Here is a 57,671-nt window from a genome sequence, read left to right on the forward strand (position 1 = left end):
TAATAGACTCTGCGTCACGCACAATCCACGCTTCGTGGTTCACATTGTCACCCTGGCAGAAAGGCTTCAGAGAAGATATCACCACCACTCTGTACTGCGACTCTCTAACAGTAACTGTCTTCTCAGCGAAACTTGTACAGCCCTGTCCGTTAGTGAAAGCATAGCGGATAGTATGTGTACCTGGGCCTGCAGCACATGGTGAGAAAGTTCTAGTAGTGTTATTTATACCAGGACCAGAGAATGTACCTCCTGTTGGCGAACCAGTCAGTGTTACGCTACTACCACCAGTATAGAAGATATCTCCATCATTCAGTCCTGAGAAACTTACTGTAGGCACTGGGTTTACTGTAATCGTAACTGTAGGCGATGTGATAGCATTACATGGTGAAGAACTTACAACTCTTCTGAATGATGTTGTAGTAGTTAATGCGCCCGGCTGGTAGTTTCTACCATTATTCGTTCCTGCTGCGGCAACCCAGGCACCATTAGCGCCTACCCGCTGTTCCCAGAGGTAAGTATAAGTACCTGTACCACCTGTTGGCAGGCTACCGTTAATCTGAGTAGGCGTTCCCTCAGAACATATAGTTGTCTGTGTAGCAGTTATAGTATTGTTGCTTATAACTGGTGTGAAAGTTACTGCTACAGGCTCGCTAAAGCTCTCACACTGGCCTCCGCTCACCACTCTCCTGAAATATACAGTAGTTGAAGACGTCACTGATCTGCTTGCCGGAGTATAAGTAGCAGTGTTCGCTCCGGTTCCATTCGTCACATTGGTAAAAGTACCACTAGCAGAAGTACTGGTTTGCCACTGGAAAGTATAAGGAGTACTGCCGCCACTCAAGCTTGTACCTGCCGCCTGGCCTAGAGCTGCCACCGGAGAGTTGGAACAAACAGTTTGTGCTCCAGAAATCTGGTTGCCAGCAATCGGTGAGTTAACAATTATGGCCACTGCATTGCTTTCGCTTGAGCAGTTCTCAGAAGTCACCACACGGCGGTAGTATATAGTACCCAAGGTAGTAGTGGATGGCGTGTAGCTAATCTGATTGCTTGTACCCGGTGCTGTAGTCCACTGGTCTGAGCCGTTAGGGCTTTGCTGCCACTGGTAGGTCTTAGCATTAACGCCACCTGTCACTGCTCCACCAAGCGCAGAGGCTGTGGCGCCTTGGCAGTAGGTAGCAGCACCGGAGATAGTATTGGCTGTTATAGCTGGAGTTACGGTCACCCCAATCACATTACTTACATTATTTGCACACTCTCCCGAAGTAACTAAACGGCGGTAATACACTGTACCTGCAGTTGCTGTAGATGGTGTATAGGTAGCTGCTGTTGCGCTAGTAATATTTGTAAATGTACCTGTTGCACTTGAGCTGCTCTGCCACTGGTACGTATAAGCTCCTGTACCGCCAGCAACTGCACCACCTAGTGCTGTAGCTTCTGCACCCTGGCAATATGCCTGTACACCAGCAATTGTGTTTTCGGTGATACTTGGTGTTACGGTAACGGCAAAGGTATTACTAGTGCTAGTGCAAGTACCAGAGATAATAGTACGGCGATAATAAATTGTGCCTGCAGTTGCGGTAGATGGCGTATAGTTGGCTACATTATTAGTGCCTGCCGCTGCGCCCCAAGTTGTTTCATCTGTACTTTGCTCCCAAAGGTAAGTATAGTTTCCTGTGCCGCCACTTAGAGTACCAGCTGTAATTAAAGGTGTGGCTGTAGCGTTTTGACAGTAAGCCGCAGTGCCTGTAATAGTATTATTGGCAATAAACGGCTGTACTGTCAGTGTGATAGTACTAGTCGCTGTATTACATGCTGTAGTTGCATTCTGGGCTTGTAGTGTAATAGTAGCGGTACCTGGGCGCGATGCATTCACTATAACAGTAGAGGTTACCTCGCCTGTCACAGGGTCCAGCACATCATTACTACCAGACACTGTGAAGTTAGCATTATTAGAAGTCCAGGTGGCTTCTCTATCTGTGCCTGAATAGATACCTGTTACCGTAAAAGAAGTGGTTCCGGCACTATTCTGACAGATAGTTCTTGCAGCAGGTGCAGGGGCCACTATGTTTGCTGTTGGTTGTGGCAATACTGTTACCTCCTGTGGTAACGATGTCTTGGTACACAGCTGAGTATCTTCGTCTTCTTCGTTGGTATTACTTACCACTACCCTATAGAAACCCTCGTCTTCTGCCTCATAAACTCGATCTTGTGCTCCAGCAATTGCCTCAAAGTCAGTGCCGTTCTCACTAAACTCCCACTGATACAAATAGATTTGCCCTGGAGGAGCCTGATTAGCTGAGAATCTTACGAAACCACCCTCACAAAAAGTAGTAGACCCTGTAACTAAAATGGTAGCCTCGTCAGGCACATCCGCTACTTTTACTGCAATAGGCGTTGACGTAAGTGTGCAGCCTTTATCTGTTCTAACTGTAACGTAGTATGTTCCGGTTGTTGTAGCCTGGTAAGAGCTAGCGTTGCCAACAGGCGCCTCACTCGCCGTGCTAAACCACTGATAATTATAACCAACCACATTTTCTACCACTAACTCCACATAGTTCTCTGGGCAGAACTCTGTTGGGCCTATGGGTGTGATAGTTACGTTCGGAAGAGGATTCACAACAACTGTTACTGTCTGTGCCACCGACTCACAGCCATCGGTTGTACCATATACCGTGTAGGTGGTGGTTTCCGTTGGCCTTACATTTATACTTGCACCAGTAGCTGGCCCTTCTATACCAGTAGTAGGCTCCCAACGGTACGTAGTAGCCCCACTTGCTGTAAGCGTTGTGCGCTCACCTGCACATACCTCTGTGTTAGGGCTTACTGTAACTTCAGGCAAGGCCTTTACTATTATTGTCTGAGTGGCTGTATTAGTACACCCGTTTCCATTAGTGAAAGTATAAGTGATTTCATGATCTCCCACACCCGCTACTGCCGGATCAAATATGCCATCCACTACACCAGTGCCTGAATAATTACCATTAGCAGGATCGCCTCCTGTTAATGCGAATGGTGCAGCACTTATGCAGACAGCTTCAATAGGAGCCAGTGTAACTACTGGTAGCGGATTCTCTGTAACTGTGATAACATTAGAGTTGGTAGCGCATCCGTTTGTGGTTACTACCACCCTGTAGTCACCAGAGGCATCAGCAACAAACGAGGTACCTATGGCATCCTCAATATCGTCGCCGTTTAGTTGCCACTGGTAAGATGCCCCTTCTACAGGCGTTACATTCAACTGTACAGTACCCTCAGCACAGAACTCAACTGGTCCACTAGCCTCTATTTCAGCTACCGGAAATGCATTAACGGCAACTGTGAAGTTGGCTGGGGCGCCAGGTTTACCACAGGCATTGAGCGCTGTAACTGACAATACCACAGTGCCAGCCTCTTCTCCGAAAGATAAAGTAGCGGTGGCAGCAGTAGCGCCAGCCGTAATAGTTGCCGAACCAGACACTACAGTCCATTGGTAAGAAGTAGCCCCGGAAACAGCTGCGATGGAGTAATTTCCAGTGCTGTTAACGCAAACAGAAGCAGCTCCGGCCACATCACCAGGAGTGAGTAGCGGAACAACCGTTTTGGAAAAAGCTTCGGATGCTAAGCCATTATGGGGCGGTCCGGTTGGGTTTCTGACTACTATACTTAGAGTACCTGCAGCGGCAAGCTCTGTTTCTGTAACTGTTGTCGTTAAGGATGTTCTGCTGGCTACTGTAGCAGGTCTTTCACTGCCGTTTATTAACACAACAGCACCAGTGCCAAAGTTGGTACCAGTGATAGTCAGTGTAGTAGCAGGATCACCTTGTGAGATACATTCAGGCGTTACGCTGGTGATAGTAGGTCGCTGGTTGTTAACTACAAATGCATTGCTGGTAGCTTGCGCAAGAGTGCCGCTGGAGGCTATTAACGTGTAACCATCTCCCGGTAAGTCTATTCTCAGGTTGCTGAAAGTAGCAACACCATTTACTGCAGCAACCGGATTTGTACCGCTTAACGTGCCGCCGCCAGGGTTTGTACCTATGGCAAGTGCAACTGATGCAGTTGCACCCGGTCCGGTCGTAACGGTGTTACCAAACTGGTCTACCACGGCAACCTGTGGTGCTGGATTTATAGTTGCTCCAATAGCTGTATTAGTTGGCTGCTGTCTGAAGGCTAAACCTCTGGCAGCACCAGCAGCCATTGTAAGATTAGCAACAGTTGTGTTAGAACCTAACCCGGAAATATTAGCATTACCCTCAATAAAAACTGTTCCTGTAGAGGGTAAAGGAACCGCACCTGAAATTGGTTGTACCTGAATCCCGCTTATGGTGATAGCTTCAGTGTTATTACCACTGTTATTATAGGTAATATTAAATGTAAGGGTTTTATTGTCTGTAGATATTGTTGGCCTGAAAATTCTATTAGAATTAATATTTCCACCACTGCTTCTTAGGGAAACAGCGGTACCACTATTAGGATTAAACCTCCAGTTATCTTCTACTTTTAAAACTAAAGTACTGGTATTAAAGTCTCCTCCAATTTCCTCCCTTATTACCACATCTCCTATCCCAACAAATCCTGGGGTGGCACCATTCTGGGCTTGGTCTACTGTGGCACTTACATTAACAGGTGTAATTGGAGTAATGGCTGCCCATAAATAGACTGTTGTAATTAAAGCAAACAGGAAAACGCCAGACAAAGCTATGTACCTTTTTGCCTGGGATGCCTGCGCAATCAACTGAGTAAAACGTTGTTTCATAAAATGTGGGAATAAGATTGGGGTTTAAGGCTGTATGCTTTGGCCTTGGTGATGCTTGTGGGTCAGGTGAAACGAAAGCCTGGGGCTTTACAGTAGGGCAAAGTATAGCTAGGCAATAGGTTTATTAGCCGATTTTACCAGCTAAAACCATATTGCAGATAGGCTAAGTCTAGTCAACCTATAGAGTTGGGGATATAGAGCGCAGGAAGAAAATGTGATTCAGGCTACCTCGCTTTGGCCAGGCCCTTAAGGGGCACCACGCACATAGTAGGGGGTAGTGGCTATAGGCATATATTCTATTTCTATAGTTTTTTGTTATTATTCAAAGAGAATATACCCAAGTTACTATAAATTGTTACAGAGGCAACGTAATATTTATTCTTAAAATAGTATATAATCCTATAGGATTGTACTGCTAAAACTGCCTCATAAACTACTGTTAGTATGCCACATACAGCTTAACACATATACAGGTATGATTTTTTACTATCTAGGACGCATTGAATTGCACTAAAATAATTTCAATTTTATCTTAAATTTCTTCGTGCATCCACCCTAAAACATTCACCTTCTGAAAGAAGAGGCACTGTGAAATGTGGGCACAGGTGGTGGAAGTATACTTAGTATGGGTAGAGTTTATCATACTTGGGGTGAAGTATAAATAGGCATCTAATCAACAACTTACACATGTTAGCGAAGGCAAATGATTAAGTTCTAGCGTTTAGTTTAACGCTTGTACTATTAAACTCGCCCTTAAAGAGTGTTTCTTGCACCAGGCGCCTGTATTTTATACTTGCAAAAGCCTCAGCAAAACAGGAAATTGCAGGTATAACCAAACATCTAACCTATTCTTCACCTTTATTCATGAAAAACCTACGCATGCTTGCTGTAGCGGCCATGCTGGGCCTTAGCCCGGCCGTGGTGGCGCAGCAAACCGAGACGCCGCTTTCCTACTACCTGCCAGCCCAGTTCAGCTACAACAGCAGTATCCCCACGCCTAAAGACATCCTAGGGTATAATGTGGGTGAGTGGCACGCCAGCCACGACCAACTGGTGATGTTCATGCGCGAGATGGCGAACCTGTCAGACCGTATCAGCATCACCGAGTATGGCCGCACGCACGAAAACCGCCCGCTGTATTTGCTCACCGTCACCTCGCCTAAAAACCACCAGAACATTGAGAAAATAAAGGAGCAGCACCGCCAACTCACCGACCCGGAAAAATCCGGGAGCCTGAACATAAAGGATATGCCGGCGGTGGTATGGATGGGCTATAGCGTGCACGGCAACGAACCCAGCGGCAGCAACGCCTCCCTGCTGGCCGTGTACCACCTGGCAGCCGCGCAGGGTCCGGAGATAGAGAAACTACTGGATGAAACCATCATCCTCATTGACCCCTCCATTAACCCCGATGGCATGAACCGCTTTGCCAGCTGGGTGAACTCGCACCGCAGCAAGAACCTGGTCACCGACCCCAATAGCGCCGAGTTTAGCGAGGCCTGGCCCCGTGGCCGCACCAACCACTACTGGTTCGACCTGAACCGCGACTGGCTGCCGCTGCAGCACCCGGAGTCGAAGGGCAGGCTGGCCAAGTTCCACGAGTGGAAGCCGAACGTACTGACCGACCACCACGAGATGGGCACCAACTCCACGTTCTTCTTCCAGCCCGGCATCCCGAGCCGTAACAACCCGCTCACCCCGGAGAGCAACTATAAGCTCACGCAGAAAATCGGCACTTACCACGCCAAGGCACTCGATAAGATTGGCTCCTTTTATTATACCGAGGAGAGCTTCGACGACTTCTACTTTGGCAAGGGCTCCACGTACCCGGACATCAACGGAGCCGTGGGTATACTTTTCGAACAGGCCAGCTCCCGCGGCCATGCGCAGGAAAGCGTGAACGGCGTGCTGACCTTCCCCTTCACCATCCGCAACCAGTTTACCACCACCCTCTCTACCTTAGAGGCGGCGCAGGCTATGCGCGAGGAGCTGCTGGCGCACCAGCGCGATTTTTATAAGGATGCCCTGAACGAGGCGAAAAAGGCCGGCACAAAGGCCTATGTTTTCGGCTCGGAGAAAGACAAGGCCCGCGCTTACCACCTGGCTGAAATTATCCGACAGCACCAGATTGCCGTGTACCGCCCGAAGGAGAGTTTTACAGTGGATAAGGTGACCTACACGCCGGAGAATGCTTACATTATCCCGACAGACCAGCCGCAGTACAAGCTGATTGAGGCGATGTTTGAGAAGCGCACCACGTTTAAGGATAGCCTTTTCTACGACATCTCCGCCTGGACATTCCCGCTGGCCTTCGACCTGGAGCATGCGGCACTCTCTTCCCGCAACTTTAAGAAGAGCCAACTGGGCCAGAAAGTAGAGGAACTAAGCCTACCGGCAGGCGAAGTACTAGGCGGCAAAAGCGATTATGCCTATGCTTTTGAATGGCACGGCTACTACGCTCCCCGCGCCCTGAACCAGCTCATGGACCGCGGCATCAGCACCCGCGTAGCCACTGATAAATTCACCGGCGCCGATGGCAAGCAGTTCGACTACGGCACCATCCTGATACCCGTGTCAGGACAAAGTATAAACGCTGACCAACTGCACCAGGTACTGCAGGAGGTAGCGCAGCAAAACGCCCTGCAGGTATACGCTATGGGAACTGGCTTTACCCCGCAAGGTATAAAGCTGGGCAGCCCTATGGTCCGCAGCCTGGAGCAGCCCCGCATCATGATGCTGGTAGGCGATGGCGTGAACAGCTACGATGCCGGGGAGGCCTGGCACCTGATGGACGACCGCTTCGGCATGCGCCCGGTGCTGGTGAAGACCACCGATTTCAACCGTTCAGACCTGAGCAAGTATAATGTGCTGGTGATGGCTGAGGGCTCCTATAACAACATCTCCAAAGACAAACTGCGCACCTGGGTGCAGCAGGGAGGCACGGTAGTAGGCATGGGCGGCGCAGCCAAATGGCTCTCGGACAATGGCATCGGCAACATCACCTTCAAGAAAGTTGAGCCGGATACAAGCTCACAGAGAGCGTACGCTGACCTGGAAAACGCCGAAGGCGCGCACGTGATTGGCGGAGCTATTTTTGAAACGAAGCTGGACCTGACGCACCCGCTGGCTTATGGCTACACCGATGCAAAGCTGCCTATTTTCCGCAGTAACACCCTGTTTATGGAGCGCTCCAAGAGCCCGTACGCCAACCCGGTGATGTATACTTCGGAGCCGCTTATGGCCGGCTACATCTCCAAGCCGAACCTGCAACGGGTGAAAAACACGGCAGCCGTAGACGTAACAGCTTTAGGCGCCGGCAAGGTCATCGCGATGCCGGACAACCCGAACTTCCGGGCCTTCTGGTACGGCACTAACAAACTGTTCTTAAACAGCATTTTCTTCGGCCAGATTATCAGCGGCAACTCCGCCCGCGCCGAGGAAGCGGCTCATTAAGAGAGTATAGCAATTGCAAAACTCCCCCTCTTCTTGGTTTAGAAGAGGGGGAGTTTTTGTTTTGAGGGTTTTTGTATAGCTGAACCTGTACCCTTCCTTGGTCAGTCTTCTGATGTTCCGGGTCCAACCACCCCTGCCCCTCCTTGTCTAAGGAGGGGAGTTCTGTAATTACTTTGGCTGAAGTATAAATTCCATAGCCTCAGTTCTTGCGCGGACAGGTCGCGACCTGTCCCTACAACGTATAAACCCACCCCAGCCCCTCCCGATAGGGGAATCTCTGCATACGATTACATCCCCCTACCCCCTTCAAAGGGGAACTTTGGCTGAAGCTCCGTCAGCCACTGCTATTGAGATTATCCCAGCCTTTGGGTTGAGCGCCTTCTAGATTTCCGGTGCCGCAGGCAGCCCGAGGCACGAGGGCAGGAAATGTAGACAGCGCGATGCCCGAAGGCGAGGCCTCCCGGCCTGGGAGGGCAGAAAGCTAGAGATGAAACGAGACGTTTGTGGGAACTAGAGGAAGAAAGGAAGCTAGTAAGGTTAGCTTGCCTCCAGTTGCGAAAAGCGGTGGTTCAAGGAAAGTATAAGTCGAAGTATGATAGGCACGAGCTACAAGCTCGCGCCAGCAAAAGTATAAATCAGCAAGTATAAAAGTATAGCTGCAAGTATATCAGCACTGTCGAAGTATAAAGTATGGCTTTTCAAGCCAGTTGGGTTGCAAACCCAACACCATAGGTAGGCACGGGTTGCAAACCCGCGCCAGCAACGGGGTTCCTGGACCAGCAGAAAGTATAAAGCATACCCATACTTTATACTTTGATACAGCGCCAGACAAGTATAAAACCGCTAAAACAAGTATGGCCAGCGCGAATGCACTGGCCATACTTGTTTATACTTCAAAGCTGCAGTTTATACTTTGAAATCACTATTACGGCAGTCTAAACCCAAGCACAATTTCGTGCGAGCCGGCGCTGTGGTGGCGCATCGGCGACACAGTGATGTCGTAGGTATAACTCAGGCGGTACTGCTCTTTAAACTGCACGCCAACCAAACCTACCACAGCATCCTGGGTACGGTAAGAAATGCCCGCCCACACCATGTCGTCGTAAACGGTTTTGCGGCGTTTGGTGAAGTGGTACTCGCCGCGCACGTTAATGTCGGCCTGGATGGGGGCAGGGTTCACGTACTTGACCAGCACCGAGGGGGTCACGGTGATGTTTTTGTTTACATCAAAATGGTATCCACCCGACACAAACAGGTGGCGCGACAGGCGGGCCGGATCCTCAATCTCCTTGTTCTTGTTAATCCTGTTGCCCAGCACCTGAAACAGCGAGGCCCCTACAAAGAACTCCTCCGAGTGCAGGTATGTGCCCACACTCAGGTCAGGCATAAAGGCGTTTATACTTCCCTGCCGCGTTACCGGGTCGCGCTCGTTGGAACCGTCTGCCAGGTGTATCTTGCCCTCGTCAAACTTATACTGCTGCAAACCGCCAAACACCCCCGAAGAAAGATAGAGGTTCTGGTTGAGGGGCACGTGGTAAGCGTAAGAAAGCAAGACGCCGGTCTGGGAAATCGGGCCGGTCTGGTCTTTGTAAATGTAACCACCCGCCCCGTGGTAGGGCCGTGCCCTGCGGCTTCGGAGCGTTTGCTTGAACAAAGCGGTTTCGGCACTCAGGTAAAAGGTTTTGGGCGCTCCGTCAAAGCCCGTCCACTGGTTGCGGTAGCCGGCTTTTATGTTCCAGTCCTTCTCCACCCCGGCTACCGCCGGGTTCAGGAGAAAGTAGTTGGTCATGTACTGGCTATACAGCGCCTTCTGCTGTGCCACAGCTACCGAACCAACGAGCAGAAAGCAAAATATAAGGATGTAATTTTTCATAACACGTCTTGTTTGGTATTGGGCAGTTAGCGCATAATGGTCACTGATGTTTTAATAGGAGCCGTGCCGTCGCCGAACTCGATGATGGTGTAGTAAGTACCATCCGGCAGTCGCTTGCCTTTGTAGGTGCCGTCCCATGGCTTTTTATATCCTTTGGACGAGAACACCTCGCTGCCCCAGCGGTTGTAGACCGTTACCTGGCAGTTCGGGTACAGGTTTGGCAGGTTCTTCAGTACCCATGTATCGTTCATTCCGTCGCCGTTTGGCGTAAAGCCGTTCGGGATGTCGATATCACCTAAGCCCTCAATCACGAAGGTTGCCGTAGTCATACAGCCCCTGCTGTCTTTCACGGTCAGGGTATACTCGCGGGCGCTCAGGTTGGTAAACACCGAGTCGGACGTGAAGCTGCCGCCATCCAGCGAGTAGGTATAAGGTCCTACCCCACCGGTAATCAAGGTCACGGCCGCGCTGCCTGTTTTCTCGAAGCCCACCGCTTTGGTAAGCGGCGTTACCTCTGCCACCAGATCTTCTGCCTCCTTCACTTCCACCATACCCACGTTAATGGTGCAGGACTCGGAGAATTTGGTAACGAGCTGATAGCTGCCTTTGGCCAGGTCCTTGAACACCGGGTTCTTCTGGAACGTCTTGCCGCCATCGATACTATATTGGGTCTGCGCATTGGCACCTGTTGTCGCGAAAGCAATCTCGCCGGTGTTGCCGCCCGAGCAGGCCAGGTGGTGCACGTAGTCCAGCTTGCTGCTCACGCCTTCTTCCACCTGCACTTCTATACTATAGGTACAGCCCGCCGCGTCTTTCACAGTTAAGGTATAAGCACCTGGCGCTACATCGGTTAGTGTGGCAGCAGCCGTGAAGGTGGCGCCATCCAACGAATAAGTATAAGGAGCCGTGCCGCCCATAACCTCGTCGATGGAAATGCTTCCGGCAGGCTGCTCGCAGGTTGGGGAAGTTACCGTGGCCCTTAGGTTCGTGATAGGCGGTGTGTTGCGGATGGTCAGCAGCTCAATGCTCACGCAGCCGGCCGCATCCTTCACCGTTACGGGATACTCTCCTTCGGTCAGGCCGGTAAACTCCGGTGCGTTCTGAAAAGTGGTGCCATCTATACTATAGGTATAAGGACTCACGCCCCCGCTCACGTTGCTGATGACGATGCGACCGTTGGCAGCGCCACAGCTGGCGTCGGTGCCGGTTGCCACGAAGGTTGGGGCTCCGCTGTTGCTCACCTCTTTGTTTACCTCCAGCACGCAACCTTCCGCATCCTTAATGGTGATGGTATACACGCCCACGGCCAGGTTGCCAAAAGTAGCCGAAGCCTGGAAGGTCTTGCCGTCTATACTATAGGCCAGCGGCTTAGTGCCCTCTTTCACGGAAGTAACCGTGATGGTGCCGTTCGCCTCGCCGCAGGTGGCATTTGTAGAAGCAAGCTCAGCCTCTTTCGGACCCTTGATGCCCACTGTTACTTTCACCGTAGTGCTGCAGCCGTTGGCATCCTTCGCGTATACCTCATACTCCCCTGCCGCCAGCGAACCGAAGTTGCCAGCCGCCTGGTAGGTTTTACCATCCAGCGAGTAGGTATAAGGAGCTTTGCCGCCCGTTACGCCGCTTACTGTAATGGTACCGTTGTTGGCCGTGCAGGCCGTTGGCGTGGTAGAGGCCGCGATATCAGAAGGACCAGCGATGTCACTAACCACCACTTTCTTCTCCAGGATACAGCCGTTGGCGTCTTTCACCCGGATGGTGTACTCGCCGGCTGCCACGTTGGCAAAAGTAGTGGTCGTCTGGAAGCTGCCGTTATTCAGGGCGTAGGTATAAGGCGCCGTGCCACCCGTTACCTTGCTTACGGTGATAGAGCCGTTGGCCGCACCGCAGGTAGTAGCTACGGTTGCCAGCTCATACTTTTCCGGACCGCTGATATTGCCCACCTCAGCCGTTCTGATGAAGGTACAGCCGTTGGCATCTTTAATGGTGATGGTATGCGAGCCAGCAGCCAGTCCGGTCAGCCTGGCATTTGTCTGGAAAGTTTTCCCATCCGCGCTGTAAGTATAAGGAGCCGTGCCGCCCGTTACGTTGTTTACCGTTACCTCCCCGTTGCTGCTGCCACAGGTAGAGGCTTTGGTCGTGAAGGAAAATCCTTCCGGACCGGTGATGTTAGACACCGTGATTGGCTTAACAAACAAACAGCCTTTGGCATCCTTCACGGTTACCAGGTACTCGCCGGCAGCCACACCCGTAAAGGTAGCTCCCTCCTGGAAAGTAGCGCCATCTATGCTATAAGCATACGGCTTGGTACCACCGGTTACGCCTGTAATACTTATCTGGCCGTTGCTGTTGCCGCAGGTTGTGTTCACAGCCGTGGCCACCAGGTCAGACGGGCCGTCTACGTTGCCGACCATTACCTGGCCAGCATAAGTACACTGGTTGGCGTCTTTTACGGTGATGGTGTAAGCTCCTGCAGCAAGCGCCGTAAAGCTGGCCGCAGCCTGGAAGTTGCCTCCGTTGATACTATAGGTGTAAGGTCCTACCCCGCCATCCACAGCCGTGATGGTGATGCGACCGTTCGCGCCGCCGCAGCTGGCCGACACAGTTGTGCTGGCAAAGCTGGCCGGGCCATCCTTGCTCACCTTTACTTTGTCGGAGAACTCGCAGCCGTTGGCATCTCTTACCGTGATAGTATACTCTCCTGAAGCCAGCCCTGAGAAGGTAGCCGTGCTCTGGAAGTTTTTGCCGTCAATCGAGTAAGTATAGGCTGAAATACCACCGGTCACGCGGGTTACCGTAATGCTGCCGTCGTTGTCGGCGCAGCTGGCAGCCTTGGTAGTAGCCGCGATAGCGCTTGGTCCGGCCAGGTTGGTTACTTCCACCGCCTTGGTAAACGTACAGCCCTTGGCGTCTTTTACCGTGATGGTGTGGGTACCGGCAGCCAGATTAGCAAAGGTAGCCGAAGCCTGGAAGGTGGTGCCATCTATACTATAAGTATAGGAGCCCGTACCGCCGCTCACGCTGCTTATACTTACCTCGCCGTTGCTGGCACCGCAGGTAGAGGCTTTGGCCGTGGCTACAAAATCCGAAGGTCCGCCGATGTTATCTACTTTTATACTTGCAGAGAACCTACAGCCCTTGGCATCCTCTACGGTTATGGTATACGCGCCGGCCAGCACGCCCTCGAACGAAAGCCCGTTCTGGAAGTTCACGCCATCCCTGCTATACTTGTAAGGAGCCGTGCCGCCGGTAACTTTGCCAACCGTGATGCTGCCGTTGCTATCGCCGCAGGTAGAGGCAGTGCTGGCCAGCTCCATCCCGGATGGACCCGCCACATCCTCCACCACGACCTTCATTGTGATGATACAGCCGTTAGCGTCTTTCACCGTAATGGTATGCTCGCCAGCTAACAGGCCCGTGAGCGTAGTAGCTTCCTGGAAGTTAGTGCCGTCTGCGCTGTAGGCATAAGGCGCGGTTCCGCCCGTTACCGCATCCACTTTTATACTTCCGTTCGCGCGACCGCAGCTCGAGGCTGAGGCCGTGGCGGTGAAAGCAGATGGACCCGGGATGTTTTCCAGCGTAATGGCCTGCGTGAAGGTACAGCCATTGGCGTCTTTCACCGTTACCTCATACTTGCCCGCAGCCAGGGAGCCGAAGCTGGTGCTGCTCTGGAAGGCTGCGTTGTTCAGGCTGAAGGTATAAGGCGCCGTTCCGCCCGTTACACCGCTCACACTGATAGAAGCATTCGAACTACCGCAGGTAGAGGCTTTTCCGGTTAAAGCGATGGCCGATGGTCCGGCGATGTCTTCTACTTTTACCTCTTTTCGGAAAGTACAGCCTTTGGCATCCCGTACGGTGATGTTGTAGGTGCCTGCCGCCAGGTTGGCAAAAGTAGCCGAAGTCTGGAAGCTGCCACTATTTATACTATACATGTAAGGAGCGGTACCACCCGTAACTGTGCCTACTTTTATGCTGGCATTGTTCGCGCCGCAGGTCGAAGCTACGGTGGTGCTGGCAAAATCAGTCGGTACGTTCTGGTTTACTTTTATACTTGTGGTAACTGTACAGCCGTTGGCATCTTTCACTGTTACCGTGTAGTCTCCGGAAGCCAGGCCGGTGAAGGAAGTGGATGCCTGGAAGTTTTTGCCGTCGATGGAGTACGTATAGCCGGATGTTCCGCCTGTTACCTGGCCCACTGCAATGCTACCGTCGTTGTTCTGGCAGCTGGCCGGTTGGGAAGCGGCCGCTACTGCCGAAGGCCCGGCAATGTCGGCAACGCTAAAGGTTCTGGCGAACGTACAGCCGTTTCTATCCTTCACCGTGAGGATGTGCTCGCCGGCCAGCAGGTTCTCAAACACCAGCCCCGCCTGAAAGTTCACGCCATCTATACTATAGGTATAAGGTGCTACACCGCCCGTCGCTGCTGTCACCGTCAGCTTGCCGTTGGCCGCACCGCAGGTAGAGGAAGTAGCGCTGGCCAGCAAGCCTGTCGGGCCACCTGTATTCTCCACCACAATCTTTTTGGAGAGCGTACAGCCGTTTTGGTCTTTTACCGTTACGGTATACTCACCGGCTGCCACTCCGGCAAAGGTGGTTCCCTGCTGGAAGGTTTTGCCGTCGATGGAGAACGTATAGGAAGCCGTGCCACCGGTTACCCCGCTCACCTCGATTTTACCGTTGCTCTCCCCGCAGGTAGAAGCGGTGGAGGTCAGCAGCAGCTCGCTTGGGCCAGGAATGTTGGTTACGTCAATCGTACGGGCCAGCGTACAGCCGTTCTTGTCTTTTACCGTGATGGTATACTCGCCGGCTGCAAGGGTAGCGAAGGTTGCCGAAGTTTGGAAGTTCTTTCCGTCGATGCTGTAAGTATAGCCGGACGTTCCGCCCACTACGTTGCTAACGGTAATGCTCGCATTGCTCGCGCCGCAGGTAGAGGCTTTTGCAACCAGCGTCATATCGCTTGGACCAGCCACATCCTCCACTATCACCGTGCGTGTGCCCATACAACCCTTCGCATCTTGTACCGCAATGGTGTAGGTGCCAGCCAGCAGGTTGCCGAAGGTGGTTGAAGCCTGGAACGGAGCCCCGTTTATACTATAAGTATAACCACCCGCGCCGCCGGATACATTGCTCACCACGATGCTGCCATTGCTATCGCCGCAGGTGGTAGCTTTAGCCGTGGCCGTAAAAGTTGGTCCTTCCAGGTTGGCTACGCCTACCTCACTCGTAAACGTACAGCCGTTGGCATCTTGCACTGTGATCTGGTAAGTCCCGGCCACCAATGCGGTGAAAGTGGCTGACGTCTGGAACGGCCCTCCGTTTATACTATACTTGTAAGGCCCTGTGCCACCGGTTACCGCACCAACCGTAATCTGCCCATCCGCACGACCGCAGGTAGCGGCAACCGTAGTGCTGGCAAAAGCGGTCGGCACATTGGCTCCCACTTCCACCGACGCCGTAACGGTACAGCCGTTTTTGTCTTTCGCAGTTAACGTATAGGTACCGGCCGCCAGTCCCGTGAATGTAGTGGAGCTTTGGAAAGTGGTGCCGTTGATGGAGTAGGTATAATCCGCTGTGCCGCCCGTTACGCGACCTACCGTGATGCTACCGTCGTTGTTCTGGCAGCTGGCCGGTTGCGACGTGGCCGCCACCGCCGTTGGTCCGGCAACATCGGTCACCGTAACCGAAGCAGACACCACGCATTTGTTTTCGTCCATGGCATACACCGTGTGCGTGCCGGCCACAAAGCCAGTCAAGGTAGCGGATGTCTGGTAGTTCACCCCATCCTTGCTATACTTGTAAGCCCCTGTTCCGCCGGTTACGCCTGTTATGGTCACCTCCCCATCCGCTCTACCACAAGTGGATGCCTTGGCACTTGCCGTAAGGGCTGAAGGACCAGCCACGTTGGTTAAGGTGATTTTCTTGGAGATAACGCAGTTGTTGCGATCCTTTACCGTGATGGTATACTCGCGGGCAAGCAGGTTGCCGAAAGTAGCCGAAGTCTGGAAAGTCTTGCCGTCTATACTATAAGTATAGGCACTGGTGCCGCCGGTTACGTTGCTTACGGTCAGGGTGCCGTTGCTGGCGCCGCAGGTAGAGGGCGTAGCCGTCAGCACAAAATCACTCGGACCGGCAATGTCCGTCACTTCCACTGTTTTGGTAGCCACGCAGCCGTTGGCGTCTTTTACCGTCACCTCATACGTAGCAGCCTTCAGGCCCGTGAAAATGTTCGAGCTCTGGAAGCTGCCGCCGTTGAGCGCGTAAGTATAAGGAGCATATCCTGCCGCAGGGGCGCTCACGGTTATACTTCCGTTACTTGCGCCGCAGGTAGAGGCCTTTGCTGTGGCCGTAAAGGCAGGACCCGCCATATCGGTCAGGGCAACGGCCTCCGAATAGATACACCCGTTCGCGTCTTTTACATAGATAGTGTAATTACCGGCAGCCAGCCCAGTAAAGGTGGCCGACGCCTGGAAGTTGGTGCCATCTATACTATAAGTATAAGAGCCTGTGCCGCCGCTTACATTAGTCACCGTCACCTCGGCATTGCTATAACCGCAGGAGGAGGCTTTGGCTGATACCGTCAGGTCTGTCGGGCCGGCGATGTTGCCTACCGTTACTGCTTTGGTTAAGCTACAGCCTCTCGCGTCGCGCACCGTAACGGTGTAGTTACCGGCTGCCAGTCCCGCAAGGGTGGCGTTTGTCTGGAAGTTCACTCCGTCTATACTATAGTATAAAGGAGCGACACCGCCCTGCACATTGCTCACGGTGATGCTGGCGTTGCTGTTGCCGCAGGTAGAAGAGGCAGGGGTAGCTGTGAAAGCCGTCAGGGTTTGCTGGGCAACGGTTACTGTTCTGGTAACAGTACAGCCATTTTTATCCTGGGCAGTAACGGTATAAGTACCTGCTGCCAGCCCTGTAAAGGTGGTAGCGTCCTGGAAAGTGCGGCCGTTTATACTATACTTATAAGGAGCCGTGCCGCCGCTCACCTGGCCCACCGTAATGCCGCCGTCGTTATTCTTACAGGAAGCAGCCACGGTAGAGGCCGCTACCGCTGTTGGGCCGGTCACGTTCGTGATAGTCACGCTTTTGGAAACGGTACAGCCGTTGGCATCCATCACGTAGATAGTATAAGTGCCGGCCGCCAGGTTCGAAAGTGTGGTGCCTGTCTGGTAGGTTTTGCCGTCTGCGCTATACTTGTAACCTGCTGTGCCGCCCACCACGCTGCTGATGGTAACACTTCCGTCGCTTCTGCCGCAGGTTTCCTGAGTAGCGCTTAGGGTAAAGTCAGTAGGGCCATTTACCTGTGTTACGGTGAAGGATTTGGTGATCGCGCAACCCTTCCCGTCTGAAACGGTGACGGTGTAGGTGCCAGCGGCCACGCCCGTAATGGTAGCCGTGGTTTGGCCGCTGCTCCATTTATAGGAGATAGGCCCGTTGCCGCCTGTTACCCTGGCCGATATTGTCCCGAGGGTGCCGTTACAGATAACCGGCGTGCCCGTCAGTTCCACATCGATGGGGTAAAACGTAATCAGTACGTCATCTTTCACGGCCGTACACGAGCCGTTACCCGTCGAGGTAAGCGTGAGCCTTACAGAGCCTGCCGCTATCTCAGCTGCCGTTGGGGTATAGACCGCGTTAAGCGCGGTGTTGCTTGGGCTGAAGGTGCCCCCGCCCCCACTCCAAATACCTCCGGTGGCCGCTGTTATAACACCCGCTAGTTGCACCGGGCTCTGCGAACACACCAACTGATCGGGACCAGCGTTTGCCGCCAGGTTCGATACCACATCTACCGTGGCCGAGAACTCGCGGCAGTTCGGGTAGTTTACGTTCCGCACCTCGAACTTATAAGTACCTACCGTGGTGGCCGTATAGTTCAACCCATTTCCTACCACGTTGCCGGCAGGGTCCGTCCAGATATACTCCCACTTACCATCGCCGCCGGTTACATTGCCCGTCAGTGTCACGCCGCTGCTTCCGGGACAGATAATGGCCGGGTTAGGGCCGACCGTTACCGTTGGGGGCGGATAGAAAAACACGCGCACCACATCAGAAACGAACCTGCCCGGGCATTTTGTCGCCACCGTTGTGCCGGTCACCTCATAGTCTACATAGGCTGGCGCGTTCGCGTCCGGTGTTACCAGCGGTCTGGTGTCGCCGTTCGGGAAGCTCAGGTATTTATTATAAGTGCCGTTATAGGTAATATCTTTCCAGGTGATGGTACCCGGCTCAAAAGACAAAGGCGCTATCAGCGTACCCGAGCACCCGGCTGTTACCGAGACATCGGGCTGCGGTGTGAAAGAGGCCAGGGAACGGATCTCAAAAATGCCTTTAGCATTTCCGGGCATACAAAGTGACAGTACAATTGTCTCGGAGACATCCACACATATCGGCTCGCCCACCGGGTAACTTGTTCCGCAACCAATCTGGTACGTCATTGATCCGGAAGGCACCGGTCCTCCCACAATGTCGAACTCCATTTGCTCGGCATTCTTGTCCAGAATAATCTCAAACTGAATACAGTTCTCATTATTGGGAACGTTACAGAGCTGCCCGTTTCTTGACACTTCGCCGGAATTCCAAACGCCGTTAGGCTTGCCTCTCAGGTCAATCTTGTAGACTGGCACCTTATTCCCCTGACCAAACGCATCAAGGGATGTCGCGAATTGCAGCACCCCTAGCAGGCAAATGGCAAACAGGAAAGAGAGGTTTCGGGTAAAGGTTATTCTCATAAGCTTCCGTTAAAACTGTGAAGATGTTAGTAGTAGAAGGTTACTTTGGTACACGTTATAAATATGCTGTGCTATTCCGGCAGCCTCACGGCTTGTCGTCACATCAGCAAAACACTAAATCGAATCACGCTATACTTCCTGAGGCCACGGCAATACCAATCAGCACTCTCATTTTTTGTTATACTTTAGATATACAATCATCCAATTACACAGCCCTTACAAGCACCACCACCATGTAGCGACAGCGCTACTACATAATTGTATTTCCCATTACACTGCCTGTCCAGAAGCCATTAATAACACTGACCAAAAGCTTTTTTATCACTTTAAGAACAGTACAATTATTTTAGAGCCAACAACACACTAAAAGCACCTGTAACCTCGTTTAAGCTAAGTCAAAACAAATTAAATAGGAATATATATAGCAAGCAATACAATTTAAACTTTTAGAACAACCCAAAGTATAGATAAAATATAACTATAATTATTCCAATAAATTACATATACAATATATAGTTATAAATACATACAATTCCTCTTCCCTTTTTGACCTACCGCTTATATTTCATCCAATTTTTATAATCCCTACCCCAAAACACCACACATGTCTGCAGAAAAGGCATCCATCAAATAAATCCAACAGGTCAGTTTTCAGCTGCCCCTATTAAGCGCTTCTATCAATCCAATTCTCCCTGTCCTGCTTTGGCCAACAAGACGTAGCGTAAGAAAGTAGAAATCATTACTTTTGCAGTCTTGACAAACCAAACCAGCTATGAGCGCCAGAAGCTTTGAACTGCTATTAGAAACGGCTTTCGACAGCCCCACCCCCCACGTGTTTGAGGAGGGTGCCGCCACCGTGTATCAGGAGCTGGAGCGCGCGCTGCGTGAGGCTAAACTCTCGAAGGGCGCCGGCCGCGAGCATCTGAGCTTCCGGTTTGAGCGCCTGCGCCTTGGCGTGGCCATCGCCATTATAAAGGCCTTTCTGCGCCTAGCCGATAACGAGAAGAGCAAAGAGGTGCTGGAGGTGCTGCAGGAGGCGCTTACCGCCAAAAACACCCGCGAGATTGACAAGATTGTGCAGAAGCGCATCGCCTCGTTCGATAATCTGTACCACGAGATTTTCGTGAATCCGCAACGGGAGGAAATCCTGCACCTGTTTGAGCAAACGCTGGATGCCGGCACCAAGGAAGAGCTGGATGAGCTGATCCTGGACGGGCTGGATTTACTCAGCCAGGTAGACTGGAACGCGGGCAGCAACCCGGAGGAAGACGATGATGACATTGAGCCGCTGGACGAGGATTTCCTGAAAAGCCTTTAGCAGTAAAAGAGCAGCACGTATGGAAATCACCCTGACCACTCCAGCCCTGCTTTTCCCGGCACTGTCGCTGCTGCTCCTGGCCTTTACCAACCGTTTTCTGGGGCTGGCCTCGCTTATCCGCAGCCTGAAGGACCGTTACGCTACCACACGCGACCAGCGGGTTTACGGGCAGATCCGGAACCTGCGCGAGCGCCTGATCCTGATCCGCAACATGCAGGCCTTCGGCACCCTGAGCATGTTTGGCTGTGTGCTGTGCATGTTTTTGCTCTTCGGTGGATACATGGACGCGGGCAAGTATGTGTTTGCCTTCAGTCTGCTGATGATGCTCATTTCCCTGGCACTGGCCATCCGCGAAATACAGATCTCGGTGAAGGCGCTGGAGCTGGAGCTAAATGATTTGCAGGAAGATGCCGGGAAATAAACTATTTGAGTTAAGAGTGATGAGTTAAGCGTTGAAAGTGCCGGGACAATAAAAATCCCTGCGCATAAAAACGTAAACCGATTACAGTCAAACGATTTACAGGCGCCAATTCTTTATCCATACTTTAAAACAAGTTTGCCTCTACACTTATAACTCTTAACTCATCACTCTTAACTCTTAACTTCTAGTATGTCCGACCCCAAGAAGCTGGCCATAAAGGATTTTGTGTACGACCTGCCCGAGGAGCGCATTGCCAAGTTTCCGCTACCTGTGCGCGACCAGTCTAAATTGCTGCTTTACCGCCAGGGCCAGATCATAGACCATACATTTACAGAACTGCCGGCGCTGCTGCCACCGAACACGCTGCTCGTGTTTAACGATACCAAAGTGGTGCAGGCCAGGCTGCTGATGCAGAAAGAAACCGGCGGGCTGGTAGAGATCTTCTGTCTGGAGCCTGTGGCCCCGCACCGCGAGGTGCAGCTGGCCATGCAGCAAACCGGAAGCTGCACCTGGAAGTGCCTGGTCGGTAACAACAAACGCTGGAAAGGCGGTCCTGTGCATTTATACTTTGAGGGTGGCGTGTTGCAGGCCGAGCGGGAGGCGCAGCAGGAAGGCCACTTCCTTATCCGTTTCACGTGGCAGCCAGCGGAGCTAACCTTTGCTGAGGTGCTGGAGCATTGCGGCAGATTGCCCCTGCCCCCCTACCTCAACCGCGACCTCACCCCTGAGGATCATACCCGCTACCAGACTATCTACGCCAGCCAACAAGGTGCCGTGGCTGCCCCCACCGCCGGTCTGCACTTTACGGATCGGGTGATGGATGCCCTTAAAGCTCAACGTATAGACATGGCTTACCTGACACTGCACGTGGGCGCGGGTACCTTTAAACCGGTTAAGTCGGAGACGATGGAAGCCCACGAGATGCACGCCGAGCAAGTATACATCAGCAGAAGTATACTGGAGCGGCTTCTGAAGCAGCAGGGCAACCCGGTTATACCGGTAGGCACGACCAGCATGCGCAGCCTCGAAAGCATTTACTGGCTGGGGGCTAAGGTGCTGGCTCAGCCCGAGCTTCCGCAACAAGAACTGCATGTGAGCCAGTGGCAGGCCTATGAAAGTATAAACCCGCCGACAGCCACCCAGGCGCTGGAGTCAATGCTGCACTACCTGGACCGCCAGGGCACCGACCACCTGCACGCCAGTACGCAGATTATCATCGCACCGGGTTATACTTTCAGAATGTGCCACGGCCTGGTTACAAACTTCCATCAGCCGGAAAGCACCTTGCTACTCCTGGTTTCTGCTTTGATTGGCGAAGACTGGCGCAAAGTATACCAGCACGCCCTGGCGCACGACTATCGCTTCCTGAGCTACGGCGACAGTTCGTTGCTGCTGCCATAGGGTTTCAGGTTGATTAGGGGTTATACTTGTCTGAAGCAGGATTTTTAGGATTTGAGGATGAACAGGATTCTCGCAGTTACCGGGCCCAACCACCCCTGCCCCTCCTTAGCCAAGGAGGGGAGCCTGTAGTTTCTTGGGTTGAAGTATAAGTTCTATTGCTGCAGGTATCGTGTGGACAGGTCGCGATCTGTCCCTACAAAGTATGGCTCCCACCCCTGCCCCTCCTCGGAGGGGAATTTATACTTGCCACGTCCCCTGTCATCTCGAATGCAGTGAGAGATCTATCGGGAATCCTCTTCAGATCTCTCCCGAAGGTCGAGATGACAGTAGTGGCCGTAGCTATCGAACGGCTTCCCAGCCTTTGGGTGGGGGTAGGGGCCCTCGTATAAAGAGCGCCTTGTAGATTTCCGGTGCCGCTGTGGCGGCATTGCGGAGCATAGGAAATGTACACCGCGCGATGCCCTTATCGAGGGCCCCTACCCCCAAGGCGAGGCCTCCCGGCCTTGAGGGAGCCAAAGCTTGAGATGAAACGATGAGTATTTAAGTCTGGAGGATGACCAGAAGCTAGAAAGGATAGCTTGTGTCAAGTGGAAGGAAGCAGGGGCTATGGGAAGTATGGCCAAAGTCAAAAGGATGGCCTACGCGGACTCGGAAGTCCGCAGCAGAGTGGTTCCGGACAAGGATGCCCGGAACAGCGGCATAGCAAAGTATAAAGCTATAGTCATCCTATAAAGTATAGCCTTCCAAGCCAGTTGAGGCACAGGCTCAATACTATAGCAAACCACAAGTCTGTAAACTAGTGCCGTCTAGCCAAGGCTTAAAAGCAAAGAGCCGCTCCAATGAGCGGCTCTTTGTCAATGCTAGCTATACTTCTCTTATACTTACTTCTGCACTTTAGCTGTACCACCACTCAAGCCATACTCCGAAATCAGGTAAGCCAGGGAAGCCATGGAAGCGGCGCCCAGCTGCATCTCGCGGCGGTTCACCTGCTCAAACGTGTCTATCTCGGTGTGGTGGTAGTCGAAGTAGCGCTGAGAGTCCGGTTTAAAGCCAATCAAAGCCACAGAGCCCTGTCCCTTCAGCGGACCGATGTCGGCGCCACCGTAGCCCGGGGCAATGTCGTGCAGGCCGTAGGGCTCCAGCAAGGGTTTCCAGGCCAGTACTGCCTGCAGCTGCTCCTTAGAGCCATCCAGCCCGAAGCCGCGGGGCGTAAAGCCACCTGCGTCCGACTCAATGGCCGCAACATGCTTCTCTCCTTTCGCCTTGGCCACCTCGGCATACTTTCTACCGCCGCGCAGGCCGTTTTCCTCGTTCATGAACAGGACCGCACGGATCGTACGCTTCGGCTTAATGCCTAATTCGTTAAACACGCGCAACACCTCTATCGACTGCATGCAACCGGTGCCGTCGTCATGCGCACCCTCGCCCACATCCCAGGAGTCGAGGTGGCCGCCTACCAGGATAATCTCGTCCGGCTTCTCAACACCTCTTATCTCCCCGATTACATTGTAGGAAAGCACATCCGGAAGCGTTTGGGAAGTCATGCGCATGTAAAACTTCAGGCTTGGGTCATCCTTCAGCAGGCGGCTCAGCAGCTCTGCGTGCTTCGTGCTGATGGCGGCCGCCGGAATTTTCTCCACCCCGTCTTCGTAGCGTGTGCTACCGGTATGTGGCACATCCTGAATGTCGTTCGTCATGGAGCGCACCAGCACCGCCACGGCGCCCAGCTTGGCAGCCGCTACCGGGCCTCCGCCGCGCTGGTCTACCGCCTCGCCGTAGGCAGAACCCGTGTGAATGTGCGTATTATCGAAAGGCCGGTTAAAGAACACAATCTTTCCCTTCACCTTCTTCTTGCCCAGTTTCTCCAGCTCCTCAAAGCTCTTTACCTCTACCACCTCGGCAGACAAGCCTTGCCCGCCGGTGCCAACCGAACCGCCCAGCGCCAGAATGTTCATATCGGCGGAGCCTACCAGCTTGGAGTTTATCACACGGCCGATTTCCTTGTCCCCGCGCACCCAATGCGGCACCATCACTTCCTGCAGGTATACCGTGTCAAGGTTCATCTTCTCCATCAGTTGGCGGCTCCACTCCACGGCCGCGGCGGCTTGCGGCGATCCGCTCAGGCGGGCACCGATGTTCTTGGTAAGGAAGCGCAGGTTCTCATAGCTCTCGTAGCTGGTGAGGGCGTTGTCATAGATTCTCTTGATCGTGGCAGAGTCCTGGGCATAGTTTTGCGCCATGGCCGGCAGTGTGAGTACCGTAGTGGCAGCGGCCGCCAGCAGGCAGCGTAGGTTGTTTCTGTTCAGCATTTTGTAAAAGGTGAAATAGGATTTAGTTCGAGGGCTTCAATTTATGTATTTTATTTCAGAGATACTTTACTAAACCCCTCACCGTGTTGTAAAAGCTGCCCAGTATACTTTACCAGGATTAAAAAGACGAGAACGAGGACGCTACTGCCCGCTTATACTTGTAAATGTTGCGATAGGGTAAGTATAGTGACAGGATAATACCCCTATGGATTCATTTATGCGCAACGGAACTACTTACCATGTAGCGTGAATTCCACTCCTTGGAGGGGTTAGGGGTGGGTTTGATGGCAAAATTATGGCAGATGCGCACAACTAACCTGATAATGGTATAAGCCCGAAGTATAGCAAATACCTGTCACTCTGGGAGAAACCTGGTGAAAGCAAGAATTTTCCTACTGAAGCTAAGCTTTTTAAGTTTGCCCACAGGATCCTTTCAGGATGACAATAGCGGTTCGTACAGGAATAACCTTGGTTTATACTTCTCCCATACTTTACGAGGTATAACTCACTTGAGCAGCTTCTCCATTTGCTGCCGGCTCACGTCCAGCAGGCCCACCTCGGGCAGGCGCGTGGTCAGCTCGCGCCAGTTGGGGTCTTTCTTGTAGATTTCGCGCAGCAACCTGGCGGCCTCGTCAATCTGGCCGTTGTTGGCCAGGCTGATGGCGTGCCAGTACTTCATCTCCAGGTTATTGGGAATCAAAGACTGGGCCTTGCCATACTCCTGCATGGCCTGCTGCACCTGTCCCTTTTCGATGGCCAGGTCGCCGGCGTTCATGTGCTCATAGGCCCGGTGCACCTTCAGCAGGCGCTCGAGCTCCTCCAGGGGCTGCTCATGGTCGTCCACGCGCAGGTCTATGGTGGTATCGTCCCAAGGCTGGTTGCTGCGCTGCCCCTTCACCACCACCAGCGCCGCCGACTGCTTGCCGCGTATGTCGCCGCCCTCCTGCTCGGCCGCCTGCATGGCCAGCAGCACGCGCTCGGCCAGCGGCTGTCCCTCGCTCCGTTCAAAAGCCTTTGCCATGGCCGGCCATACTTTGTCGGTCAGCATCATGTTGGCCTGCACCGAGAAATTCCTGCCTGAGATGTGCCCGGCGTAGCGGATGCACTGCTTGCCGGTGTGGGTAGCCACGTTTCCTTGAGCATCAAGTATGGCCACCTGCCGCACCTCGCGGGCCTCGTCGTCAGCCAGAAGTATAGCCAGTGCCTCCTCAGGTGTTTTGCCCTGCCGCAGCAGCTCCAGCCCGCGCGGCCCAAACGACTTGTTCGTAAAAGACTGCGTGGCTACCGCGCCCACACCCGCCTCTGCCCAGGGCACCACCGTGCCCACCGAAAACCAGTGGCTTTGCACGCCCACGGCCATCTCGCCGGTCTTGGGGTCGCGGGCCACTATCGAGTATGTGTGGGCCAGCGGCTCCTCGGCCTTAAACACCTGCGCCCTGGCCGGTCCTACCAAGGCCAACAAGGATACTCCCATCGCTAAAAGTGTGGTTTTATACTTTTTCATATGGATGATGTATACGTGGTTAAACACAGGCGCGCTGCCACTGGAGCAGGCGATAAATTAAAAATTACTTTCGGTAACCATATTATAGCTACATTTATAGCAGGCTGAATATCAATTTAAAACAAATATAAGTTTTTAAACTTTAGCGCCGCCCGCTTTTCTGCTGCTACAACCTCCCTCATAAATAGCAGTATAACTATGTATGGCGCTCTGAAGCCAAACCCGGAAGCATTTTGCTCCCATCCCTAAACCATTATAGATGAAGAACCTACCCAAAAACAATAAGATTGACAAAATGGCGATGCTGATTGACGGCGACAACGCCCAGCCCAGCCTGATTGCCAAGCTGCTGGCCGAGGCCGGCAAGTATGGCGCCCCCACCATCCGGCGCATTTACGGCGACTGGACCACCCCGCAGATGAACGGCTGGAAAGAATGCCTGAACAACCACGCCATACAACCCATCCAGCAGTTCCGTTACACGGTGGGCAAGAACGCCACCGACAGCGCCTTGATTATCGACGCCATGGACCTGCTGCACTCCGGCCTGGTGGATGGCTTCTGCATCGTATCCTCCGACAGCGACTACACCCGCCTGGCCACCCGCATCCGCGAGGAGGGCATTTTTGTGATGGGCATTGGCCAGCGCAAAACCCCGAAGCCTTTCGTAAATGCCTGCAACGTGTTCATCTTCACCGAGAACCTAACCGGTAACATCGAAGAAAAAATAGACCAGGCCGAAAAGGTAAGCGACAGCGCAGGGCATTCACAACGCCCCAACCCGGTGCCGCTCCTGAAAGAGGCCTTCGAGATGTCATCGGATGAGGATGGCTGGGCGCACCTGGGCATGATGGGCACCAGCCTGCGCCAGCTCGACCCCAGCTTTGACCCGCGCACCTTCGGCTACGGCCAGCTGCTGCAACTCATTGACGCCTACAAAGACATTTTCACCATCCGCAAGGAGGACGACAAAGGCCGCTCCGCAGTGTATGTGAAGCGTAAGGAGACCCGTCGTCGCCCTGTTGCCCGTAAGAAAGCAACCGAGGCCGCTTCCGACATCAAGTAAGCCCGCCTCTAACGTATGGCTTCCGCTACTGAATCCAGGCAAAAGCCATACGTTAAAATTTATACTTGTTAACCATCTCACAACAGCCCATTAACCAAGCCTTAACTTTCGCCCGCTAGTTTTGTGGCCGCTACCACCGAAACTATGGAACTAGTACTGGCTACTTTTACGGCGCTCTTCACGGTTGTTAACCCGTTCGGGGCCATGCCTGTGTTCATCACCCTCACCCGGGACGACACGGCCGGCAACCGCAACCAGCAGGCCCTGCGTGCCTGTATCTACATGGCGCTTATACTTGCTGTCTTTTTTGTGGCCGGGCAATACGTGCTCAATTTCTTCGGGATAGGGCTCACAGATATCCGGATTGCGGGCGGGCTGATGATTATGCGCGCCGGTTTTGGCCTGCTCACCAGCAAATCGCACCAGGGCAAAAAAGTATCGAAAAGTGTACTGAAGGAGAGCCTGGAGAAGGATGACATTTCCTTTACGCCCCTGGCGATGCCGATGCTCTCGGGGCCGGGCTCCATTGCCGTCAGCATCGGCATGTTCTCACCGGCCCTCTCCTACCCGGATATCAGCCTTATACTTGTCTCCATTGCCCTGGTGGCCGCCGTTACGTTTGTCATACTTGTTTTCTCGCACCAGCTGGTAGGCTATATGGGCAAAGCGGGCTTATCAGCCTTGTCGCGCATCATGGGCTTCATTGTGCTGTCTATCGGGGTAAACTTCGTGACCACGGGTATACTTTCGCTGTTGGGGAAATAGGGTGCCTGCCTGCTACCTTTGACAGGGTAAATTCCGTATCTTTGTAACATGCAACTAAAGAATGATCTGCTTTTAAGAGCTGCCCGGGGTGAGGCTGTGGAGCGCACTCCCGTTTGGCTAATGCGCCAGGCCGGCCGTATTTTGCCTGAGTACCGTGCTGTACGCGAGAGTTTGAGTGGTTTTAAGGAGCTGGTGGAAACGCCGGAGTTTGCCGCCGAGGTGACCATACAACCGGTGGACATCCTGGATGTGGACGCCGCCATTATTTTCTCCGACATCCTGGTGGTGCCCGAGGCCATGGGCTGCACCTATGAAATGATCGAGAAGCGTGGCCCCATCTTCCCGAACACAATACGCTCTGAGGAGGATCTGCGGAAACTGCGCGTGGCTGATCCGCACGAGCACCTGCACTATGTGCTGGATGCCATCAAGATCACCAAAAGAGCCCTGAACGGGCGCGTGCCGCTCATCGGCTTTGCCGGCGCTCCCTGGACGATCCTGGCCTACATGGTGGAAGGAAGCGGCTCGAAGACATTCTCGCATGCGCGCGGTATGCTGTATACCAACCCCAGGCTGGCACACCAGCTGCTCCGCATGATCACCGACACCACCATCGCCTACCTCAAGGCGCAGGTAGAGGCTGGTGCCAACCTTATCCAGATCTTCGATTCCTGGGCAGGCATCCTTTCACCGGCGCACTACCGCCAGTTCGCCCTGCCTTACATTAGCGAAATATGTAACGCCATCCGCAACGTACCGGTAACGGTGTTTGCCAAGGGCGCCTTCTTTGCCATGGAAGACTTCAGCAAGCTGAACTGCGAAACCATCGGCGTGGACTGGAACATGGAAGTGAGCAAGGTGCGCCAGCAGGTGGGACCGAACAAAACGCTGCAAGGCAACATGGACCCATGCCTGCTTTACAGCTCTTTCGAAACCATCCAGGATGAGACCATCAAAATGCTGAAGGAGTTCGGTCCGCACCGCCACATCGCCAACCTCGGCCACGGCGTGTACCCTGACACAGACCCTGAGAAAGTGAAATGCTTCGTGCAGACGGTGAAGGAGTTCAGCCCGGTACTGAGGAGTGAGGGAGTTTAGGAGTTTAAGAGTTAGAGAGTTGGGGAGTTAAGTCTCCTAAAGTATAAAACATGAGCGGCTGGCCTTTAAGTAGTGCCAGCCGCTCATGTTTTAGAATGTGCCAGAAGTATGGTAGATCGCACCTTGTGGTTGCGCATGAAGGTGGCGGCTATACTTTATACTTTGTCAGAAACAGGATTTTCAGAATTATAGGATGAGCAGGATTTCTGCAGTGCCGGGTCCAACTACCCCTAGCCGCTTAGCCAAGGAGGGGAGCCTGCTACTACTTTAGCTAAGGTATGAGCTCTGTAGCTTCAGCTTAACCTTCCTTTTACACAGTTCCATTTAGGATGACAAAAAGGAAAAGCTCAGACTGTAATGGTGGCACAAGAAGCAGTAAGAACAAGCTCCCCTCCTTGGCTAAGGAGGGGCAGGGGTGGTTGGAGCCGGTGCTGCCTGGCGTATACTTCTCTTCATACCGCAAGATTAGCGTAGCGCAACTCGTAGTTGCTTTAGCAGCAGTTTGAAACTGCTTTGCTTTGAAAAAGCAAAATTGCGACAGCTTTGGCTATACTTTATACTTTGGTTATGCCTGATTGAAGTATAAAATATGTGCTAATGTATACTTTTCTGCTCGTGCAGAAAGCAAGTTACAAACTTGCCTCATACACAGCCACAAGTTACGCTATCGCTAAACTTGCGGCAGAAAGTATAAAGGCAAAAAACTGCATCCCTGCTTTTTTAACTTTTTAACTCTCAAACTTCCAGACTCCTAAACTCCCTTATCCGACCGGCAGGTGGGAGTCAGGATACTTATAGGCGGTAGAGGCAGCCCGCGTGCTCAGCGCCAGGGCCAGGGTAAGAGAGCCCACCCTGCCGATGTACATCGAGAGGATGATGATGCTTTTGCCTACGTCTGAGAGTCCTCCCGTTATCCCCGTGCTGAGCCCCACCGTGGCAAAAGCAGACACCTGCTCAAAAGCCAGGCTAATGATATCGTACTGCGAGTCTGAGATTGAAAGCACGAAGATGAACATGATGTTGAAAATGGCCGCAAACGTAAATACGGTAAAGGCTTTATAAGCCACTGAGTGCGGTATGGTACGCCGCCCGATCTCCAGGTTGCGCTTGTTGCGCACCGTGGTGGCCACAGCAAAGAGTATCACAGTGAAAGTAGTAGTCTTTATGCCGCCGCCGGTAGACCCGGGTGAGGCCCCGATAAACATGAGGAACATGAACATTATCAGGGTAGGGGCATTTAAGGCAGAGATATCTACGGTGTTAAAACCGGCAGTTCGGGTAGTGACCGACTGAAAAAAAGAAGCTATTACCGCCTCGGCAAAGGTCAGCTTAGCAAGGGAGTTGTAGTACTCCAGCAGAAAGAAGCCCACTGTTCCAACTGCCAGGAGCACGACCGAAGTATAGACAACAACCCGGGTGAGCATCTTCCAGTTCTTCCAGGGCGCGTTCATGCGTGCCCGCATTGCAACCGGCGAAAAGATATCGATTATCGCGGGAAAGCCCAGCCCCCCAAAAATAATAAGCATGGCCACAACCAGGTGCAGCGTGTAAGACAGCCGGACAGGGCTGGTGTAGAGCCCCTCCGGGAAAAGCGAGAAACCGGCATTGCAGAAAGCAGACACCGCATGAAAAACAGAAAAGAAAATCTTGCTGCCCAGGTCGGTAAACTGCACTTCGTTCCCCCAGGTCATAAAGATCATCACAGCGCCAATACTTTCTATCGTGAGTGTGAGGTAGATAAGCTTCCGAAGGAGGCCCTTGGCAGAGAAAAGCGATTCGCTTTCGAGCAGCTCGTGCATGGCTACGTGCTGTTTTACCCCCACGCCCTGCCGCATTAAGGACGCAAAGAAGGTGGCAAAGGTAAGTATGCCCAGGCCCCCCATCTGTATCAGCAGCAGTAACACCACCTGGCCTGAGAAAGTAAAATAGGTACCGGGATCCACTACGGCAAGCCCCGTAACGCAGGAAGCGCTGGTGGCCATGAACAGAGCGTCTATAAACTTCATCCCCTCTGTGGTGGTGGTCATTTTGGGCAGCATCAGCAATCCGGTGCCCAGCAAAATGAGAACGATGAAGCTGAGCAGGAAGGTAACAGAGGGTTTGAGCTGCAGTGTTTTCAGGTGTATTCTGGTCTGGATCAGCTCCACTGTCAGGAACACGAGCATGTATAACGATACGCTTACCCGGTACCACTCCACCGACAGCGGGATGCCCATACTTCCGAAGACATCGTAAATCAGCGGGATCCCGAAACCATAGGTAAAGAGCTCGTTCAGGAAAACAATTGCCATCAGTACCCCCTCAAACCAGGTCCGTTTCAGGAACTTAGCCCGCTCGAAAGCATAAAGGATGCGTAGGATGTATATAATCACAAAGATGGCCAGTATGGCATCAATACTCCTGAACAGTATGTTCAACTGCTTGGGGTCCTCTACCACACCGTGCGCCAGAATCAGCAGGCCGATTGACAGGATGGAAAGGCTATACGTAGTGCCCCGCATCAGCTTGTATGCGGTTAGCTTACTGCCGTAGAGCGCCCTGTTTAACGCCTCTGTATTCATACGCGCTTACTTTTTCTTACCGATAATACTGCCACTGCCTGCTTTATACTTTGCCCATAGCCTCGAAGCCAGCAAAACTATAACAGGATTTACAAATGCCCTTACCTGGGGCGTTAAATATTTTAAAGGCGTCACCCGCTTAGCCCACAGGCAGGTGCGAGGTCGGGAGTTTATAGGCCTTGGTGCTTATACGCGTGCTCAGGGCCAGCGCCAGCGTAAGGGTCCCCACCCTGCCCACATACATCGACAGGACAATAATCAGCTTACCGGCATCAGACAGGCCTGCCGTTATCCCTGTGCTCAGCCCCACGGTGGCAAAAGCCGACACCTGCTCAAACATAAGCTTCAGGATGTCGAATTGCGCATCGGTGATGGACAGGAAGAAGATGCAAATGATGTTGATGACCACAGCAAAGGTGAACACGGAAAAGGCTTTATAGGCCACAGAGTGTGGTATGGTGCGTCGCCCGATCTCCAGGTTCTCGCGCCCCCGAATCGTAGTAACCACCGAAAGTATCAGCACCACAAAGGTGGTGGTTTTGATGCCCCCGCCCATCGAGCCCGGCGAGGCACCGATAAACATCAGTGCCAGGAACAAAAGCACGGTAGGCGTATTAAGCACCGAGATATCCACTGTATGAAAGCCTGAGGAGCGGGTAGTAGCCGACTGGAAGAAAGCGGTTACGATGGCCTCGGCAAAGTTCAGGGTAGAGAGCGTGTTAAAGTACTCCAGCAGGAAAAACACCACCGTGCCAAAGGCCAGTAAGGCGGCAGAAGTATAAATGGTCACCCGCGAAAGGAGTTTCCAGTTGCGCCACGGGGCATGCATGCGGCGGCGCATGGCCGAAGGCGAAAAAACATCCAGCATGGTAGGGAAACCGAGCCCTCCAAGTATCACCAGGGCCGCTATGGTCAGGTGCAGGATGTAGCCGGTTCGGAGCGGCTGCGTGTACAACCCTTCCGGGAAAAGGGAAAAACCGGCATTACAGAAGCCGGACACCGCATGAAAGACGGAGTAGAAGATCTTGCTCCCCAGGTTGGTGAACTGCACCTCGGGGCTCCAGGTGGCAAAGATGATCACCGCCCCCACGGCCTCGATGCTTAAGGTAAGCGTGATGAGCTTGCCCAGCAAACCTTTGGCAGAAAGCAGCGAGTCGCTGTCCATGAGTTCGTGCATGGCCACGTGTTGCTTTATACCCATGCCCTGGCGCATGAGCGTGGCAAAGAAGGTGGCAAAGGTCATCACCCCCAGCCCTCCCAGCTGCACCAGCACCAGCAGCAGCACCTGCCCCGACAAGGTAAAGTAAGTGCCGGGGTCCACCACGGCAAGGCCCGTGATGCAGGAGGCACTGGTGGCCATAAACAGGGCATCCACAAACCGCATCCCATCCGGGGTGGTGGTCATTTTGGGCAGCATAAAGAGCCCGGTGCCAATGCATATCAGGGAAATAAAGCTGAGCAGGAAGGTAATACCCGGCTTGAGCGTCAGCGTTTTCAGGTGCACCTTGGTCTCGAGCAGCTCCACAATCAGCAGCAAAAGCATGTACATCGATACGCTGGCCCGGTACCACTCCACCGACAGCGGGATGCCTATACTTTCAAAGATGTTGTAGATGACCGGGATGCCCAGCACGTAGGTACTGAACTCGTTGATGAACACCACCAGCATCAGGAAACCCTCAAAGCGGGTGCGCCTGAGAAATTTGAGCCTTTCGAAGGCATACAGGATGCGCAGCAGGTAAATCACCACGAAGATGGCCAGGATACCGTCGATGGCATAGAATAGCTTCCGCAGGGTGGCCGGGTCCTCCACCACGCCGTGGGCATACAGCAGTATACCCACGGCAAGTATGGTGAGAACATAGGTAGTCCAGCGCATCAGGGCGTAGGCCCTTAGCTTGCTGTCGTACAGGAATCTGTTAAGCGATTCGGTGTTCATGTGTTTCAAACAGGCGTATACGCTGTGCCTCTTCGTATAGCCGTTGCTTGTCTACGGGCACCACGCCTACCTGCTCACACACCAGGCCGCCGCCCAGGTTGCTCAGGCCGGCCATAAAGTGCACAGAAGTTTTCAGAGCCATACAAAGCGCCGCGATACTGATAACGGTATCACCGGCCCCGGAAACGTCGGAGATAGAGCGGCGGTGCGCCTCGATGTAGGTTTTCGCTGCCCCATCCGCCACAAACACGCCCCGCTCCGACAAGGTAACCAGCACCTGCTTTACCTGCAGGCGCTCCTGAAGCTCCTCCACGGCATCCTCAAAGGCGGGCAGGTTCTCGTCGGCAAAATCGGCCTTTAGGCCTTCCTTCAGCTCTTTCAGGTTTGGTTTAAACAGGGTACAGCCCACATAGCTCAGGAAATTCTTTTTCTTCGGGTCGATTACGCTCGGAACCCCGCGCTGGTTGGCCAGATCCAGAAAACGCCTGATGTTGCGCTCCGAGAACACGCCCTTGTCGTAGTCCTCAAAGATGACCACGTCGGCCTTCTCCAGCAGTTGCACAAAGCGTTCCTCCAGATAGCGTTCATCGTAGTCTGTCAGGTTGTGCTCTATCTCGGCATCCACGCGCAGCAGCTGTTGTGTCCCGGCAATAATACGGTGCTTGATGGTGGTAACACGCTCCGGGCTCTGCACAATGCCCTCGGTAGAAAGGCCCCGCTCCTCCATCAGGCGCAGGTAATCGGCCCCGTCCTGGTCATCGCCGATAACGGAGCAGAGCAAAGGCGTGGCTCCCATGGCCTGCACGTTCAGGGCCACGTTGGCGGCCCCACCCAGGCGCTTCTCCCGCTTCACCACGTTCACGATCGGCACCGGTGCCTCCGGCGAGATGCGCGAGGTTTTGCCCCACAGGTAGGAGTCTATCATCACATCGCCCACCACCAGCACGTTCAGGCGGTTAAAGGCCTCAAAAATATTCTCTAAGCTATTAAATTGATTCATTACTGCAGTTTTGCGAGGCTGTTCTTGATGCGACGCATTGCCTCAACTAGTTTTTCGTCGGAAGCGGCAAAAGAGAAGCGGATGCACTGCGGTGCCCCGAACGCCTCCCCGCTTACCACCGCCACATGGGCGTCGCTCAGTATAAACATGCTCAGGTCTTCGGCACTTTCCATCGTTTTGCCCTCGAACTGCTTGCCAAAGTATGCGCTAACGTCCGGGAAGATGTAAAATGCCCCGTTTGGCAAGTAGGTCTTGAACCCAGGAATGCCGTTCATCAGGTCCAGCACCAGGTCGCGGCGGCGGCGGTAGGCCTCGGCCATCTCCAGGGCGCTGGCGTTGCCGCCTTTCAGGGCAGCAGCGGCGGCTTTCTGGGCGATGGAGCAGGTGCCGGAGGTAATCTGGCTCTGCATCTTGTCGCAGGCGGCGGCAATCTCACGGCTGGCGGCCAGGTAGCCCACGCGCCATCCCGTCATGGCATAGCCTTTCGAGAAGCCGTTCACCGTCACCACGCGATCGCGGATGGAATCGATATTGGCTATGCTGAAGTGCTTGCCACTGAAGTTAATGTACTCGTAGATTTCATCGGCAATCACATGCACCTGCGGATACTTCTCCAGCACACGGGCGATGGCAGTCAGTTCCTCCTCCTCGAACACGGCACCGGTGGGGTTGCAGGGCGAGGAGTACATCACCAGCTTGGTGTTGCTCGTGATGGCTTTCTCCAGCTGCTCGGCAGTAACCTTGTAGTCGTTCTCCAGGCGGCCCATAATAGGCACCGGAATGCCCTCAGCCAGCTTCACGATCTCCTCATACGACACCCAGTAAGGCGAAAAGATGATCACCTCGTCGCCGGGGTTTACCAGGCACAGCACCGCGTTGGCTATACTTTGCTTGGCCCCGGTAGAGACTACGATCTGCTCGGGTGCATAGTCGAGGTTGTTATCGCGCTTAAACTTTTTAGAGATCTCCTGGCGCAGCTCCGGGTAACCGGGCACCGGCGTGTAAAACGTGAAGCCTTCGTCAATAGCCTGCTTGGCGGCGTCTTTAATGTACTGCGGCGTCTGGAAGTCGGGCTCCCCGAAACTCAGGTTAATGACATCGTAGCCTTTGGCGGCCAGCTCGCGGGCCTTTTTAGCCATGGCGATGGTCTGCGACTCAGCCAGGGACAAAATTCTATCAGAAAGGATTGCTTTTGCTTCTTCGGTTTCTCTCATATACGTTGAGTTAAGCGGGCAATTTACTCATAAAGCCACACACTTTCCACAAACCGAAGCGAATATCAATTACAATGATTTAAAGGCCATGAAAGGGAAGTATAAAGTATGAAAAACAAGCGTTTGCGTAGCAGGATAGGCATTTTGCCTTACCACAGGTTCTGCGGACAAAGCACCTTGGCCTTGTTGAAAATGCGCATGCCCAGCACCACCTCGTGGTTGCCGTTGCCCATGCCATAGTTTGCCTCCACGCCCCTGTCGTAGGCATAGCCCAGGTCGAAGATGTGGTTGATGGTTACGCCCGCCAGCAAGGCGAAATTTCCGTTCTGCCGGTAAGATCCGCCCACCCACAGCCTGTCCTGGTACATGGCGCGCAGGTTAAAGTCTATTGAGCCGGGGGCCGTCTGCAGCCACATCAGCATCACCGAGGGCACCAGGCTAATCTCCTCTGTCACGCTGAAGCGGTAGGCCCCGGTCAGGAAATAGTGTTCGTAAAGCAGGTTATGGTCCTCCACGGAGTTATCGAAATTAACGGCGTTGCCCAGCAATTGCGTGCCGGACGTGCCGATGTAGAAATTGCTGCCATAGAGCCACAGCCCCGCCGAGAGGTTTGGCTTCACCATGTTCCAGTTGGTGTTGGCGGCATCGCCGGGGTTGGCAAACTGCAGCTCGTCGGCCCGCTGCTGCTGCTGTATCAGGCCCGCGCTGAGGCCACCGGAAAGCCGCACCTCCCGCGACAGCGCCAGGTGGTAAGCATAGGCCATACTTGCCTCGGTGCGGTAAAAAGCCCCTACCCTGTCGTGCACGGCCAGCAGCCCGACGCCATGGTGCGGCCTGAACTGCTCGCTGATGCGCCCGCCCTTGCTGCTCCCTCCAAACGAAGGCGACCGGTGGCCAGCGCCCTTCTGCCCTCCTCTCGAAGTATAGCCTATGGGAGCGTGCGCGCTGACATAGTAGGTTCTGGGGGCGCCCTCCACCCCGGACATGGCCGACCGGCTGCCTATTTTGACATCGGCGTACTCCTCAATGCCCGCAATGGCAGGGTTAAGCAGGTAATTGTTGATGCTGTACTGGCTGTATTGCGGCTTCTGCTGGGCAGAAGCCAGGAAAGGCAATAAACACAAAAGAAAAGGAAGTATAAGTCGCTTCATAAGCGGTGCATTAATTAACTAGGTTCAGGTAGCCGGTAAATTTGCCCTTGCCAGGCACAGTTATCACATAAAAGTAAGTGCCGACCGGAAGCACATTGCCCCTGTAGGTGCCATGCCACTCGTTGCGGTAGTTGGTCTGCTCAAAAACCATACTTCCCCAGCGGTTATACACCTCCACCTTTGCCTGCGGGTAATAGGTGATGTTCTTGATTTCCCAGGTGTCGTTCACGCCGTCGCCGTTGGGTGAGAAGGCATTGGGAATCTCCAGCAGCTGCCGCACCTGCACCTCCACGCTCACAGAGTCCTCGCAGCCCTCTTCGTTGCGTACGGTTAAAGTATAGCGGGTTGTTTTATCGGGGGTAGCTACCGGGGTGGCGCTGGTGGGGTCGTCGAGCCCGGCTGCGGGGCTCCAACTGTAGCTTGCGCCCCCGCTGCCGCTCAGGCGGGTGCTGGCGCCCGCGTCAATCTCAGCCTCCTGCACGCTGGCCGTGGCCACAGGAACAGGGTATACGAAAGCCTTCACCGGCACGCGCTCCGTCTCACACCCGTTCCGGACAATGGACACGTAGTAGGTGCGTGTGCTTTGCAGGGCTGGCGTCTCGAAATCGGCTTTTACCGCACCTGCTATGGGATTGGCAGCTGTGGCGTCTTCGTACCAGCGGAACTCCCCATCGGCAGCGCCAATGGCAGAGAGCAACACTTTACCGGGTCCGCAGGAAATGCCATCGTGGGCCACAGGTGCCTGAGGGGCTGGCCATACATTAACCTTTATGCTGTTGGAAGAGAGGGTTGCCCCGCAGTCGTTCTGTAATTTTAAAGTATAGACGCCGCTTTCGGTGGCCTGTAAGGTATTGGCGCCACGGGCATACTCTTTCCCATCGCGCAGCCACACATATTCGCCGCCTTTGTGCACGGTTTTGCTGCTTATCTCCACAGTCCCGCCCTCACAGAATTCTAAATCCCCTTTTGCTTCAATGGTTGATACCTCCGGTTTGGTTTCGATAACCGCCTCCACCGGCACGCGCTCGCTCTCACACTCTCCGTTGGTGATAGCGACATAGTAAGTGGTGGAGCTTGCTAGCATTGGCGTAGTGAAGGAAGGCCCGTTGGCGCCCGGTATAGCCGTGCCACCTTTGGCCGTAGTATACCAGCGGTACATGCCATTTTTTCCGCCGGAAGCCTTAAGGGTAAGGGAAGACTTGGTGCAGCCCACCACCCGCTCGGTGGAAGGCGGTTCCGGAAGCCCCAGCAGCTCTACCTGAATGCTGTTGCTGCTCTTAAAGGTGCCACACTCGCCGGTAATGGTGGCGGTATACGCCCCGGCCTCCGTGGCCTGCCAGGTATGGCTGTTACTGCCCTGAATTACTTTGCCATCCAAGTACCAGGCATAGGTTACATTTTTAAGCTCCGGCACCGACAGCTTTACATTATCGCCTCTGCAGAACTTCAGTTTTCCGGTTGCCACCACCTCAAAGGGAGGCAATGGCTGCTGAATCACAAACTCTACTTTGTTGGCGCTGCGCACATACCCGCAGAAGTTGGAAAGCTCCACTGTATAAACGCCCGCCTCGGTGGCGGTAAACTCGTTAGACTTGTCCGACACCGGCACGCCGTCCTTTTTCCACACATAGGCCGCCCCCTCCTGCTCCTCCACACGCATGGTTATACTTCCTTTGCCACATACAATAAGCGGCTCCGAGTACTCAATTTTGGGGGCTTTCAGTTTGGCAGATACCTCTACTTTCACCACATCCGACTTGCCCACGCAGCCATTCTCATCCACCACCTCCACAGTATATTCTCCTGACTGTGTAATGGTAATGGATTGTGAAGTGGCGCCGTTGCTCCATTTATAGCTTTTGCCCGGGCTTGCCGTAAGCAGCACGCTGCCACCAGCGCATATTGTGGGCGGGCCATTGAGGGTAATCTTGGGTTTTACGGCAGTAGAACAGGAAGCCACTTCCAGCGCAGAGGGAACTTCACTTACTACCTCGGCGTGGGCAGAAAATGTGCAGAAACAAAGGAGCAGCAGCAAAACGCCGGGTAAATATCTATACTGCCTAAAAATAAATGTATGATTAGGTAAACGTGATGCTTCCATAGGCACCGATGGCTATTCTATAAATTACGTCCTATACATACTTATTAGTATCATATTTAGTTCCATATTTGATTGACTTTAGCCTAATTTTTATAAGTATAAATCAATTAACTTCACTTTATATACCGATGCAGTTATATTCCGAAAGTATGGAGAAAACACAAAAAAGGCTGCAGAGCACATCTGCAGCCTTTCCTGTTCAACTTTATACTTTTTATACTTTACCGTAAGCCGTACGTTCCACGATGCTTCTGCCGAGCGTTACCTCATCGGTATACTCCAGCTCACCGCCTACCGGCACACCGCGGGCGATAGTGGTGATGCGCAGGTCGAAATCGCGGAGCTTGCGCGTGAGATAGAACGCCGTAGTGTCGCCCTCCATAGTGGGGCTGATGGCCAGCAGGATCTCTTTCACCTCTGAACCGGGCAAACGCTCCAGCAGCGCGTCGATGTACAGGTCGGATGGGCCAATGCCTTCGATAGGCGATATCACGCCGCCCAGCACGTGGTACAGGCCTTTGTACTGCGCCGTATTCTCAATGGCAATCACATCGCGGATGTCGCTGACCACGCACAGCATGCTGCGGTCACGGAGCGGGTTGGAGCAGATAGAGCAGACCTCGGTATCGGAGATGTTGTGGCAATGCTTGCAGTGCTTGATCTCGGTCCGCATCTTCACCAGCGCCTCCGCCAGCGAGAACGTATCCTCCGATTCGTGCTTGAGCATGTGCAAGGCCAGGCGAAGGGCGGTTTTGCGGCCCACACCGGGCAGTTTCGCCAGCTCCTCTACGGCGTTTTCAATAAGTTTAGAAGGAAAATTCATCAATCCAGCTGCGCCTCCTCTACTCTATGTTCGCTGAAAGGTCCTTATCGTGCAGCGCGGTGCACATCCCCTTCAGTTCCTCAAACGTCCCCACCTTCACGGTGCACTTGCCTTTGTAGTGGATGAGCATGGTGCACTGCTCGGCCTGCTCTGCCGTGTGGCCGCATACTTTGATGAGCGTGTCAATCACATGGTCAAACGTGTTCACGTCGTCGTTGTACACCACCAGGTTGCGCAGGTCGGTGGTTTCTTCGAGCAACGCAACGTCAAACTCCTCTTTATGAAAAATATCTGTATCCCAATTCATACTGCAAAATTACTAAATTCTACCCACTAAAAGAAGCGCGTGGCCTAAGTATAAACGCCTGTTCCGGTGCCTTTTTATACCGGTAAGGCGCATGGATTTTAACAAAATACAGGCGGGTATGATTCCCCGTTTTCGCGCATACTTTGGCGGCTAACGGCCCGTGGTTTTTGTAAAAAAGGCAGATTAAGCGTTTCTTGCATACCTTATTTTTATACTGTTTATACTTACAAATGATGCTAATTTCATACTTACAAAAGCGGCTGTGCCTGCTCCTGCTGCTTGTGGTGGTAACTGTGCCGCTACAGGCCCAGGACAAGGTGCTGACCATGGAAGACGCCGTTATCAACCCGGCCCTGCAGCCCCAGAACCTGCGCCAGCTTGCTTGGGTGGCCGGCACCAGCGACTTCACCTACATCAAATCAGACAACGGCAACCAAGCGCTCGTGCGCGGCAACGCCACCTCCACTAAGCAGCAGGACATCCTGACGCTGGAGCAGCTGAACGCCGCCGTAACGGCCACAGGCGCCGAGAAGCTCAGCAGTTTTCCCACCCTGTTCTGGCGCGATGGCAGCAATTTCCTGATGGACGTGCAGAACCGCATCATCGGCTATGACCTCAAATCCGGTAAGGCGCGCGTTATCATGACCTACGCCAAGGAGGCCGAGAACAAAGAGCTGGACCCGACCATGCAGCGCCTGGCCTACACCAAAGGCAATAATTTATACTTGTCAGTTCCGGGTAAGGAGGACGTGGCGATAACGAAGGAGGAAAACGCCGCTATCGTGAACGGGCAGGCGGCACACCGCTCTGAATTCGGCATCACCAAGGGCACCTTCTGGTCGCCGACGGGCAGCAAACTGGCCTTTTACCGCATGGACCAGACGATGGTGACCGATTACCCGCTGGTGGATGTGGCCCCACTACCGGCGCAGCTCAACAACATCAAATACCCGATGGCGGGCGGCAAGAGCCACCACGTGACGGTAGGCGTGTACGATGTGACCTCCGGCAAAACCATTTACCTGCAAACCGGCGAGCCGGCCGAGCAGTACCTGACCAACATCAACTGGAGCCCGGACGAGAAGTCTATCTACATCGCCGTGCTCAACCGCGACCAGAACCATATGAAACTCAACCGCTACAACGCCCAGACCGGCGCTTTTGAGCGCACGCTGCTGGAGGAAAAGCAGGAAAAGTATGTGGAGCCGGAGCACGGGTTATACTTTGTGCCGGGCAAGCCCGACCAGTTTGTGCGGGTAAGCGAGCGCACCGGCTTCGACCATTTATACTTGTACAACACCAACGGCAAGCAGCTGCGCCAGCTCACCAAAGGCGACTGGATGGTAACTGACATCCACGGCTTCAGCAAAAAGGGCGATGAGCTATACTATACCTCCACGGCCGAAAGCCCGCTGGAGCGCCACATTTACGCGGTAAACCTGCGCAATGGCAAAAGCCGTCGCCTGTCGCAGGGCAGCGGCGTGCACAATGCCCAGCTCAGCCCCGACGCCAGGTATATTCTCGACAACTACAGCAGCCAGGAAGTACCACGTAAAATCCAGATACTTAACACCCACGGCAAAGTAGAGCAAACGCTGTTGACAGCCCCAAATCCACTTACAGCCTATAAACTGGGTAAGACAACCATTTTCCCGATTAAGGCCGAGGACGGCACTGAGCTGTACGCGCGCATGATTACACCGCCGAACATGGACAAGAACAAGAAGTACCCGGTGGTGGTGTATGTATACGGCGGCCCGCATGTGCAGCTGGTGACCAACAGCTGGCTGGGTGGCGCCAACCTTTGGATGCACCTGATGGCCCAGAAAGGCTACATCGTCTTCACCCTCGACTCCCGCGGCTCCGGCGACCGGGGTCTGGCCTTTGAGCAGGCGACCTTCCGCCAGTTGGGCACGGTGGAAATGCAGGACCAGCTGCGCGGCGTGGAGTACCTCAAATCACAGCCTTACGTGGATGGCACTCGCTTGGGCGTGCATGGCTGGAGCTACGGTGGCTTTATGACCACCTCCCTGATGACGCGCTACCCGGGCGTGTTTAAAGTAGGTGTGGCTGGCGGCCCGGTAATCGACTGGAAGTATTACGAGGTAATGTACACCGAGCGCTACATGGACTCGCCGGAGCAGAACCCGAAAGGCTACGAGGATGCCAACCTGCTCAACCACGTGAAAAACCTGCAGGGCAAGCTGCTCATGATTCACGGCACGGTAGACGATGTGGTGGTGTGGCAGCACAGCCTGGCCTTCCTTAAAAAAGCCGTGGACGAGGGCATCCTGCTCGATTACTTCGTGTACCCGGGCCACCCGCACAACGTGCGGGGCAAAGACCGCGTGCACTTGATGCGCAAGGTCACGCAGTACTTCGACGACAAACTTTAAAGTATAAAATGAGAACGGCGCTGAGCATATCGGCGCCGTTCTCATTTTATACTTAGGACAAAGGACTTTTATTTTTAGACAAAGGATTTCTAGACAAAGGACAAAAGACTTTAAAAGCACCAATGCCCTCGTCCCGAAAGCCTTCGGGATGTGCGCTATCTGGTGGCGTCCCGCCACTTATACTTATACTTATACTTATACTTATACTTATACTTATACTTATACTTATAGCGGCCAGAGGCCGACCTATAACTCACATCCCGAAAGCGTTCGGGAAGAGGGAGCTTAGTAGTGCTACTGCGTAGCTGGAAGCATGCGTTCCCTTAAACCGCTGAATTGCGTACCTTTGCAGCAGATTTATACTTTAGCGTTAACCTATGCCAGCCGTATCACCCGCCTTTCGCCAGGCCGTAAAGCAACTGAGCGACAAAGAGAAGGAAGCCATTATACTTCGTGCCGCCCGCCGCGACGCTGAGTTGTATGACATACTCAGGTATGAGCTGCTGGAAGAGGTAACGCTGGAGGAAGTATATGAAGAGGCCGCCGACAAAATACACGAACTGCTTATCAACGCGAGTGGCCGCAGCCTGAGCAAGGCGCTTACCAGGGCCCTGCGCAAAGCCGTAAAGGAGATTGCCCGCTTCAAGCGCATCACCAAAGACCCTAAAGCCGAGGTAGACCTGCACCTCTATACTTTACGCCTCATCTTCGACAACTTCACGGGCCAGTTTGACAGCTACTACAAGGGCTTTTACACGGCCACGGCACGCCTGCTGCTGCGCACCCTACAGCTTATCCGCAAAAACCTGCACGAAGATTACCACCTGGAATATAAAGCCGAACTCGACGAATTTCTGCAGCAGCTCCACAGCCGCCCCAAGCATCTGACCGTGGCCCTGCCGAAGGAGTTTGAGGTGGAGTAGGCTTGAATTTTGAATGAGTGGATGAGTGATTGAGTGAATTCATAGCAAAGCCTGCCCTCGCTCGCGTCCCGCGAGTGTGAGCTATCCCACGGCCTCTGGCCGCTAAATTTTATACTTTATACATTCGCCCCCTATACTTTTATATTTAGTGTGAAACGTGGCGGGACGCCACATGATAGCTCACACTCGCCAGAGGCGAGCGAGGGTGAGAGATGAAGGTGTGTAAAACAACCTCTTAACCAAACATTCAGACAAAGAAATCTTCCAAAGCAAGGTATTAAGTTTATATGGCGGTTAGCAACGACTTCAAAAACTGGAAGAATTATCTGGAGTGTAAGTTTTCGGATGAGGCGCTTTATCAAATCATAGATAACACAGATGTTCTTTCCGATGGCGTCTACAGAGTAAATTCAAAAACGAACGAAACTCTTATAGACTTCATCTACCCTAACCAAGACTGGACTACACTGGATGACATACAGTTCTATAGTGATTCGGCTCAGGCTTGGTCAGGAGAACTGTTAGGCGGCAATAATCCTAAAGCAGGCCTATTTAATCAGGAAAACCTTGATGCGGTTGAGCATTTATTAGAAACACCAATTAAGTATGGGTGGATAAACCAAGAGTTTTATCTCGGTAAAAGGCTCTTCAAATCAGTGGCCTACATAAACGAAAATGGAAGTAAGGGAGAGAAGATTTTTACAGAGTATAACACAGGCCTTGCAGGTGTGATGCTGCTTCCTTTCACCCTACTCATCAATCTTCTCCTTCACTTAGGCTGGATAGGTAAGAAGAGCATGATAGTCGTTGATCCTATAGAAAAAACCCGCAGGCAGTTTTAATGTATGATCCATTCACCAGCGCACTTCTCTTATATTCCTCTCCTACTCCAACTCCCGCACCTGCACTCCTTCCAGAACGATCTCGGACACCTTCTCCAGCTTGCCCGCCTCATAGGCCCTGTCGTAGTTGTCAATCGGGAAGTTGAGATCATCGATCTTATAGTTATTATAATCCTGGAAACGCACGCTGCCCACCTCGTAGGCCTTACTTACCTCCCGGAAGCGGGATCCGCCATCGTTCTCCTGGAAGTTATAGGCCAGGTAATCCATCGTGTGGCGGTCTTTGTGGAACCAGTACACATACTCGTCCTGGTAACCGTCGCCGCCGCCTTCCTGGGCAAAGGTAACCTTCACTTTATGGTAAGGCTCTCCTTTTACCTTGGCCTCTCCCAGGTATGATTTTTGCACAGCCGGGTCGTTGAGGAAGTAGGGCAGCAGGGCAAAGTACACCACCGAGTTAACCGAGTTGCTGAACGCCTGCTTACGCTCTTCCGGCAGCTCCACATCCACATCGTCTACCGTTCGTTTAAAGCCGCTGTTGCTGAGCACGTCGTGGATGCGCTGGCCGGTGGAGTCGGCAAAGGTGCGGCTGTAGACGAAGGCGCCGTTGTCGCGCAGGGCCCGGTACTGTATGTCGCGCAGCCGGAAGCTTACGATACTTTTATCCAGCTTCTGGCCCCCGTGTGCTTTTATGGCGGCATCCACAATGGCCTGCGCCTCACTATCCCCGGCGGGTTTGCTCTCAGAGCAGGCAGCAGCAATAAACAATAAGCCCAGCAACAGCCAGGTATAAGTATACTTTAGCATAAGGGTGATCTTTTCTGTAGGTGCACTTCCCCAAAGGTAAGAAAGCCACGGGCAAGTATAAAAGAAAAACCGCCCCGACTAAGCAGCCGGAGCGGTTAAAGGGACTATTCAGAAATCAGATTTATTTCGCAGCCGTCACGTCGAACGTGATGGTGAACTCATCAGCGATAGCTTTGTCGCCCAGTTCACCCAGCAGGGTCTCAGAGCCGTAACGCACGTCGTACTTAGAGCGGTCTACCTTCACGTCAGCCTTCGCGTTTACTGTGCCGTTATCCACAGAAACTACAGCCGGGAAGCTTACTACCTCCGTTTTCTCCTTGATAGTCAGGTTGCCTTCTACGTTGTAGTTAGGCGCGCCGGCAGCCGCATCAGCGATTGGAGCAATGCTGGTAATTTCGAAAGTGGCAGTTGGGTAAGTCTCCACGCCGAAGAAGTCGTCAGACTTCAGGTGGCCTACCAGTTTGCCGTTATATTCTGCATCTTCCAGGTCAGTGTTCGTGATAGTGTTCATGTCGATCACGATCTTGCCGCCTGTCAGCTGGTCGCCGTTTACAGTCAGCTCGCCGCTCTGCACCTTAATTTCGCCCATGTGCTCGCCACCTACTTTGGTGCCGTGCCACTTCACGCTGCTCTGGTCCTGAGCAATCTGATAAGTCTCGCCCTCGCCGGTTGCAGCGGCAGGAGCCTCAGAAGTTACGGCAGTTGTCTCGGCAGTATTGCTTTCGGAGCTGCAGGCAGTGAAAAACAGGGCCGCAGCGAAAGATGCATAAATTGCTGTTCTTTTCATCTTGGTTTTGTAATGATTAATTGAGTATGGAAAGATTGATTATACTTGGTTTTAGAGTTTAGCAGTCACGTCGAGCGTTACCGTAAAGTCGTCGTAAATGGCCTTGTCGCCCAGGTTCTCGAAGAAGCTGTTGGAGCGGTAGCGCACGTCATACTTAGTGCGGTCTATCGTTACATCGGCCTTGGCAGAGGCTACCCCGTTCTTCACCGACAGCACTGCCGGGAACGTTACCTGATTGGTGATGCCTTTGATGGTCAAATCGCCGGTAACGGTGGCGTTTGGCTTGCCGGCCGCCGCGTTGGCAATTGGCTTCACGCCAGTAATTTTGAAGGAAGCGGTCGGGTGCTTCTCCACACTAAAGAAATCGTCTGACTTCAGGTGGTTTACCAGCCTGGTGTTTGAGCCCTGGTCTTTGATGTCGGTGCAGGTGATGCTGGCCATGTCGATCACGAAAGTTCCGCCCACTACTTTGTTTCCGTTCACCTGGATGTCGCCGCTCTGCAGCGTGAGGTTACCCAAATGCTCGCCGGTTACTTTCTTGGCGTGCCACTTGAGCGCGCTTCCGGCAACGTCTACTTTGTAAGCACGCACTTTGGCAGGGGCGGCTGCCTCCGTGGCTGCTGTTTCAACCACGGTACTTGGGTTTCCTGCCTGGGCCGTAAACATCATGGCACTGGCAAGCGAAGCTAGGACTACGTACTTTTTCATCTGTTTTGTCTTGGGTATGGTTAAACTGGTTTAGCTTCTTATTTTGTCGAGCAGGCTGTTCAGCTGCGTAGCCTCCTCTTCGGTAAGGTTCATAATACCAGTGCCTTTGCCTCCCTCCAGTCCATCCATTTGCTTCAACAGGTCCAGGCCCTTTTCCGTTATCATCACGTCCACCGTGCGGCGGTCAGCCGGGCATTGCTTGCGCGTTACCAACTCCTTGGCCTCCAGCCGGTCCACGATGCGCGAGGCGTTCGAGGTTTTATCCAGCATGCGCTCTATCAGCATGCTGATGGTAGCCGGCTTGGGGTGCTGCCCGCGCAAAATGCGCAATATGTTATACTGCGGCAACGTTATGCCAAAGGGTTTGAACAAAGCCGCCTGCGCCTGCTCCAGGTACCCGGCCGTGAACACCACGTTGATGTACGCCTTCTGGTACTCTGTCTTAAATACGCTCTGCTTAATCTCTTCTTCTATCTTCATATGCGGCATTTGCATCCGAATTAGCTGCAATAATAATGTACATACATTTAATGTACAAACATATCAACAGAAATAATTTCAGAAAGTTTCATTAAGCCCCTGATTTTCAAAAGAAATATAGAAAGTATAGCCCGGATCGCTTTTACTTTTAAATGCAAAAGAGATAGGCACAGGGGTAAAAAACTTTGGGGAGCGTTATACTTTCGTCAGCTTTCGGCAACCTGCTTGCCTTCAATGCGCCACGCAAAGTATAACTAGCCACAGTAAGTATAGTAAAGTTATATATTTATACTTCCTGTAACAACGCAACTTGTAAATGGTTTTATACTTTGTTGCCAGGCCCAAAGTATGACTTGAAATAAAGACTGGCTTAAAACAAAACAGGCTAACCGTTTCCGATTAGCCTGTTTTATGTGCGCAAGAAAGGACTCGAACCTTCACACCTTGCGGAACTGCCGCCTGAAGACAGCGCGTCTACCAATTTCGCCACTTGCGCATTTTGTTCCTCAACCGCGGTTAAGGATTGGTACTGCAAATATACTAAGCAGATTCATAAATGCAATACCCCTCGTGCCGGATATTTTTGTATATTTCTTTAGAAGCTCCTCCTCTCTCCTCCACAGCTAACTGATACGTTACTAGCTCAGCGACTTAGAGGAAGTACAAACTTAACGTAATCGGCACGCAAAGTATAGGAGCAGCAATCAACCGCCTTTGCTTACCTGCAGCTTCACGTTTTTACTGGTCTCCTGGGAATCGGAGCTTGGATAGGGCATCACATCCAGCAGGGTAATCTCATACTGCTGCCCGTCTACCTCCACGGTCTGGGTGTGCTTGTTGCGCATGGGATCCGGCCGGCAATCGCCGATGCAGAAGGTAATGGACTGTCCCTTTTTGTTGCGGCCCAGCACTTTTACCTTCACCACGGCATTGCCATACCACACGCACACTACATCTTTAGGACAACGGGAGTCGGTTACCTCCTCCACCTGCAGCCCCAGCAAGTCTGTTTCCGCACCGCTCACCTTCAGCACTTGTCCCTGCGTCATGGTAAAGGCCTCGTTCAGCTCGGCCGAGCGGGGAGACACATCCTCCTGGCACTGCGTCAGCAGCAGCAGCACAGCCAGCATAGCGTATAGGTAGTTCGTCATAGTTCGGGTTTATTCTTACCCGATAGAGCCCCAAACTATGGTAAAGGGTTGCATGAACCCCGAAATTCTGTTTAAAGGAGTAGCCGTTTATACTTCCGCACTACTCGCCCATGGCATAGCGGATGCCGCCCCACATATGGCGCAAAAAGAGCGTGTCACTGTAGCTTTCCTCGGTGTGGCCCAGGGCAGTATAAAAGGCGCGCCCACCATCGAATTCGTGGTACCAGGCAATCGGGTGGTTTTCTCCGTTCTCCCCGCCTTTGTAGCTGCTCTCGTCCAGGTTAGCCAGCACCTGCACCTTGGGGTTTATACTTTTAAAATTGTACCACTCGTCCGTATGCTCCCAGCGGTCGGGCAAATGGCTGGTGGAGAGGTGGTCTTTGTCCAGCACATCGATGGCCGCCTGCTGTACTTCCGGATGGCTTGTAAAGTATGCGCCTACCAGTTGGTTGTACCAGGGCCAGTCATACTCGGTGTCGCTGGCTGCGTGCACGCCGGCAAAGCCACCACCCGACTGGATATACTGCTTAAAAGCCTCCTGCTGGGCCTCGTCCAGCACGTCCTTGGTCGTGTTCAGGAACACCACGGCCGCATACTTTTTCAGTGAATCGGCGGTAAAGTATGCCGCATTCTCGGTGGTATCCACGGTCACGTTATGCTCCTGTCCCAGTTGCAGCAGCGCCGCCTTGCCTGCCGGTATGGACTTGTGCCGGAAACCAGCGGTCTTGGAAAACACCAGAATCCTTTTCTGCTGCTGTGCGCTCTCTGTGGCAGTTTCCTGCTCAGACGCTTCGGATGAACAGGACAAGGCGCCGCAGGTCAGCAGCACCAGCAAAGTATAAAGTATAGATTTGGTTTTCATGGTTGGTAGGCTGGTTATACTTTAAATATACTATATACCAGCCAAATACGAACGAGGCTTCTGAAAATTAATTTTGGCACTACCTGAAGACGTCTTCACAAAGACGAAACGAAATAATGCAATCAAACAACCAATTAGTACTAAATTTTACAAAATAACTTCTGCAATCCACCTTTCTATCAGAAGCATAACCACCACTTATGCAAATGTTATAACATCCTAAATAACAGCCACAAAAACATCGATTATGGGCAACAAAACCATAGTTGCTAAAGTATAATCCAATTATTCCTGCTACCGCAACTTCATAACCCAAGACTATACCCACAGTTATTTCAGCGCCTGCTGCCTTCAGGCAGTGCAATTCCTAATTTTCAGAATACCCTATTAAGCACAATTATATGTAACACCTTTAAACATCTCACCATGAAACAACTGATTACCTTCGTTGTAGCCCTCGTCATGCTGGCGGGTTCTGCATCGGCACAGGCAACCATCGACAAGGAGCTGAAACAGCTGCTGCAAACAACTCCCGGTTCGCTGGGGGTGGTGGTAGTTTTCCAGGGCGATGCAGCCCCTACTCCTGCCGACATTTCCCTCTTGCATTCTTTAGGCATCACCAAGGGAGTTACCTTCAAATCCTTACCGATGGCCGGCGTACTTGCCACTGCCTTACAGATCGAGCGACTGGCCAGCAACCCGGCTGTTAAATCGGTTTACCTGAACAAAAGGCTCACCTATTTTAACTATAACGGCACGCACCTGACCGGGGTGCAAAGGCTCCGGACCGACAAAGTAATGACCTCGCGCAACAGCGGCATGCCCGTATCGGGCAAGGGTGTAGGGGTGATGATCAACGACAGCGGCGTGGATGGCACCCACGATGATATCAAGCTTGGCACACACCTGGTACAGAACGTGATGGGATCCACCAACCTCAACAGCCTGGACAGCATGCTTCCGGTAACATGGCTGGAAAACGTACCGAACACTGACACTAACTCCGGCCACGGCACCCACTGCGCCGGCAGCGTGGGCGGCAACGGCGCCAAGTCCGGCGGCCTGTACGAGGGTGCTGCACCGGGCGCCCACCTCATTGGCTACGGCTCTGGCGCCGCGCTCTTCATTTTGGATGCTATCGGTGGCTACGACTATGCCCTCACGCACCAGTACGAGTATGACATCCGGGTGATCAGCAACTCCTGGGGCACCTCCGGCGACTTTGACCCAAACAACCCGGTGAACATTGCCTCCAAGAAGGCCTATGACCGCGGCATCGTCTCCGTGTTTGCCGCAGGCAACGAGGGCCCCGGCTCTGACACGCACAACCCGTACGCTATTGCACCATGGGTGATCTCGGTGGGTGCCGGCGACAAGTATGGCCGCCTGGCAGAGTTCTCCTCCAGAGGCGTGAAAGGAGAAGGTGGTGTTTTCAGCATGGACGGCGAGACCTGGACCTTCGAAAACCGGCCCACTATCGTAGCTCCCGGTGTGGACATCGTTTCGACCCGGGTACTGGGACCGGTCGCGTCCTTGGCTATACAGCAGGACATTGAGAACCTGGCGCCTGCCCACGTGCCCTTCTACACCCACATGAGCGGCACCTCGATGGCTACCCCACACGTGGCGGGCATTGTAGCCCTGATGCTGGAGGCCAACCCCTCGCTTTCGCCTGCGCAGGTAAAGGACATCCTTCAGAAAACGGCCACCAACATGCCAAACCGGGAATCCTGGGAAGTGGGTGCCGGGTATGTGAACGCTTATACCGCCGTAGACTATATTTTCAGGAACACTCCTTTCGGCACAGCCCTGAACCTGAACCGCAGGTTCAACAGCAGCATCAACACCTCCAAAGAGGTAGAGAACTTCACCATCGCCTACAACCCCTTGCTGACGGCCAACAACCAGATGCAGTTTTCAGTGGCAGAAGGCACCACGGGCATCGAAGCCAAAATCACCTCCGGTGGAGTGGCCGGTTTAACAGGCAACCCGGTCAACCTGATCCTCCTCGCACCAGATGGCACCCAGTACCGCTCCGGGATCCCCGTGCTGTTCGCCCTGACGTTCGATAGAGGCATGGCCGTGGCCAACCCTATGCCCGGCACCTGGACCCTGAAGATCGAGGGCCTGCAGGGCATCGCCTTGCCGGAAACGATCACGGGCTCCATCACCAGCATGCAGCTAACGGGCACAACCGGCCTGAACGATATTGTGGGGCACCCGGCGGAGGCCTCCATCAAGATGGCTGTGAGTGCACGACTGGCGGATGGCCTGGGGGGCGGCTATAAACCGGACGAACCCCTTAAGCGAATCCAGTTGGCTGATTACCTGCTGATGGGGCAGGCCGTGCGCCAGTACTTCCCCACCAACGGCGCCGTTTCCTTTCAGGATGTAAGCGGCAACGACCTGCTCCTGGCTGAGTCAGTTACGGCAAAAGGGGCTGCCCTGCGTGACCGCCTGCACAGCTACCAGGGCGTCATGCGAACGGATGGATCTGGCAAGTTTAACCCCAAAGGAAACGTAAACCGTGCTGAGTTGGCATACTCCCTTGTTCAAAGCCTGGGCTTGCAGGAAGAGGCGTTAAAGCGCAATGGCAAAACGGTTACTGTAACGGTAGACGGGAAAACCATCCCTGTAAAGGATGCCAAGGACATCCCTGCCGGTCTGGAAGGGTACGTGAGCGTGGCCCTGGACATGGGCCTGATCCACGCCTTCTACTCGGTAACGCAGGGGCCATTTGATCTGCTGCCGCAACTGCAGGCTACCTTTAAGCCGCTGCAGCATGTCACCCGCGCAGAATTTGCCGTGGTGGTTACCCGCACACACACCAACTGGGAGTCAGCTACGCAGCCTGTCGCTTCTACATCTAGCACATCAGCGTTAAAGGGCGAGCCAGCGCTGTGGGAAAAGAGCTTCTCCCATCCTAACCCGTTCCATGGGGTTACCACGATCAATTTCGGGGTGGAGAAAGACGCTTTTGTAAAGGTGGAGGTGTTTGACATTCTCGGCAATAAAATCCAGACACTCGTTGCCGAGAACAAGGCTGCCGGCAACCACAGGCTGCAGTTCGACGGCAGCAACCTGCCAGGCGGAACCTATATATATAAGGTGAATGCAGGCGGTAAAATCTCCTCAAACAGGATGATACTCCTGCACTAGGCAAGCGAAACAAAGTATAAAAAAACGGCTGCCCCAGATTGGAGCAGCCGTTTTTTTATACTTTATACTTTACGTTTACAGCGATGCCAGGCTTTGCTCAATGGCATGGATCTTCGCCTCCGCGTCGGCCTTTTTCTTACGCTCGTTGGCGATGACCGCTTCCGGGGCTCCGCTCACAAAACGCTCGTTGCTCAGCTTCTTATCCACCGATGCCAGGAAGCCTTTAGTATACTCCAGCTCCTTCTGCAGGCGCTCGCGCTCGGCAGCTACGTCAATGTTCCCTTCCATCGGGATGAAGAACTCATCCCCGGCCACGATGAAGCTGATGGCGCCCTCCACATTCTCCTGCACAAACCTGATCTCGCCGAGGTTAGCCAGCTTGCTTAAGATGCTGTGGAAAGGCTCATAGTTATCTTGGTTCATCACCTTGATGTACAGGTCGAGCTGCTTGGAGTTGGCGATGTTTTTGGAGTTGCGGATGTTGCGCACAGTACCTACCACGTTCAGCACGTTCTCCATCTTCTCGATGATGTCCTTATCGAACTTGTCTTTCTTCGGCCATGGCGCTACAATCAGGTACTCCTTCGGCTTACGCTCTTTCAGCTCGTGCCAGATCTCCTCGGTAATGAACGGCATAAACGGATGCAGCACCTTCAGCACTTTCTCCAGGATGGCCGTCGTCGCCTCCAGCGTCTGCTTGTCGATCGGTTGCTGGTAGGCTGGCTTGATCATCTCCAGGTAGCTGGAGCAGAAGTCGTCCCATACCAGTTTGTACACGGCCAGCAGCGCATCAGAAATACGGAACTTGCTGAAGTGGTCCTCGATCTGCACAAAGGCTTCGTTAAAGCGCGACTCGAACCACTTCACGGCCACCTCGTTCGGGAACGGCAGGCTCTCGTCCACCTCCCAGCCTTTAATCAGACGGAAGGCGTTCCAGATCTTGTTTGAGAAGTTACGGCCCTGCTCCACCAGCTTTTCGTCGAAGAGCAGGTCGTTACCGGCCGGCGAGCTGAACAGCATTCCCGCGCGAACGCCGTCGGCCCCGTATTGGTCGATCAAATCGAGTGGATCCGGGGAGTTGCCCAGCGATTTGGACATCTTGCGGCCCTGTGCATCGCGCACAATACCGGTCAGGTACACATTTTTGAACGGCAGCTCGTTGCGGAACTCGTAGCCGGCCATAATCATGCGGGCCACCCAGAAGAACAGGATCTCCGGGGCCGTTACCAGGTCGTTGGTCGGGTAATAGTATAGGACGTCCTTGTTGTCCGGGTCTTTGAAGCCGTCGAACACCGAGATCGGCCACAGCCAGGAGGAGAACCAGGTGTCCAGCACGTCTTCGTCCTGGCGTAAATCTGAAAGTTGCAGGTTGTCGTTGCCGCTCTCTTTGCGAGCTAGTTTCAGGGCTTCCTCTGCCGTGGCAGCCACTACGAAAGAACCGTCCGGCAGGTAATAAGCCGGTATCTGCTGGCCCCACCACAACTGGCGCGAGATACACCAGTCGTGCACGTTCTCCATCCAGGCGCGGTACATGTTTTTGAACTTAGGCGGGTGCAGGCGGATTTCATCGTTCATCACCGCCTCCAGCGCAGGCTTCGCCATTTTGTCCATCTTGCACCACCACTGCATCGACAGGCGCGGCTCAATTACAGCACCCGTACGCTCGGATGTCTGCAGCACGGAGGCATACTCCTCTATCTTCGCCAGCAAGTCAGCCTCTTTAAGATCTTTTACGATGTTACGGCGCGCTTCAAAGCGATCCTGACCCACGTACAGCTGCGCCTGCTCGTTCAGGGTGCCGTCGTTGTTCAGGATGTCGATGGTAGGCAGGCGGTGCTTCTGGCCCAGTTCGTAGTCGTTTAGGTCGTGAGCAGGGGTTACTTTCAGGGCGCCCGTACCGAATTCTATACTTACGTATTCATCCAGGATTACCGGAATCTCCTTGCCCAGCAGCGGAATGCGCACGCTCTTGCCATGCAGGTGCGTGTAGCGCTCGTCGTTCGGGTTCACGGCCACGGCCACGTCGGCCATAATGGTTTCCGGACGCGAGGTAGCCACGGTCAGGTATGTTTTCTCGGCCCCATCAGCTACCACCTCATACTTCAGGTGGTACATCTTGGCCATCGTGTCTTTCGGAATCACCTCTTCGTCGGAGAGGGCGGTCTGGCCCTGCGGGTCCCAGTTTACCATGCGTACGCCGCGGTAAATCTGGCCTTTGCGGTACAGGTCCACAAACACCTCGATAACGGCCGCGCTCAGGTCTTCCTCCATCGTGAAGCGGGTACGGTCCCAATCGCAGGAGGCGCCCAGTTTCTTGAGCTGCTCCAGGATAATGCCGCCATACTTCTCTTTCCACTCCCAGGCGTACTTCAGGAATTCCTCACGCGTCAGGTCGCTTTTGTTGATGCCTTTTTCCTTCAGCATAGCCACTACCTTCGCTTCCGTGGCAATGGAAGCGTGGTCGGTGCCCGGCACCCAGCAAGCCTCCTTGCCCTGCATACGCGCGCGCCGGATGAGCACATCCTGAATGGTGTTGTTGAGCATATGGCCCATGTGCAACACGCCCGTAACGTTGGGCGGCGGAATCACGATGGTGTAAGGTTCCTTGTTCGGATTTGGCTCGGAGTGGAAGAAGCCACGCTCCATCCAGCTGTCGTACCACTTTTTCTCTACTTCCTTGGGGTTATATTTCGTTGAGATTGACATCGTATACTTTCGTTTTTGCTTGTTGGGCGAAGAAGCAAAATTAGGGAATTTACCGTTAATTGTTTATTGCTAGTTGCTGATTGTCTAACCAGTGATGAAGAAGATTTTAAAGATTTGCAGGATTACCCCGTTTAACCCGCAGATTAACCTGGCTTTGTAAGCATAGTTACAATCCTTAAATCCTACACACGCTACAATACCGATGCAGTCAAAAATCCTGTAGCATCAGCCTAATCCCTCTTAATCACTGGTTGTCAGACGACTTGCAATTTATACTTGGTGAGCAGCCCTTGCAGCCCATAGCTGGAGAACTTCGCTTTTTTGAGGGTATTAGTCTCCGGGTCAATGTCAAAGTTGTAGGCCGTGGAGAAGTCAGCGCTGGCAAGATTAGTTCGGTTAAACACCGCCCGGTACAGGTCTGAATCCTCAAAAACAGCATGTGCCAGGTCGGCTCCGGAGAAGTCGGCGCCCTTTAGCGAAGTATGGGCAAACTTAGTTCGGGGCATTTTCCGGTTCTGGAAGGAAGTATAGTCGAGTACGCCATGTTCAAACCGCACCGTAAAGAGGCCCTCCTCGCAGGCACTGAAGCTCACCCCCGTCAGCTTGCACTCTTTGAAAATTACATCGTTCAAGGTCGTGTGGCTTAGGTTGAGCATGGCCAGGTTACAGCCGATAAAAGTGCAGTCGGTGAAGCGGTTGCGTGAGAAGTCTCCGTTCGAAAAGTCGCAGCTCTTGAAGGTGCACCTTTCAAATTCCCTGTTGTTGATGGGCTTGTTGGGGTATAGAACTTTTTCGAATGTTTTGCCCTCGTGTATGGCTCCTTCCATAATGTTATACTTTATAGCTCAGGTTTTGATGAACCCACCCCTAAGAGGTAGGGCTATTAGGTTCTACTGACAATGCCTCTAAATCATTTGTCATTCTGATAAGAAACTTGGTTGAAGGGAGGTTAAGCTTTTGCTACTTGCAACCAGGATCCTTTCAGGATGACAAATTAAAATTAAAGAGAAGGAAACCGACTTGCTCCAAGGAGGGGAATTATATTATATCTGTAGGAACTCCTTCCTTGGGCGAGCTGAAGTGGGTCTATACTTTGAAAGTAAGAAAATCGCCACTTGAGTTCATTAAACAAAAAAACCTGCCCATTACAGACAGGTTTTTATATGTTGCTGATGCTTTATACTTAAGCCTCCTGGTGCAACCAGGCTTTCTTGGCCAGCAGTTCTTCCTCTGTCTCGCGGTAATCCGGGTCGTCTACGCAGCAATCTACGGGGCAAACGGCAGCGCACTGCGGCTCCTCATGGAAGCCTGTACACTCGGTACACTTATCGGAAACAATGTAGTAGAACTCATCAGAAATGGGTGTCTGTGGCGCATCTCCAGGGATAATCTCACCCCCGTCAATCTCCACCTCCTTCAGTGCAGTACCGCCTCCCCACGTCCACTCCGCACCGCCTTCGTAAATGGCAGTGTTCGGGCACTCCGGCTCGCAGGCTCCGCAGTTAATGCACTCATCGGTTATCATGATAGCCATAGTCGTATCTCCTGTATATTTTTTATACTTTTGTACTTCGATTCAGTTTATACTTAGGAACAAAATTAGGAACAAACCCTATCCCTATCAAGTTTATTTTTAGCAGCCATACATTTTGCCATGACATTAGAGAACAGGATTGAAGCCTTTGTAGAACTCGGGAAGCAGTTGCAGCACCTTTCTCCCGAAGAGCGGCAGGCCTGGGCCTTCTCCGCCGCCTCCCGCAACCCCTGGTTTACAGAGGATAACGTATCCTGCGCTTTACAGGGCGTAGCTGTCATGCTGGAGGAGCAATACCTCCGTGAATGGCTGTACCCGTACCACTTCAAACAGGTTACACCTAAAAAGGTTGGCGTGGTGATGGCCGGTAATATCCCGATGGTGGGTTTCCACGATTTACTGTCGGTGCTGATGAGTGGGCACAACCTGCTGGCCAAGCTCAGTTCCAGCGACGACATGCTCATCAAGCGCCTGGTAAACATGCTCATCGCCATAGAGCCCGCCTTTGCTACCCGTATTGAGTTTGTGGATTTGCTGAAAGAGGCCGACGCGATTATCGCCACCGGCTCCGACAACACGGCCCGCTACTTTGAGTACTACTTTGCCAAGCGCCCGCACATCATCCGCAAGAACCGCACAAGTATAGGCGTGCTTACCGGCCATGAGGAACCGGACGACCTGCGTGCCCTGGGCGAGGATATTTTCCGCTACTACGGCCTGGGCTGCCGCAACGTGTCGAAGGTGCTGGTTCCGGTGGGTTATACTTTCGACAAGCTCTTTGAAGCCAACCAGCACCGCGCCAACCTGCTGGACCACCACAAATATCAGAACAACTACGACTACAACAAATCCATCCTGCTGGTAAACCGCGTGCCGCACTTCGACAACGGCTTTATGCTGGTGCAGCAGAGCGATAAACTGGTATCCCCTATATCAGTTCTGTTTTACGACACCTTTGCCTCCCTGGCAGACCTGCGCCACAAACTGGCCGAAGTGAAGGACAAGACGCAGGTGGTGGTGGCGGCACACGGCTGGCTGGAGGGCAGCATCCCGTTCGGGCAGGCGCAAATGCCCATGGTCTGGGATTATGCCGATGGCGTGGATACCCTAGCGTTTCTGCAGCGGCTGTAGCACCCTAAAAATCAGCGTTCAAACATTGCATATTTCCAAGCAATTTCTTACTTTAATCGACTAAACTTTAAAGAAACCGCACATGGAAAGTTATGTAAACACCATCCCGATGGTGGAGAAGGAGCTTATTCCTTCCCTCCGCTTCGGGCAAGAAGACGTTCTCACCGATCCTGAGGCCCGCAAGAAGCGCATGTGGGACCTGAACCGTGCCACTGCACTTGGCAATGTGTACCGGGGCAAGGTAGAGATTACCTTTCAGGCGGCCGACGGGGTGCAACGGCGCGTGGATACGACCGTTTGGGCCGTGGATGACCGGTTCATGACCCTGAAGGCCGGCTGCTCCATTCCTGTCACCTCTATTGTAGGTATCGAGTTCTTCTAAGCAAGAGCTGCCCCTGTTTCTAATACTGAGGCAAGTATGCG

The 57,671-nt window shown here is 53.2% G+C and carries 37 protein-coding genes and 1 tRNA gene (1 of these 38 only partly in view); 15 read left to right on the forward strand and 23 right to left on the reverse strand.

Features of this window, described 5'->3' with window-relative positions; all coding sequences use genetic code 11:
• Window positions 1-4,735: the 5' portion of a T9SS type A sorting domain-containing protein gene (locus C8N40_RS08940; RefSeq protein WP_108211448.1), read on the reverse strand. It extends 2,444 nt beyond the left edge of the window; the window shows 4,735 of its 7,179 coding nt (coding positions 1-4,735); its start codon is at window positions 4,733-4,735; its stop codon lies beyond the left edge, outside the window.
• An 864-nt stretch (window positions 4,736-5,599) separates the two neighbouring features.
• Here C8N40_RS08940 and C8N40_RS08945 point away from each other — a divergent pair.
• A complete protein-coding gene (locus C8N40_RS08945) occupies window positions 5,600-8,188 on the forward strand; it encodes a M14 metallopeptidase family protein (protein WP_108211449.1) in 2,589 nt (862 codons plus the stop codon).
• 743 nt (window positions 8,189-8,931) lie between these two features.
• The gene (locus C8N40_RS22630) at window positions 8,932-9,105 is read left to right on the forward strand and encodes a hypothetical protein (RefSeq protein WP_170114061.1); all 174 of its coding nucleotides are present in this window, start codon (window positions 8,932-8,934) and stop codon (window positions 9,103-9,105) included.
• A gap of 8 nt (window positions 9,106-9,113) precedes the next feature.
• Here the strand turns inward: C8N40_RS22630 and C8N40_RS08950 are convergent, their stop codons facing one another.
• A complete protein-coding gene (locus C8N40_RS08950; protein ID WP_108211450.1) occupies window positions 9,114-10,061 on the reverse strand; it encodes a PorP/SprF family type IX secretion system membrane protein in 948 nt (315 codons plus the stop codon).
• A gap of 26 nt (window positions 10,062-10,087) precedes the next feature.
• A complete protein-coding gene (locus tag C8N40_RS08955) occupies window positions 10,088-18,784 on the reverse strand; it encodes a T9SS type B sorting domain-containing protein (protein WP_108211451.1) in 8,697 nt (2,898 codons plus the stop codon).
• Between the two features lie 772 nt (window positions 18,785-19,556).
• Between C8N40_RS08955 and C8N40_RS08960 the strand changes: the two genes are divergently transcribed.
• The 3 genes from C8N40_RS08960 (at window position 19,557) to C8N40_RS08970 (ending at window position 21,924) form a co-directional block, all read left to right on the forward strand.
• Window positions 19,557-20,102, forward strand: a complete 546-nt coding sequence (locus tag C8N40_RS08960) for a hypothetical protein (protein WP_108211452.1) — start codon at window positions 19,557-19,559, stop codon at window positions 20,100-20,102.
• Between the two features lie 19 nt (window positions 20,103-20,121).
• Entirely contained in the window at window positions 20,122-20,523 is a 402-nt protein-coding gene (locus C8N40_RS08965; RefSeq protein ID WP_108211453.1) for a DUF2721 domain-containing protein, read from the forward strand.
• Between the two features lie 189 nt (window positions 20,524-20,712).
• Window positions 20,713-21,924, forward strand: a complete 1,212-nt coding sequence (locus C8N40_RS08970; RefSeq protein ID WP_108211454.1) for an S-adenosylmethionine:tRNA ribosyltransferase-isomerase — start codon at window positions 20,713-20,715, stop codon at window positions 21,922-21,924.
• Window positions 21,925-22,805: 881 nt separating this feature from the next.
• On the opposite strand, the gene C8N40_RS08980 is transcribed toward C8N40_RS08970, so the two are convergent.
• Window positions 22,806-24,233: a M20/M25/M40 family metallo-hydrolase gene (locus tag C8N40_RS08980; RefSeq protein WP_108211456.1), complete on the reverse strand. Its 1,428-nt coding sequence runs from the start codon at window positions 24,231-24,233 to the stop codon at window positions 22,806-22,808.
• 505 nt (window positions 24,234-24,738) lie between these two features.
• On the reverse strand, window positions 24,739-25,707 hold the full coding sequence (locus C8N40_RS08985; RefSeq protein WP_245905073.1) for a DUF1028 domain-containing protein: 969 nt from the start codon (window positions 25,705-25,707) through the stop codon (window positions 24,739-24,741).
• A 289-nt stretch (window positions 25,708-25,996) separates the two neighbouring features.
• Between C8N40_RS08985 and C8N40_RS08990 the strand changes: the two genes are divergently transcribed.
• The 3 genes from C8N40_RS08990 (at window position 25,997) to hemE (ending at window position 28,666) form a co-directional block, all read left to right on the forward strand.
• The gene (locus tag C8N40_RS08990) at window positions 25,997-26,803 is read left to right on the forward strand and encodes an NYN domain-containing protein (RefSeq protein WP_108211458.1); all 807 of its coding nucleotides are present in this window, start codon (window positions 25,997-25,999) and stop codon (window positions 26,801-26,803) included.
• A 144-nt stretch (window positions 26,804-26,947) separates the two neighbouring features.
• Window positions 26,948-27,568, forward strand: a complete 621-nt coding sequence (locus tag C8N40_RS08995; protein WP_108211757.1) for a MarC family protein — start codon at window positions 26,948-26,950, stop codon at window positions 27,566-27,568.
• 48 nt (window positions 27,569-27,616) lie between these two features.
• Entirely contained in the window at window positions 27,617-28,666 is a 1,050-nt protein-coding gene (hemE, locus tag C8N40_RS09000) for a uroporphyrinogen decarboxylase (RefSeq protein WP_108211459.1), read from the forward strand.
• Between the two features lie 761 nt (window positions 28,667-29,427).
• Here hemE and C8N40_RS09005 read toward each other — a convergent pair.
• From C8N40_RS09005 to C8N40_RS09040, 8 genes are all read right to left on the reverse strand, one after another.
• Window positions 29,428-31,227 (reverse strand): TrkH family potassium uptake protein, encoded by a 1,800-nt coding sequence (locus C8N40_RS09005; protein ID WP_108211460.1) that lies wholly within the window; start codon window positions 31,225-31,227, stop codon window positions 29,428-29,430.
• A 139-nt stretch (window positions 31,228-31,366) separates the two neighbouring features.
• Window positions 31,367-33,166, reverse strand: coding sequence for a TrkH family potassium uptake protein (locus tag C8N40_RS09010; protein WP_108211461.1), 1,800 nt, complete (start codon window positions 33,164-33,166; stop codon window positions 31,367-31,369).
• Window positions 33,147-34,166 (reverse strand): bifunctional heptose 7-phosphate kinase/heptose 1-phosphate adenyltransferase, encoded by a 1,020-nt coding sequence (locus C8N40_RS09015; protein ID WP_108211462.1) that lies wholly within the window; start codon window positions 34,164-34,166, stop codon window positions 33,147-33,149. The genes C8N40_RS09010 and C8N40_RS09015 overlap by 20 nt, the downstream gene beginning before the upstream one ends.
• The gene (locus tag C8N40_RS09020; RefSeq protein WP_108211463.1) at window positions 34,166-35,380 is read right to left on the reverse strand and encodes a pyridoxal phosphate-dependent aminotransferase; all 1,215 of its coding nucleotides are present in this window, start codon (window positions 35,378-35,380) and stop codon (window positions 34,166-34,168) included. Before C8N40_RS09020 ends, C8N40_RS09015 begins: the two co-directional genes overlap by 1 nt.
• A gap of 149 nt (window positions 35,381-35,529) precedes the next feature.
• The gene (locus C8N40_RS09025) at window positions 35,530-36,531 is read right to left on the reverse strand and encodes a PorP/SprF family type IX secretion system membrane protein (protein WP_108211464.1); all 1,002 of its coding nucleotides are present in this window, start codon (window positions 36,529-36,531) and stop codon (window positions 35,530-35,532) included.
• A gap of 10 nt (window positions 36,532-36,541) precedes the next feature.
• Window positions 36,542-38,566, reverse strand: coding sequence for an Ig-like domain-containing protein (locus tag C8N40_RS09030; RefSeq protein WP_170114062.1), 2,025 nt, complete (start codon window positions 38,564-38,566; stop codon window positions 36,542-36,544).
• A 280-nt stretch (window positions 38,567-38,846) separates the two neighbouring features.
• The gene (recR, locus tag C8N40_RS09035; protein WP_092104721.1) at window positions 38,847-39,455 is read right to left on the reverse strand and encodes a recombination mediator RecR; all 609 of its coding nucleotides are present in this window, start codon (window positions 39,453-39,455) and stop codon (window positions 38,847-38,849) included.
• Window positions 39,456-39,474: 19 nt separating this feature from the next.
• Window positions 39,475-39,762, reverse strand: a complete 288-nt coding sequence (locus C8N40_RS09040) for an ATP-dependent Clp protease adaptor ClpS (RefSeq protein WP_108211466.1) — start codon at window positions 39,760-39,762, stop codon at window positions 39,475-39,477.
• A gap of 230 nt (window positions 39,763-39,992) precedes the next feature.
• On the opposite strand from C8N40_RS09040, the gene C8N40_RS09045 reads away from it, so the two are divergent.
• The 4 genes from C8N40_RS09045 to C8N40_RS09055 all read left to right on the forward strand — a co-directional run bounded on the left by C8N40_RS09045 (window position 39,993) and on the right by C8N40_RS09055 (window position 43,923).
• Window positions 39,993-42,158, forward strand: coding sequence for a S9 family peptidase (locus C8N40_RS09045; protein ID WP_211318069.1), 2,166 nt, complete (start codon window positions 39,993-39,995; stop codon window positions 42,156-42,158).
• Between the two features lie 148 nt (window positions 42,159-42,306).
• Window positions 42,307-42,447, forward strand: coding sequence for a hypothetical protein (locus C8N40_RS22635; protein ID WP_170114063.1), 141 nt, complete (start codon window positions 42,307-42,309; stop codon window positions 42,445-42,447).
• An 88-nt stretch (window positions 42,448-42,535) separates the two neighbouring features.
• On the forward strand, window positions 42,536-43,081 hold the full coding sequence (locus tag C8N40_RS09050; RefSeq protein WP_108211467.1) for a hypothetical protein: 546 nt from the start codon (window positions 42,536-42,538) through the stop codon (window positions 43,079-43,081).
• A 287-nt stretch (window positions 43,082-43,368) separates the two neighbouring features.
• Window positions 43,369-43,923 carry a hypothetical protein gene (locus C8N40_RS09055; protein ID WP_108211468.1) on the forward strand — a complete coding sequence of 185 codons (555 nt, stop codon included), beginning with the start codon at window positions 43,369-43,371 and terminating at the stop codon, window positions 43,921-43,923.
• A gap of 42 nt (window positions 43,924-43,965) precedes the next feature.
• On the opposite strand, the gene C8N40_RS09060 is transcribed toward C8N40_RS09055, so the two are convergent.
• The 7 genes from C8N40_RS09060 to C8N40_RS09090 form a co-directional block, all read right to left on the reverse strand.
• Window positions 43,966-44,730, reverse strand: coding sequence for a DUF6503 family protein (locus tag C8N40_RS09060; protein ID WP_245905057.1), 765 nt, complete (start codon window positions 44,728-44,730; stop codon window positions 43,966-43,968).
• A 121-nt stretch (window positions 44,731-44,851) separates the two neighbouring features.
• Window positions 44,852-45,517: a YceI family protein gene (locus tag C8N40_RS09065; protein ID WP_108211469.1), complete on the reverse strand. Its 666-nt coding sequence runs from the start codon at window positions 45,515-45,517 to the stop codon at window positions 44,852-44,854.
• A 51-nt stretch (window positions 45,518-45,568) separates the two neighbouring features.
• Complete coding sequence (locus C8N40_RS09070; protein ID WP_108211470.1) at window positions 45,569-46,225, reverse strand: YceI family protein; 657 nt, start codon at window positions 46,223-46,225, stop codon at window positions 45,569-45,571.
• Window positions 46,226-46,255: 30 nt separating this feature from the next.
• The gene (locus tag C8N40_RS09075) at window positions 46,256-46,705 is read right to left on the reverse strand and encodes a MarR family winged helix-turn-helix transcriptional regulator (protein ID WP_092104831.1); all 450 of its coding nucleotides are present in this window, start codon (window positions 46,703-46,705) and stop codon (window positions 46,256-46,258) included.
• A 414-nt stretch (window positions 46,706-47,119) separates the two neighbouring features.
• Window positions 47,120-47,201 (reverse strand) — tRNA-Leu (locus C8N40_RS09080).
• A 208-nt stretch (window positions 47,202-47,409) separates the two neighbouring features.
• Window positions 47,410-47,856: a hypothetical protein gene (locus C8N40_RS09085; protein ID WP_146173540.1), complete on the reverse strand. Its 447-nt coding sequence runs from the start codon at window positions 47,854-47,856 to the stop codon at window positions 47,410-47,412.
• A gap of 100 nt (window positions 47,857-47,956) precedes the next feature.
• Window positions 47,957-48,718 (reverse strand): ThuA domain-containing protein, encoded by a 762-nt coding sequence (locus C8N40_RS09090; RefSeq protein ID WP_108211472.1) that lies wholly within the window; start codon window positions 48,716-48,718, stop codon window positions 47,957-47,959.
• Window positions 48,719-49,144: 426 nt separating this feature from the next.
• Here C8N40_RS09090 and C8N40_RS09095 point away from each other — a divergent pair, with 426 nt between their 5' ends.
• The gene (locus tag C8N40_RS09095) at window positions 49,145-51,877 is read left to right on the forward strand and encodes a S8 family peptidase (protein WP_108211473.1); all 2,733 of its coding nucleotides are present in this window, start codon (window positions 49,145-49,147) and stop codon (window positions 51,875-51,877) included.
• 75 nt (window positions 51,878-51,952) lie between these two features.
• Here the strand turns inward: C8N40_RS09095 and C8N40_RS09100 are convergent, their stop codons facing one another.
• The 3 genes from C8N40_RS09100 to C8N40_RS09110 all read right to left on the reverse strand — a co-directional run bounded on the left by C8N40_RS09100 (window position 51,953) and on the right by C8N40_RS09110 (window position 56,117).
• Window positions 51,953-54,583 carry a valine--tRNA ligase gene (locus C8N40_RS09100; protein ID WP_108211474.1) on the reverse strand — a complete coding sequence of 877 codons (2,631 nt, stop codon included), beginning with the start codon at window positions 54,581-54,583 and terminating at the stop codon, window positions 51,953-51,955.
• Window positions 54,584-54,837: 254 nt separating this feature from the next.
• Window positions 54,838-55,410 carry a pentapeptide repeat-containing protein gene (locus tag C8N40_RS09105; RefSeq protein ID WP_108211475.1) on the reverse strand — a complete coding sequence of 191 codons (573 nt, stop codon included), beginning with the start codon at window positions 55,408-55,410 and terminating at the stop codon, window positions 54,838-54,840.
• A gap of 356 nt (window positions 55,411-55,766) precedes the next feature.
• Entirely contained in the window at window positions 55,767-56,117 is a 351-nt protein-coding gene (locus C8N40_RS09110) for a 4Fe-4S binding protein (protein WP_108211476.1), read from the reverse strand.
• A gap of 120 nt (window positions 56,118-56,237) precedes the next feature.
• Here C8N40_RS09110 and C8N40_RS09115 point away from each other — a divergent pair, with 120 nt between their 5' ends.
• Window positions 56,238-57,248: an acyl-CoA reductase gene (locus C8N40_RS09115; protein ID WP_108211477.1), complete on the forward strand. Its 1,011-nt coding sequence runs from the start codon at window positions 56,238-56,240 to the stop codon at window positions 57,246-57,248.
• A gap of 82 nt (window positions 57,249-57,330) precedes the next feature.
• On the forward strand, window positions 57,331-57,630 hold the full coding sequence (locus tag C8N40_RS09120; protein WP_108211478.1) for a hypothetical protein: 300 nt from the start codon (window positions 57,331-57,333) through the stop codon (window positions 57,628-57,630).
• Window positions 57,631-57,671 lie beyond the last annotated feature (41 nt).

The organism is Pontibacter mucosus, assembly GCF_003054055.1.
Classification (GTDB): domain Bacteria; phylum Bacteroidota; class Bacteroidia; order Cytophagales; family Hymenobacteraceae; genus Pontibacter; species Pontibacter mucosus.

Excerpts from the sequence above, each read along its gene's own strand:
- C8N40_RS09075 (WP_092104831.1), bottom strand. The coding sequence starts at position 46,705 with ATGAAGATAGAAGAAGAGATTAAGCAGAGCGTATTTAAGACAGAGTAC.
- C8N40_RS09115 (WP_108211477.1), top strand. The coding sequence starts at position 56,238 with ATGACATTAGAGAACAGGATTGAAGCCTTTGTAGAACTCGGGAAGCAG.
- C8N40_RS09045 (WP_211318069.1), top strand. The coding sequence starts at position 39,993 with ATGATGCTAATTTCATACTTACAAAAGCGGCTGTGCCTGCTCCTGCTG.
- C8N40_RS09005 (WP_108211460.1), bottom strand. The coding sequence starts at position 31,227 with ATGAATACAGAGGCGTTAAACAGGGCGCTCTACGGCAGTAAGCTAACC.
- C8N40_RS08945 (WP_108211449.1), top strand. The coding sequence starts at position 5,600 with ATGAAAAACCTACGCATGCTTGCTGTAGCGGCCATGCTGGGCCTTAGC.
- recR (WP_092104721.1), bottom strand. The coding sequence starts at position 39,455 with ATGAATTTTCCTTCTAAACTTATTGAAAACGCCGTAGAGGAGCTGGCG.
- C8N40_RS08965 (WP_108211453.1), top strand. The coding sequence starts at position 20,122 with ATGGAAATCACCCTGACCACTCCAGCCCTGCTTTTCCCGGCACTGTCG.
- C8N40_RS08950 (WP_108211450.1), bottom strand. The coding sequence starts at position 10,061 with ATGAAAAATTACATCCTTATATTTTGCTTTCTGCTCGTTGGTTCGGTA.
- C8N40_RS08990 (WP_108211458.1), top strand. The coding sequence starts at position 25,997 with ATGAAGAACCTACCCAAAAACAATAAGATTGACAAAATGGCGATGCTG.
- C8N40_RS09100 (WP_108211474.1), bottom strand. The coding sequence starts at position 54,583 with ATGTCAATCTCAACGAAATATAACCCCAAGGAAGTAGAGAAAAAGTGG.
- C8N40_RS09120 (WP_108211478.1), top strand. The coding sequence starts at position 57,331 with ATGGAAAGTTATGTAAACACCATCCCGATGGTGGAGAAGGAGCTTATT.
- C8N40_RS09025 (WP_108211464.1), bottom strand. The coding sequence starts at position 36,531 with ATGAAGCGACTTATACTTCCTTTTCTTTTGTGTTTATTGCCTTTCCTG.
- C8N40_RS09050 (WP_108211467.1), top strand. The coding sequence starts at position 42,536 with ATGCCAGCCGTATCACCCGCCTTTCGCCAGGCCGTAAAGCAACTGAGC.
- C8N40_RS08960 (WP_108211452.1), top strand. The coding sequence starts at position 19,557 with ATGAGCGCCAGAAGCTTTGAACTGCTATTAGAAACGGCTTTCGACAGC.
- C8N40_RS09070 (WP_108211470.1), bottom strand. The coding sequence starts at position 46,225 with ATGAAAAAGTACGTAGTCCTAGCTTCGCTTGCCAGTGCCATGATGTTT.
- C8N40_RS09060 (WP_245905057.1), bottom strand. The coding sequence starts at position 44,730 with ATGCTAAAGTATACTTATACCTGGCTGTTGCTGGGCTTATTGTTTATT.
- C8N40_RS08980 (WP_108211456.1), bottom strand. The coding sequence starts at position 24,233 with ATGCTGAACAGAAACAACCTACGCTGCCTGCTGGCGGCCGCTGCCACT.
- C8N40_RS08985 (WP_245905073.1), bottom strand. The coding sequence starts at position 25,707 with ATGGGAGTATCCTTGTTGGCCTTGGTAGGACCGGCCAGGGCGCAGGTG.
- C8N40_RS09040 (WP_108211466.1), bottom strand. The coding sequence starts at position 39,762 with ATGAATTGGGATACAGATATTTTTCATAAAGAGGAGTTTGACGTTGCG.
- C8N40_RS08955 (WP_108211451.1), bottom strand. The coding sequence starts at position 18,784 with ATGAGAATAACCTTTACCCGAAACCTCTCTTTCCTGTTTGCCATTTGC.
- C8N40_RS09085 (WP_146173540.1), bottom strand. The coding sequence starts at position 47,856 with ATGACGAACTACCTATACGCTATGCTGGCTGTGCTGCTGCTGCTGACG.
- hemE (WP_108211459.1), top strand. The coding sequence starts at position 27,617 with ATGCAACTAAAGAATGATCTGCTTTTAAGAGCTGCCCGGGGTGAGGCT.
- C8N40_RS09020 (WP_108211463.1), bottom strand. The coding sequence starts at position 35,380 with ATGAGAGAAACCGAAGAAGCAAAAGCAATCCTTTCTGATAGAATTTTG.
- C8N40_RS08995 (WP_108211757.1), top strand. The coding sequence starts at position 26,948 with ATGGAACTAGTACTGGCTACTTTTACGGCGCTCTTCACGGTTGTTAAC.
- C8N40_RS09090 (WP_108211472.1), bottom strand. The coding sequence starts at position 48,718 with ATGAAAACCAAATCTATACTTTATACTTTGCTGGTGCTGCTGACCTGC.
- C8N40_RS09065 (WP_108211469.1), bottom strand. The coding sequence starts at position 45,517 with ATGAAAAGAACAGCAATTTATGCATCTTTCGCTGCGGCCCTGTTTTTC.
- C8N40_RS09015 (WP_108211462.1), bottom strand. The coding sequence starts at position 34,166 with ATGAATCAATTTAATAGCTTAGAGAATATTTTTGAGGCCTTTAACCGC.
- C8N40_RS09110 (WP_108211476.1), bottom strand. The coding sequence starts at position 56,117 with ATGGCTATCATGATAACCGATGAGTGCATTAACTGCGGAGCCTGCGAG.
- C8N40_RS22635 (WP_170114063.1), top strand. The coding sequence starts at position 42,307 with ATGTGCGCTATCTGGTGGCGTCCCGCCACTTATACTTATACTTATACT.
- C8N40_RS09055 (WP_108211468.1), top strand. The coding sequence starts at position 43,369 with ATGGCGGTTAGCAACGACTTCAAAAACTGGAAGAATTATCTGGAGTGT.
- C8N40_RS09105 (WP_108211475.1), bottom strand. The coding sequence starts at position 55,410 with ATGGAAGGAGCCATACACGAGGGCAAAACATTCGAAAAAGTTCTATAC.
- C8N40_RS09095 (WP_108211473.1), top strand. The coding sequence starts at position 49,145 with ATGAAACAACTGATTACCTTCGTTGTAGCCCTCGTCATGCTGGCGGGT.
- C8N40_RS08970 (WP_108211454.1), top strand. The coding sequence starts at position 20,713 with ATGTCCGACCCCAAGAAGCTGGCCATAAAGGATTTTGTGTACGACCTG.
- C8N40_RS09010 (WP_108211461.1), bottom strand. The coding sequence starts at position 33,166 with ATGAACACCGAATCGCTTAACAGATTCCTGTACGACAGCAAGCTAAGG.